We start from the raw sequence: 57,671 nt of genomic DNA on the forward strand, positions 1-57,671 counted from the left end.
AGGTCGTTTGGCCTTTTGAGGTATTTTTTTAAGGAGAAGAGAGGGAAAAGAGGAAGGTTTCTGAGCTTTTATGAGGTGAAAACTTGGTGATTGGTAATGAAACTAGTGAGGCGGCGGGGGTAGGGTGCGAATTGGTGGTGATTGGTAATGAAAATATTGAGGAGGCGTGTTTAGGGTGTGAATAAGTAGGGATAAGTAATGAAAGTTTTGAGGTGCCGTGATTAGGGTACGAATAAGTAGGGATAAGTAATGAAAATTTTGAGATGTTGGAATTAGGGTGCGAATTCGAGTTGATAAGTAATGAAAGTTTTGAGGTGCCGTGATTAGGGTACGAATAAGTAGGGATACGTAATGAAAATTTTGAGATGTTGGAATTAGGGTGCGAATTCGAGTTGATAAGTAATGAAAATTTTGAGATGTAGCAATTAAAGTACAAATAAAAGTTAATAAGTAATCAATCTGCCCAGTCGCCTCCACTTTTCATTGTCCAGTTGCGGGCGTCAGAAATTCGGGAAAAAACGCCCATCTGTAGAAAGTCAAAGAGCGACTTTCACAGCTGTTCTTATTTTTCCTCATTTCTTAACGACGCCCTTCACTTTTCTGTGTCTAGTTGCGGCTCCTAGATTGTTCTGAAAATACGTCATAACTACAAGAGAAAAAGCCTCTTGATAGTTATGCCTTAATTTTCTTCACAATCTGCCCAGTCGCCTTCACTTTTCTGTATTCAAATTTGTGAAAAAAGGGTACACTTTTGGTGGAGAAGTTGTTAGTGAAGGAGTGGGAATGATGACATCAGAAATTGATGTTTCGAAGTTTGAGAAAAAGATGATAATTCGTCAAATTGAAGAGAAAGACTTCAAAGAAATTATTAATATGCAAAAGGTTTGCTTTCCTAAAATGGAGCCTTGGGAAATAAGCCATCTAAAGAGCCATATCGAGGTTTTTCCAGAGGGCCAGATTTGTGTAGAGTATGATGGTGAGATTATTGGGTCATCATCGAGTTTAATTATTAACTTTGATGAATATGATGACCAGCATACTTGGGATGAAATTACCGATAACGGCTATATTACGAATCACGATCCAGAAGGTTATAATTTATATGGAATTGAAGTGATGGTTCATCCTGAATATCGTCGAATGAAAATAGGACGCCGATTATATGAAGCGAGAAAAAATCTAGCTCGTAAATTGAATTTAAAAAGTATCATTATTGGAGGCAGAATTCCTAATTATTATAAACATTCAAAAGAGATGACACCTCGAGAATATGTGGAAGAAGTAACAATGCATAATATTTATGATCCCGTACTTACATTTCAGGTGATGAATGGGTTTATGTTAAAGCGAATTAATCGTAATTATTTAGATGATGATAAGGCGTCGTTAAAATATGCAACGTTAATGGAATGGAATAATATTGACTATCAGCCGATGACACCAAAACGTTCCTTTAAAACCTCTTTCCCTGTGCGGATTACGAGCATTCAATATGAAATGAAAAAAATTACTTCATTTAATGATTTTGCCGTGCAGTGTGAATACTATACAGATGTTGCGGCAAGTTATAGCTCTGATTTTGTTGTTTTTCCAGAAATATTCACCTTGCAGTTGTTATCTTTTTTACCAGAAAAAAGTCCGAGTTTAGCGATTCGTCGTTTAACGGAATTTACGGAAGATTACATTGAGCTGTTTACAAATTTAGCGGTTAAATACAATGTGAATATTATTGGTGGCTCTCACTTTGTAGAGGAAGAAGGTAAAATTTTTAATATTGCTTACTTGTTTAGACGTAATGGTACAATTGAAAAGCAATATAAGCTTCATATTACACCAAACGAACGAAAATTCTGGGGAATTACCGGTGGGGATGAAGTCAAAGTCTTTGATACGGACTGTGGAAAAATTGCGATTCAGATTTGTTATGATATTGAGTTTCCTGAGCTCGCAAGGATTGCGGTTGATAAAGGAGCAAATATTATTTTTACTCCATTCTGTACAGATGATCGTCAAGGCTATTTAAGGGTTCGTTATTGTTCGCAAGCTCGTGCGATCGAGAATCAAGTCTACACGGTACTCTCAGGGACAGTTGGAAATTTACCTGATGTTGAAAATATGGACATTCAATATGCTCAGTCTGGAATTTTTAGTCCATCTGATTTTACTTTTGCCCGTGACGGGGTTGTCGGTGAATGTAATCCTAATATAGAAACAGTTGTAGTTGGAGATGTCGATTTAGAAATTTTACGACGTCATCGTCGAGCGGGAAGTGTGAACCAACTCCGTGATCGTCGCCGTGATATTTATGAAATCACATACAAACAAGAGTAGATGATTGTAAATGAAGTTGCTTTCCAAGAAGGAGGGCAGCTTTTTTTCGTTTATGTCAAAGGAAATTGGGCAAAGATGGAGAGGAGAAGGAGGAGCAAACATGCAATTAGAAACGAAAAAAAAACGACTGCCTGTTCATATACAAATCCTCATTTTACTTGTCTTTGTCTTAATAAGTATTGTCTTTAATTATTTATTAACGGATTTTCAAAAGAAATATGAAGTAGAGAATTGGAATGTTGAACTAGCTGACCCAGCAATGAGCTTTCAAAAAGGTCGAACAGAAGATATCCAAATTTTTGTTTTAAATGAAAAACAGGAGCCATTGACAAAGGCAAATGTGCGTCTTGAAATCAACGAGCCATATACCGATAAGAGTGTTAGTGTTGTGATGCATCATCTAGAAGATGGACTTTATGAATCAGAAGTACATTTTTCTGAACCTGGTTACTGGAGCATCCTTGTTAATGTCGAAAATGAACAATACTATTACCAAAAGAATTTATATGTCGAAGTCAATTCTATTGGGTTTGTTCAAAATTATTAACTGGATCGAATAAAGTATGGGACAAACGAAGCTGAACTTAGTTTAGCTTCGTTTTATCATGTATGTATGAAGATCATTTTACTAAAAAAATCTATTTTACATTAAGATGACATTCATTTAGTTATATGAAAAAGTGAGGTACAATGATAAAAGAATAAATATTTTTAGCTAGATAGAAAAAAGAGGATGATTTCGTGGAAGGGGTAACAGGATGAGTGTTTCTTTTTCAAGTAAAAATCGAAAAACTTGGATCGCAGAAATCAATAATCATTCGGTTGATATATTAGTAATTGGTGGAGGGATTAGTGGAGCAGGGATAGCCTTGGATGCTTCATTACGTGGATTGGAAACCATTTTAGTAGAGAAAACAGATTTTGCTAGTGGGGCCTCTGGACATTCGAGCAAACTTTTTCATGGGGGATTACGACATTTAAATCAATTTGATGTAAAAAAATCCTCCGCTTTGATGAGGGAACGAGCCATTCTTCATGAAAATGCTCCACATGTCGCTCGACCAGAGCCGATGCTCATTCCAATATATAAGGAAGGATTATTTAACCGCTTTAAAACATCGATTAATTTAAAAATGTTTGACCATTTGACTGATGTTAAAAAAAGCGAACGTGGAGAGCTGCTTTCTAAAAAACAAACGTTAAAATATGAGCCCTTAATTAATAGTGAGCGTTTAAAAGGAAGCGGTTTATATACAGAATATCGAATTAATGATATGAGATTAACGATTGAAGTGATAAAAGAAGCTGTGAATCGTGGCACAAAAGCGGTTAATTATATGAAAGTAGAATCGTTTTTATATGAAAAAGGCCAAGCGATTGGTGTTATTGCAGTCGATGTCCTATCAGGAGAAGCAATAAAAATTTATGCGAAAAAAATTGTTAATGCGACCGGAGCTTGGCTAGATGAGTTACGAGAGCAAGACCGTTCAAAAAATGAGCAGAGCCTCCAATATGTAAAAGGTGTGCATTTAGTTTTAAATAAAAAAACACTCCCTTTGGAATACGGAATTTATTTTAAGGCAAGAGAAGGCGATGCATTCATTTATGCGGTCCCATTTTATGATAAAGTTTTTGTTGGGGTTGCACAGAGTGGTTGGGCAGGTGAATTAGAAAATATTAAATGGTCAAAAGTGGAGCGACAATTTTTGTTAGATAATTTAAATGGAATGTTTCCGCAAACGAAAATAACGGAACAGGATGTTATTTCGAGTTGGATCGGGATTAGCTCTTATATAAATTCTCCTACTAAGCCACCAAAAAAATCAGAAATTTATGATGATATTATTGTCTCCGATTCTGGACTAATTTCTGTATTATTAGGGACGTTAACGGGTTATCGTATGATGGCAGAAAAGGTTGTTGACATGCTATGTAAGGAATTAAAAATAAATCAACGTTCTGTGACTGATTCTATTACGTTAACAGGTGGATATGTTGGTGGTTCGGAATTATTTGCAGGATTTTGTGAGCAGAAGATAGAAGAAGGTAAGAGACTGGGTTTAAGTGAAAAGCGGGCGAGAACACTCGTTGAACGATATGGTTCAAATGTAGGGAATATTTATGCGAAACTAAAAAGTAAAAGCCGCTTTGCTGGAAAGTGGGGGTTGCCCTCAGATTTATATGCAGAGTTAAGATACAATCTTGAAGAGGAATTAGTCATGGTTCCAGAAGATTTTATCGTGAGAAGAACGGGTGCTTTATACTTTGAAAGAGAATTTATCGAAGAATATTACTTACAAATTCTTGCCTATTTCGCGGACCATTGTCATTGGACAAATGAACAACTACAGCACTATACGGAATCATTACGAACAAAATTAAAAGAAGTACAGTTTACGGAAGATGAACTTGAATTAGAATAACTTCATTCAAGGTATATGCTATAATGAAAAAGACCTAGAAGACTAGTAGGGGGAGACTTTATGGAGTGGAAAACAGAATTTGAAAAATGGAAAATGCATAGCCAACATGATTTAGAATTAAAAGAGCAGCTCGATCAAGTGACAGGCAATGAGGTTTTGCTTGAAGATTGTTTTTATAAAGAATTGGAATTTGGAACTGGTGGTATGCGTGGAGAAATTGGACCAGGACCTAATAGAATGAATACATATACAGTACGAAAAGCGGCTGAAGGATTAGCTAGGTATATAGAGTCAAAAGGGGAAGATGCGATGAAAAGAGGCGTTGTAATTGCCTATGATTGTCGTCATAAATCACCTGAGTTTGCAGAGCAAGCGGCTTTAACGTTAGCGAATCACGGCATTACAACTTATGTATTCCGTGATTTAAGGCCAACACCGGAGTTATCTTTTGCTGTGCGTCATTTAAATACTTATTCAGGAATTGTCATTACTGCTAGCCATAATCCACCAGAATATAATGGATTTAAAGTATATGGACCAGATGGAGGACAGCTACCACCTGGACCAGCAGATGAACTTGTTTCTTATGTACAATCGGTTGAGAATGAGCTCATGATTGAGGTAGGTGATGAGAAGGAGCTTAAAGGGAAACGTCTCTATCAAATCATTTCAGAAGAATTAGATGATGCTTATAATGAACAATTAAAATCCGTTGTAGTTAATCAATCGTTAATTGATGCATACGGAGATAAAGTTGAGGTTGTTTTTACACCATTACACGGTACGGCAAATATACCTGTACGTCGAATTTTAGAGGACGTTGGTTTTAAAAAGGTAACGGTTGTTCGTGAACAAGAATTACCGGATCCGAACTTTTCAACGGTGTCATCGCCTAATCCAGAGGAGCACGCTGCTTTTGAGATTGCAATTCAATATGGCCGAAAAATTAATGCGGATTTATTAATTGGAACAGATCCTGATGCTGACCGTGTTGGGTTATCTGTAAAAGATAATAATGGTGATTATATTGTTTTAACTGGAAATCAAACAGGGGCATTAATGCTTGATTATCTTCTTTCGCAAAAAGACCAAAACGGGGAATTACCTGAAAATGGGATAGTTATGAAAACGATCGTAACATCAGAGATTGGGCGTGCAATTGCTGAAGCTTATCAATTAACAGCGATGGATACGTTAACAGGATTTAAGTTCATTGGTGAAAAGATTGCTGAATTTGAACAAACTAAAGAAAAAAGCTTTTTATTTGGATATGAAGAGAGTTATGGTTATTTAATCGGTGATTTTGTCCGTGATAAAGATGCGGTTCAAGCATGCTTATTAGGAGCTGAATTAGCGGCTTATTATAAATCAAAGGACATGAGCATTTATGAAGGACTTCTTGAAGTGTATCAAAAATACGGCTACTTTTTAGAAGATCTTCAATCCTTAACGTTAAAAGGAAAAGCAGGTATTGAAAAGATTAATCATATTTTAACAACATTCCGTACAAATCCACCAAAAGAAATTAGTGGTATATTAATTGAGTCGGTTGAGGATTATCGATCAAGTGAGTCATTAACGGTGGCGACAGGTGAGCGAACAAAAATTGAACTGCCAGTATCAAATGTATTAAAATATAAACTAGTCGATGGTTCGTGGTTCTGTATTCGACCATCGGGAACAGAACCGAAAGTGAAATTTTATTTCGGCGTAAGAGCAGACAGTTTACCAGAAGCACAATCACAATTAGCCTCGTTAAGAACATCTGTCATGGAGCTTGTTCATCAATATGTATAATTAAAGCGAAGTAAGGCTGCCCAACAAATCATAACAATGATCTGTTACGGGCAGCTTTTTTCGTCTGTTGGAATAGCACAGATGAGAAAAGCAGAAAACAGCTTGTGAAATTGTTTCAGATTTTAGAGGTGAAAGTCATTAAAAGGAAAGCAATGCACATAAACTTTCTTTAATTCATTCGATAGATGTCCGTTTCTTCTCATCTTTTTAAAAAAAGGATCATAGATTGTAAAAAGCTGATCGAGGAGGGACCTTCATGAAAGAAGATGATTGGAAAGAATTAGAAAGAGCAATTGCTGAAATTACTGAAATCGCTTCTGGGTTTGGCCTAGATTTTTATGAAATGCGCTATGAAATTTGTCCGGCTGAAATTATTTATACATTTGGGGCTTACGGGATGCCAACAAGATATTCACATTGGAGTTTTGGAAAACAGTTTCATAAAATGAAATTGCAATATGATCTAGGCTTGAGTAAAATTTATGAACTCGTCATTAATTCCGATCCTTGTTATGCCTTTCTATTAGATAGTAACTCTTTAATTCAAAATAAACTGATTGTTGCTCATGTTTTGGCCCACTGTGATTTCTTCAAAAATAATGTCCGCTTTTCGAATACAAGAAAAGATATGGTAGAATCCATGGCAGCAACAGCTGATCGAATTGCTCATTACGAACATGTCCACGGAAAAAAAGAGGTTGAGGATTTTCTCGATGCTGTATTGGCGATTCAAGAGCATATTGATCCAAGTTTGTTAAGGCCAAAACTTGCTTGGAGTCTGGATGATGAAGAAGAAACAATTGAACGAAAACGTGGAGAATATGATGACCTTTGGGATTTAAGTTCAAAACGTAAGGAAAAAGAGCTTGTATCAAAAAAGAAAAAATTCCCACCAAAACCTGAAAAGGATATTCTCTTATTTATAGAATCATATAGCCGAGAATTAGAACCTTGGCAACGAGATATATTAACGATGATGCGCGAAGAAATGCTTTATTTTTGGCCACAGCTCGAGACGAAAATTATGAATGAAGGTTGGGCTTCTTTCTGGCATGCCCGGATATTAAGAGAAATGAATTTAACGAGTGATGAAACGATTGAATTTGCCAAATTAAATGCTGGTGTCGTTCAGCCTTCGAAAACGTCTATTAATCCATATTATTTAGGGTTAAAAATATTTGAAGATATTGAAGAGCGGTATAACAACCCAACAAAGGAAATGATGGAGCGCCAAGGGGTGAAAAAAGGGAGCGGCCGTGAAAAAATGTATGAAGTCCGAGAAATTGAATCCGATATTTCCTTTATTCGTAACTACTTAACAAAAGATTTAGTCATGAGAGAAGATATGTACTTATTCCAAAAGCAGGGAACCGACTATAAGGTTGTGGATAAGGAGTGGGAACAAGTAAGGGACCAGTTAGCAAATTCAAGGATAAATGGGGGATTTCCTTATTTAGTCGTTACGGATGGAGATTATTTGAAAAGTGGCGAACTTTATATTTCTCATGCATATGAAGATAGAGAATTGGATGTCACTTATTTAGAAAAAGTACTTCCATATTTTTATCAATTATGGGGGAGACCTGTTCATTTAGAAACGATGGTCAATGAGAAAAAGCTTGTCTTTATTCATGATGGGAAAAAAATCCACCGGAAATATTTATAAAACAGAAGTATTCTGAGCGATGACGGCATATCATTGGATGTGTCGTTATTTCTTACGTAAAGTAAGTTTTTAGACCAAATAAGTAAGCGGCTCTCCTTATTAAATAGAAATGCCGAAAATAATATCTGAAAATTAGAATAAAATGATTGACTATTCATAGGCAATGCGAGTATGATTAAATTTACTATTCATAATTACTTCGAGTTACTAAATTCTTTGAAAAGGTGGGGGAGACCAAAAAAGAATAAAGTGAAACGTCAAATGAGAGGCATAAAATAATAAACAGTAAAAAAGGCGGTGGAGTAATGGACACTTTTAAACGTCTGAAGGATTTTTATTTACCTTATAAAAAGTACTTCTTCTGGTCGTTAATTTCATTGCTTGGTGTAACGGGAATGACGGTTGTTTATCCAATTATTTTACAAATGTCGATTGATTCGGTTACACAAGGCGAGTATGGTTTGATTCCTTGGTTAGTGTTAGCCCTCCTAGTGGCAACGCTCATAAAAAGTATCACAGCATTTATTAACCAATATTATGGAGATTTATTCGGAATTTCCTCCGTTTATCAACTTCGAAAAGCTCTATATAAGAAACTACAATTCCTTCCTTTTAAGTACTATGATAATGCCAAGACTGGTGATTTAATGTCAAGACTAACAGCGGATGTTGAAGGTTTTCGCTTCTTTTTATCTTTTGGGTTTGCCCAACTTGTCAACTTCGTCTTATTAGTCACATTTAGTTTAGCAGTTATGTTTTACTATTCAGTCCCTCTTACACTATTGACGATGGCGACATTGCCCTTTTTATGTGTAACCGTTTATATGTTTGATAAACGTGTACATCCTCGTTTTAGAAAAATTCGTAAATCATTAGCGAATCTTAATACGAAGGTTCAAGAAAATGTCAGTGGTGTTCAAACAGTAAAAGCTTTATCACAAGAGGATGAGGAGTCCAAACGATTTGACGTAACAAATGAGGATTACCGAACAAAACATATCGATATTGCAAGAGTATGGGGAAAATACTTCCCTTTAATGGAGACGATTGGGAATATGGCTTCTGTTATTTTGATTGGATTTGGGGGGTACCTAACCATTACAAATAGCATGACTGCCGGGGAGTTTGTGGCCTTTTTTAGTTTAATCGGCTTTATTATTGGGCCGATCATGCAATTAGGTTTTATTATGAATACATTCTCACAATCAAAAGCATCTGGAGAGCGTTTATTAGAAATTTTAGATGCGAAAGAACGTGTTGATGAATACCGGAGTGACAAAGAAAAAGTTCGATTAATTGGTGAAGTTAAATACGAAAATGTTGATTTAGCTTATAATACCGAGACAAATCACGCTTTAACTAATATTTCTTTTGAGGCAAAAAAAGGTCAAACGATTGGCTTAGTTGGAGCGACTGGCTCAGGTAAGTCGAGTGTTATTCAGCTCTTAACACGTTTTTATCAAAAAACAGATGGAGAGATTTTTATTGATGGAAAACCAATTGAACAATACTCGATGAAACAGATTAGAAGCAATATCGGGATTGTATTACAAGAAACGTTTTTATTCTCTTCGACTATCCGTGATAATATTTCATATGGAGTTGCGGGTGCCTCAATGGATGATATTATTGCTGCAGCGAAACGCGCGGATGCGCATGAATTTATCTCTGAGTTACCTGAAGGGTACGATACGGTATTAGGAGAAAGAGGACTAGGGTTATCTGGTGGACAAAAGCAACGGATTGCGATTGCAAGAGCGATTTTAATGGATCCAGCGATTTTAATTATGGATGATGCAACAAGTGCAGTGGATATGCAAACAGAAGTGAAGATTCAAAAAGCGTTTAGAGAAGTAATGGAAGGGCGAACGACTTTTATTATTGCTCACCGTATTTCTTCTGTGAAGCATGCCGACCAAATTCTTGTCTTGGATCAAGGACAAATTGTTGAACGTGGAACTCATGATGAATTATTAGAAAATGAGGATGGAATATACCGTCGCATTTATAATATTCAAAACCAAGATCAGCAATATGTGCTTCAACAGGCTTAAGGGAGTGTTATTTGAATGAGTGAACGGGCAGTAAAAGCAAAAAATACACGATTTCATTATACGGTTGAGAACATCATTGAAAAGCCATTTAACTGGAAACAGATGACAAGGTTATTACAATATATGAAACCTTACGCAAAAACGATATTGCCTAAAACGATGGTTATGATGTTAATTGCGACCGCGATACGTTTGGCGATTCCTTTTTTAGTCGGGTTTATGGTCATTGAGTATGCCCTTATACCAGGTGATTTTACGATGCTTGCTTATTTAGCAGGGGCTGTGCTCGTTTTATACATTATTTCTTATTTTGCTAATATGCTTAGAATACGGTGGATGAATGAGCTCGGACAGCATATCATTTTTGATATTCGTGAATCTCTTTTTAAACATATTCAAAGATTATCGCATCGCTTTTTTGACCAACGCTCAGCTGGCTCCATTTTAGTGCGTGTCATTAATGATGTAAACTCTTTACAGGATTTGTTTACAAACGGAGTCATCAATTTAATTATGGATATCGTTATGCTACTTGGGATTGTCTTTATTTTATTCTATTTAAGCCCAGAGCTCGCGATCTTTGTTTTAATTGTTGTACCGATTATGTTCTTCATTTCAACAAAGCTTCGTCGAAACATTCGGCGTGCTTGGCAATATGTTCGTGTCAGACAATCGGTTTTAAATTCACACCTTAATGAGAGTATTCAAGGAATCCGTGTTACTCAAGCATATGCTCAAGAAAAAGAGAACATGGAATTCTTTGAAAATGTGAACAATGAGAATTTCAAAAGCTGGAGAAATGCAACGAAACAAAATGCATTATTCCGTCCATTTGTAGAGATGGCTAGTGTTGTTGGGGCAATTGTCCTTATTTGGTACGGGTCTACATTAATTCAAGGTGGCCTTGAAGTGGGGGTCTTTGTTGCCTTTGCTTTCTATTTAGGGATGTTTTGGGAACCGATTTCAAGATTAGGGCAAGTGTACAATCAGCTTTTAGTAGGGATGGCGTCATCGGAGCGAATTTTTGAGTTTTTAGATGAGAAACCATCCGTACCAGAAAAAGCGAATGCGATTCCAATCGGTGATGTTAAAGGAGAAATGGTTTTTGAGAATGTGGAGTTTTCTTATGATGACAAACGGAAAGCATTAAAAGGAATCAATTTAACCTTTAATGCCGGTGATACGATCGCTTTAGTCGGTCACACCGGTTCAGGAAAATCGACGATTGTTAATTTAATGAGTCGATTCTATGACCCAACGGCTGGGCGAGTTTTATTAGATGGAAATGATTTAAAAGATCTTAAGTTGCATGAATTAAGAACAAATGTCAGTTATGTTTTGCAAGATACGTTCATATTTGCCGGAACGATTTTAGAAAATATTCGTTTCGGGAAGCCAACGGCAACAGACGAAGAAGTGAAAGCAGCGGCAGAGGCAATTGGAGCCCATACTTTTATTGAACGTTTAGATAAAGGTTATGAAACAGAGGTTGAGGAAAAGGGAAGTGTTCTCTCTGTTGGGGAGCGCCAATTATTATCGTTTGCTAGAGCTTTACTAGCCGATCCAAAGATTTTAATTTTAGATGAAGCCACAGCGAGTATTGATACGGAAACGGAGCTTAAAATCCAACAAGGGTTAAAAAAGCTACTTCATAACCGGACGGCCGTGATGATTGCCCATCGTCTATCAACGATTCGCGATTCAGATAAAATTATCGTCCTTGATCACGGTGATGTGATGGAGCAAGGGACACATAATGAGTTGATGGATAAAAAGGGCATTTATTATGAACTTGTTAAATCACAATATTCAGCGATTCATGCAGACTAAATAAGTGTATAGACCTCTTACATCAAATTAATGATGTGAGGGGTTTTTGATCGGGGATGAAATGATAGTTACTTAACCGAAACTTTCTTTCCTTATTTTCGTAAAGATAAAGAAGCTATGAAAGAATCTTTATTCAAAGATTGAATTGCTATATGATGGGTATAAGAGCAAACTGGGGGCGAAGAAATGAAACGTATGATTCCATTGATTTTAGCCATTGTCATGGGAATATTAATTATCAATCCTATTCGAGGATTAGCGGCACTTCATATAAATGATGAAGCACAATTTTTAACAAATCTAGAAATTGAACAACTAGAGAGACAATTTGAAAATACTCGCTATGAATATTTAATCCTTTCAGTAACGGAAATGGAGAATAACAGCATTGCAGCTGAGGCGGAAATGCTTTATGAACAAAATAATGTTGATGCAATTTTATTATTAAACACGGATTATGATGTTCAGTTGCAAACAGGGAATGAATTAGAAGCTGTCATTATGACTGGATACGGTCAATATGCCTATGAAGAATTATTAGAGGATACGTTTATTGATTCTGCTGTAGATGGAGATTTTGTCAGGGGAATTGAACGACTCATTTATGAAATGGAGTCAAGAGCAGAGGCTTACTACACTAGTATTAATGATTCAAATCCAAGTGAAAATGAATCATCTACAGGGATAGTGACACCTGATCAATCTCCAAATTCAATCTCAGCTAGTACTGTCATTCAAGCACTATTAATTGTCGCCCTTTTTATCGGTGCTGTAATCGTCTTTTTTAAATTTCGTTCGAGAAAAAGAATGGAACGAGAAAAAGCTGAGCTTAAAGAACGTCAAAACCGCTTGCTTTCTAAAGTATTAAATCCTTTTAATAAAACAAGTGATCGTTTAAAACTAGCCAAAGGTGAAACCGAAGTAGCCTTAAAAAAGTTAAATGCCGAGCTTTTTACTATTTTAACAAGTGCTAAAGAGCGTGAACAGCAAATTTCTAGACTAGGAAAACCGTCAAAAATAAGCAAGTTTTCTCAACGGCTTGATCCGATTGTGCAACAGACAGAAGTGGATGAACAAGCGCTTATTGGACTTGAACAAGACGTCAAACAGTTTTTTCAGAGTGAAATGGAAACGACTAAAAAGATAAAGCAATTATTTGCTTCCATTGATAAATTTGAGATGGAATTTAAGGAATATACACAACAGGTCGGAAAGCCTTATGCAAGTTTGCAAGCTGACATAATCGAGGTTAAGAAAAAGGTTGAACAAGTAAAGCAACTAGAAAGGCAGTTTGATTTTATTGGAGCTCAAAATCAAATAATGCCAGTAAATAAAGAAATTGTCGGGTTAGCTGACAAACTTCAACTGTTACAGGAGTTAGAGCAAGTACCTACAAATTTAGAAGCAGAGCTTGTTATGAAAGAAACTAGAATCAAGGAAAGGATTAAAGCTGAAAACCTTCGTTATATTGATGATAAAATAGTTAGCTTTTTTGAGAAAGCGAGGGTGAAATTTAGTCCTTTGACAAAGTTCATTGATGAAGGTGATGTAGTTAAGGCAAAAGAAATGATCGCCTCGATTCATCAAGATGTGATCGTGGCTGAAAATTACCTAGAAACGTTGATTTCAAATCGGAATGAAAGTAAAGAAATCGTCTACCGAATCGAAAATGATTTACGTTCGTTTTCTCATATAGATTCCAAATATGAGCATGAGCTAACGCGTTTACAAACGCATTTTGGCAAAGAACATTGGCATGATATTCCGAATTTGTATGAACGAATAAAACAGGAAATAGTATGGGTTCAACAAGAGTTGCCGTTCATTAAGGAATTACAACAGGAAGAGAGACAGCAGTATGAGGAGGCCTTTAAGAAAGCGTTAGTTGTTCAAGAGCGTTTTAGTGCCTTGAAAACAACTTATATCGAGTGTTTTGAGCGATTTAGTCATTTAGAAGAAAAACGAAAAGGGCTATTGACCTCAGTGGAGAAGCTTGAAAGGGACTGTGAGACTTTAATTACTTTAATAAAACGTGAAGAATTGCCATTTGATCAGCAACCATTGTCGATTTTAATCAATGATATTCGTTTTGAAGTTCATGAAGTCAATCAATCTAATATTTATTTAGATGAAGTAGCGAAACGGATAAATGGACTCCAACATCAATTTAAGAAAAAAGAAGAAGAAGTAAAAAGTTATTTGCGCCACAAACGTGACATTGAAAGACAATGGCAAGAGGCCGACCGCTCCTTCCAACAAGCTTCAAAGCGTTATGGCACAAAAATTTCAACTGAGCGATATCAACAACAATTTAAAGCAAATCAAAGTGAAATTCAGCATTTAATCTCTGTTGGCAAGTATGATCAAGCCAAAGGTAAGATTTCTGCGGTAACAAGTCTCTCTAATCATATGAGACGGGATCATGATCAAGTAGTGAAGGAAGAAAGAAGACGTCGTCAACAGGAAGAAGCAAGACGAAATAGTATTTCTTTTGTAGCTGGAACTCAAGTCGGCAAATCCTTTGGTTCGAGAAATAGCCAGAGAAGTGGAGGCAGCGGATTTGGCTCACGACCTGGAGGAGGTGGATCCCGAGGTGGAGGAGGCGGATTTGGCTCACGTGGAGGAGGATCCCGAGGCGGAGGCGGCAGTTTTGGCTCACGTGGAGGGGGAGGATCCCGAGGCGGAGGGGGAAGCTTTGGTTCACGTGGAGGAGGAAGAAAGCGATAAAGTTTTACACGAAAATGAAAGGATTAAATTTGAAAAACCACTAAGCCTTTAGAAGGTTTGGTGGTTTTTGTTTTTATTCTGCTGATTCTTCTTTTTTGGCATTCATTTTAGCTTTGAGCGCAGCAAGTTCAGAATCAACACTTGAGGATGTTGTTAAAGCAGCTAATTCATCATCAAGTGAACGGTTTGCACTGCGTAATTCCTCTGAGCTAGCAGCTTCAGCTTCAGTGCGCATCACTTTTTCTTCCATTCGATCAAAACCAGATTTGGCGCCACCAATACCTGATAATGAACGATTCACTTTTGTACGAGCCTTGGCACTTTCAGAGCGAGCTTTTAATGAATCTTTTTTCATTTTCATTTCTCTTAATTCTTCGTTCATTTCACGAAGTTTGGCTTTTAATTCTTCTGACAGTTTTTTCGCTTCTTCCCAAGATGTTTTCAAAGAGTCAGCGTGTTCACTATGTTTATTTTTGTCTTCTAACACTCGTCTTGCTAAATCTTCATCACCCGTTTCAAGTGCTGTCATCGCTTGCTCTTCGCGTTTCGTCACAAGGGCAGCAGCTTCTGCATATTGTTTTTCAAGTAATTTTTCATTAGCTATTTGCTTAGCAACAGCAGATTCTACGTCAGCTATATCATTTTCCATATCAATCACAAATTGATCGACCATTTTAACAGGGTCTTCTGCTTTACTCAGTAATGAATTTAGTTCAGATGATACGATTGTACGGACACGATTAAAAAAACGAAACATCTTCATCCCTCCAGAAAAGTTAATTTATTCTATTTTACCACAATGTATAAGCTTTGGTGTGCATCTATAGTATAGTTACGAATTATAACAAAAAAGGTTTCAATAATTATCGTTTTTTTATCATAAAGTGAAGCAGATTGCCAATATCGTTCGTATTGTGCGAGAGTCTTTTCATGCTTCCGGTTATTTCCATAGCAATTTCCAGGTGTTATTTTCCTTGAGCACGATAACGGTTTGAGTGATTTTAAGGAGTCCATATTTCGAATCGTAATTTTGTTCCACTTCGATTTTATAGCCGTTTACTGTTTCCTCTGGATGGTTCGTTAAAGAATAATTTGAAATTTTTTTCGGTGAGTTCAATGAATAATCAAAGGTCTCACTGCCGAAATGACCCATAAAAACGTGGGCCCGATCTTGAATGTAACTGGATTGAGAAAATTGTTCTTGAACGGATGAATGTAAAAGTTGCCATGATGATGAAAATTGAGCATCTTGTTCGTATTGATAGAAGGTGTCAACGACTCTTTTTGCTTGTTTGGCTTCAGAAGGGGAGAGTAAAAAGATAAAAAGTATCAATATTAAAAATACAAGTATGAGTGTCATGTAAGGTCTTCGTTGTCTACGAATCATATCGGCCTCCAAATAAAAGGATAAATTTAGGTTTTACACTATACTTATTCGATTTAATGGCTTGTATGAGAATAGAAAGGCTTCTTTTTTGAAAGAATTTTTATAAAGTGTGCATATAACTTTTTAAAGGTAAGAGGAGTGAGGGAGATAAGTTCAATTGGGGTAATGAGAAGATTTTGGAAAACCAAGACATGACATAAAAAAGGTTTTCAAAAGCGATTAAAGAGCTTCTAAGAAAACCTTTTTTTATTAATACATTTATACGACTTAGAATTGTAATTTTATTCTTTGTCTTCGGCTTGCTTTTTTTCTATTTCAGCTAATTTAGCTATTAGAATATGTTGTGGCATATGCATGATTTGCTCAATCGGTACATTTAATGACTCCGCTAGTTTTTGAGCAGTTTCAGCAGAAATTTGTAAAGGTCTCATTTAGTTAAAAGCCTCCTAACTAGGTTAATATCTTAGTTCTTTTTAGTGTAACGTATTTAATTTCTTTGTGCATTAATTATTAAAAATTTGTAGATTTAGACAATTCCTTTATTGCAGTAAAGAAGAATCTCATCACAGTTCAAAAGGAATTGGAATTATCAAAATATTTTATGGAATCTTTGTTAAATTTATTGACTTATAGGGAGAATGAGTTAGTATTGATATAATATTCAAAAAATTAAATTTGTAAGAAAACAGAGGTGTTTTATCATGAAATATGCGTTTGCAAAGCGTGTCCGTCATCTTCAATCTTCAGCAGTTCGCGATATTTTAAAAGTAGTAGGTCAAGGCGATGTGATATCGTTTGCTGGTGGATTACCGGATGATGAGCTTTTTCCAATGCAAGGAATTGAAGAGGCATTTTCACGTGTATTTGCGGCGGGGAAAGGGTCAGCTTTACAGTATGCAGAAACGGAAGGGTTTCGGCCGTTAAGGGAAACGATTATTGAAAGGATGAAAAATAAAAAAGGAATTACAAACTATTCCTCTGATGAAGTATTGGTTACGACTGGTTCTCAACAAGCAATTGATCTATTTTCACGGGTTATGTTAGGGCCTGGTGATGTGATTTTAACAGAGGATCCTACGTACTTAGCTGCGCTTCAGGTTTTTAATTCATATGAAGCTAATATCATTGCCGTTGATTCAGATGATGATGGGATGTTACCAGATGATCTAGAGCTTAAGATGAAACAGTATAAGCCTAAAACTGTTTATGTCGTACCAACATTCTCGAATCCGGCAGGACGTGTGTGGTCTTTGGAACGACGGAAAGCTTTAATTCGTTTGGCTCATAAGTATAATGTGGTTGTCTTTGAAGATGATCCTTATGGTGAGTTACAGTTTTCACCTGATGAAAAATATACACCACTGGCTGCATTAGATGATGGATCACATGTTTTATATACGAGTACATTTTCAAAAATTGCTGTACCTGCCTTACGAACTGGTTGGATTGTCGGTCCTTACCAAGTTATTCGAATGATGTCACAAGCAAAACAAGCCAATGATTTGCATACGAACTCATTATCTCAACAAGCCTTATATCAATTATGTACAAATTTTGATTTAGATGGCCATATTCAAAGCTTAATATCGGTTTATCGTTCACGGATGGAAGCGATGGTTGATTGTTTGCAGAAAGCTGATTTACCTGAATTGTCGTTTGTAAAACCTAAAGGTGGAATGTTTTTGTGGGTGGAACTGAGCGAGCGCTTGAACACCACGATTTTATTAAATGAAGCGGTAAAAAATGGTGTAGCTTATGTTCCAGGAGAGCCATTTTATGCAGGCTTAGCAAAGAAAAATACGATGAGGTTAAACTTCACACATTCATCACCAGAACGAATTGAAAAGGGGATTAATGCTTTAGTTGATGTCCTATCTAACAATGTGGAACAACAAGAACACTTTTTTGTGTAATAAAAAGATATAAAAAACTGTTTCAAGTGTGATTGCTTGAAACAGTTTTTCTTAATGAATCTTAAAAATATGGCTAATTTCTAAATTGATCTTACTCACTTTCTTACATTTGTTGAAGTCTTTTTATTCGTTCATCTGGTGCAGGGTGAGTGGAGAAAAGATTTTTTGCCTTTTTCTTTAATGGATCTGAAAAGTATAAAGGGGCTGATGTGCTTGATGCCTCTTTTACAGGTGTATCTACTGTCGTAATTTTCCTTAAAGCAGAGGCTAGGGCATGCGGGTTCCTCGTGAGCTCTGCTGCAGACGCATCAGCTAAAAATTCACGATTGCGTGAAATAGCTAAACGAATTAATGTCGCAATAATAGGTGCGAAAATTAATAAAACAAAAGCGATTATAAAAATAATTGGTGACTGATTGTTGTTGTCACGACGACTTCGGCCAGAGTAATAAAGCATACGCGAGCCAAGGTCACTTAAAATAGCAACTACAGAAACAAGGGCAATGGCAATTGTTGCTAAGCGAATATCATAATTTCGAATATGCGCAATTTCATGAGCGACAACGCCTTCGATTTCTTCGCGGTTTAGGCGATCTAATAATCCTGTAGTAACCGCGACAGCCCCTTTTTTCGGTGATGTCCCAGTTGCAAAAGCATTGGGACTTGAATCATTAATAATATAAACTTTAGGTGTTGGCACTCGGGCAGCCAGAGCTAAACCTTCAACGGTATTCCATAAAAAGGGATTATCTTGTGCACTTTTAATTTCTCTAGCATGATTCATTTTCATCACGACATTTGTGCTAGATAATAGCATGATAAGTGTATAACCGCCCCCGATAATGGCTGCTATCGCCATCCCACTGTAATAATCACCCATTCTTATATAAGAAAAAGCCGCACCAACTGCTAAGACAAATAAAATAAAACCGGTCACAATAATGACTGTATGACGTTTATTCCTCTCGATTTGTTTATATAAAACCACGATGTTCCCTCCGATTCATTAAAATTGAACCTTCACATTTTCGTGTTCCTCTGCAGGAATAGAGAACATATTTTCTTTTTGGAAGTTGTGTAAGGATGCAACAATATTCGTTGGAATGGAGTCAATTTTCGTATTGTACTCACGAACTGTTTTATTATAAAGCTGCCTTGAGTAGGCTATTTTATTTTCTGTACCTGTTAGTTCTTCTTGAAGCATTAAAAAGTTTTGATTCGCTTTTAAATCGGGATAGTCTTCACGTAAAGCGAATAGCTGTCTCAACCCAGCACTAAGTTGATTGTTCGCTTCCATTTGTTCTTCTCTCGTTTGGTCAGGAGCCACTGTTTGATTTCGAAGCTGAACAATTTTGGCAAAAGTCTCTTGCTCATGTTTGGTATATCCTTTTACCGTTTCAATTAAATTAGGAATTAAATCGTAACGTCGTTTTAATTGGTTTTCAATTTGATACCATGATTCCTCCACCCAATTTCGATATTTAACTAATGAATTATAGCAAACAATCCAAATAATAATGATCAGAAGGATAATTCCTCCTCCTATTAGAAAACCCATACATTTAATCTCCCTTCGTGTATTTAATTATTCAACTTTCGCAACGTATGATTGACCCTTAACCGTTGATTGAGATTAACTTTAGGGGATACAATACTCAAATTGACTTTACATGAACGGTTCAATCATTGACAGTCTGAACACATCTCTTCGTAGGCTGTTGAAGGAAACTGTGCAGTAAAATTAAGAGCTTCGGCTGTCGCTCCCAAAACCATACTCCGCGTCCTGCGGGAACCTGGCGAGCCTCCTCGGCAAGCCTTGCGGGGTCTCGCTCCACGGTTTATTCCCGCGGGAGTCTCCGTATGGTTTTGTCCGCTAAGTGTCGTGGAGAGGCTTGATGATATGGCCATTCTCAATCAGCTATTTCTAACGCAGAAGGACCTTCTTCTTCACTTTGTTGGTTATGGAACTAAATAGGTAGTTGCCACCTATTTTTTCCTAAGTCTGTAGTCATCAAAAGACAGGATAAACAAGCTCGATCATCTAGCTAATGTACAGAGCATCAACACGGATTGGTTTACAACTGTAACGGAATGAGTCATGGAAGGAGAAAAATCATTCTCAAGCTAATGTATTTTGAAGTAATGCCTATTTTTTTATTCCATGAGAAAACTGAACCTAGATTCGATTCCATTATCTAGCGGACAAACAGACACGGAGACTCCCGCAGGAATAAACCGTCCAATGAGACCCCGCAAGCGTGAAACGCTGAGGAGGCTCATGAGGTTCCTGCAGGACGCGGAGTGTCTGTTTGGGAGCGACCGCCGAAGCGCATTGTACATTGTCTATTTTTTCTTAATGCACAGTTTATCCGTTTGGTGTGATAGTACGTTCTCGCTTTTCAAACGTGTCAAGGGCATTTATTTAAGAGCTTCTATTCGCTCTGCCAACTAGTTGAACGGATTTTCTCGATGCGAAAGTTGAGTTAATTATTCTTTCTACGTTATGTAAGGCAATGAAGTTTCATTTTTTAGCATACCATGAGTAGCTACTTGTTTGAATAAGTTTTCTGTTAACGGTGGATTTTGGTTTTGGTCGTGGTTGGTGTGAAAAAAGGGAGGAGGAAAGCTGTGCAAAAGAAATATGGCCGAGGTTGATGCGTAAAAAGAGTCGAGAAACGCCGCCATACATTAAAACATAGCTCTAAAAGTTAGTCATTTATTAATTTCCGTTAATTGCTAATTTTTTTTGTACATAAGAACAGCAAAAAAAACAAACTATGATTACACAAGGAGGTGAAACAAAATGGCAAACAACAACAGCTCAAATCAACTTCTCGTACCTGGTGTACAGCAAGCACTTGATCAAATGAAATATGAAATTGCTTCAGAATTTGGCGTTCAACTTGGACCAGACGCAACTTCTCGTGCGAACGGTTCTGTTGGTGGAGAAATCACTAAACGTTTAGTTCAAATGGCTGAACAACAATTTGGTGGTCAGCAAAAATAATAAAGATGGATTAAGAGGTGAGTAATGAGTCTCACCTCTTCTTAATTCCCTTTCAAAGTAGGTGAATGAATTGAGCATTTGCCCCGTTTGTAATGGGCTAAAAGCGATGACGAACAAATGTGAGAATTGCCAAACACCGATTATAGATTATGGCAGGATAAGTGATTATGAAGATAAATATAGTGCATATGAAGAAATTGATTTAAACAAATTGAACAATCAAATTGAAAAAGATTACTCAGAGCATTTATGTGCTCATTATTTATATTGTCCTACTTGTCGGGAAACGAAGATAAAATTGTTACATGAATTATAAAAACCCCAATATTCAATAAGAATATCGGGGTTAGCGTTGATTAACGAATACGTAATTCAGTATCTTGGTCAAAGAAGTGGGCTTTGTTCATATCAAAAGCTAATTCGATTGATTGACCGTTTTGAACATCTGTACGAGAGTCAACACGGGCAACAAAATCTTGACCTTCAACTGTAGAGTAAAGGATCGTTTCCGCACCTAGTAACTCGGCAACATCAATTGTCGCTTTAAGTTTTGTTCCTGGTGAAGATTCAATAAAGATAAGCTCGTCGTGGATATCTTCTGGACGAATACCTAAAATAACTTCTTTGTCAGCATATCCTCTTTCACGTAGAATCGATAATTTTCCTGCAGGGACTTGAAGAGCAAATTTACCAATTTTAAAAATGTCTCCTTCTAATTTACCTGCTAAGAAGTTCATCGATGGCGAACCGATAAAGCCTCCAACGAATACATTTTCAGGGTTATCGTAAACTTCTTTAGGTGATCCTACTTGTTGAATAAAACCATCTTTCATAATTACGATACGTGTGGCCATTGTCATCGCTTCAGTTTGGTCATGTGTTACATAAATCGTTGTTGTTTGTAGACGTTTATGAAGTTTTGTAATTTCCGCACGCATTTGAACACGAAGTTTAGCATCAAGGTTAGATAATGGCTCATCCATTAAGAATACTTTAGGGTCACGGACGATGGCACGACCAAGTGCTACACGTTGACGCTGACCACCAGACATTGCTTTCGGCTTACGGTCAAGCATTTCTTCAAGTCCAAGAATTTTCGCTGCTTCTTTTACACGACGATCGATTTCGTCTTTTTTGAATTTACGAAGTTTTAAACCAAAAGCCATGTTATCGTATACATTCATATGTGGATAAAGAGCGTAGTTTTGGAATACCATCGCGATATCACGATCTTTAGGGGCAACGTCATTCATACGTTTGTCACCAATCATTAAGTCCCCTTTAGAAATATCTTCAAGTCCAGCAATCATACGAAGAGTTGTTGATTTACCACAACCAGATGGACCTACGAATACAACAAATTCTTTATCTTGAATATCTAAGTTAAAGTCCGTTACGGCTTGTACATCCCCATCATAAATCTTATAAATATTTTTTAATTGAATATCTGCCATGTTATGTACCTCCTCGATTTGTTAGTTTTATTGTAAATGCTTTCATAGTGAAAAGACTATGGGGAGAGTGCACAAACTTTAGAGTGATCTTTGTGCAATTTGTATACATCTTGTCCAAGAAACTCTCTTATTAATGTTTTTTTAGTGGAAGTAATAACAATAGCGAATAGACAAAAGCAGCTTGTGAGAACTGTTTCAGATCAATCCCGGTTTTATCGCTAAATTTATCGAGACGGTACTGCAAACTATTTCGATGCATATGTAATGTTTTAGCAGCTAACGATATGTTTAAATTCGATTCAAAATAAACGGAAATACTATTTAATAAATCAAAGTCATGAAGAATCTCCTCTGTAAAAAAGGATTTCATAAACTGATTTCGTTCATTTGTAGGGATAAAGGAATGTAAATAATAAACATAGGCCTCATGGATATGGAATACCCTTTTTTTTGGATTTAAGCTTTGGATATTTTCAAGACATTGTTGTTCCCATTTAAATTGTTCCATTTTGGGTTCGGCTACTTCAGCTCCAATTAAAATCGTTAAATCTGCATAAAAGTCGGAGGACATAGCATCTATTAAACTTTCAAAGTCATTTTTTTCTCGAGTCATTTCATTTGTATTAATGACAACTCCATTCTTTTGGCTAAACCAAATAATAGAACTCGGTTCCTCAGACATACTGTCCCAAATATCATGAAAGGCGTCATAATCATCAATGGATTGTTCAAGCGTGAAATGAATAAAACGTATGTTAGCGGTATTAGGAGCTAAATTTCTTTCTCCTAAAAACCATTTATTCCACTCGTTTTCTTCAGGCGTTTTCGGTTCAGGAATATGTACAAATTCTGGATAAAGCTCTTTAAGTAAAAGTAATTCTTTTTCGGTTAAGTGTTCCCTTTTAAAACCAATTGCTTCACCTTCAATATTTAGCCATAATAATGAGTCATGTACTGAAGGGCGTTGGTTTTTAACAATTCCTTCAGCAAATACTCGTTTTAATTTATCCTTGTTCATATCTAGCTCCTTTAAATGAATCTTGCCATTATTATATCAAATCATCAGAGCTTAAGGGGAGAGTTTACCTTCCATAACGAAGGAAGGGCTGTCATAAGGTCAACAAAATGCCCTTTGACAACCCTTTTTTATTGTTGTAAATCGTTATAGTCGGGGGTAGGAGAACTTTTCCTCATTAATCTTTTTCAGAGTTTGGTGGGCTTTCTTTTTCGAGTTCTCTAGCTTGTTCAATTTTGCCACTTTGATGTTCGTTTACGGTTCCTCCACCTAACCCTTCATTTATCATTCGATCCACATCCATAAAAAACTCTTCACGACCTTCTGTGTGAGCTTCTTCTTCATGTTTCTTTTTGTCAGGCATAAATTTCGCCTCCTTTTTATTAAATAGGATTTGAATAGAAAGGTTAATTATTCGTTAAATTTTTAAGGATATTTTTAACATTTTTGTGGTCGTTTTAAAATGGGTTCTCTATGCAACTTTGTCACGCTAGTATACGTACCTATATTTAGCGTATAATGAATCGAATCAAACGAATGATTGGAACAGGTGAGGAGTGACTCAAACATGGAGAATATGTGGACGATCGTATTTATGGTTATCGTCGGTGCCTTAATTGGTGGATTAACAAATTTATTAGCGATAAGAATGCTTTTTAGGCCATATAAACAAATAAAAGTAGGTACATTTAAAGTCCCTTTTACCCCTGGTTTAATTCCGAAAAGGCATCAAGAAATTGCTAAACAGTTAGGGGATACAGTCGTAAAGTACTTATTAACGAGTGACGGTTTAGCTGAGAAGGTTAAAAGTGAAGCCTTTATAAATGGTTTTACATCTTGGATACAAATAGAAGCGAATAAGGTACTTGAAAGTGAAGAAACACTTGCTAGCTTTTTAGAAAAGAAATGGAAAATCGACAAACCGAAAAAGCAACTACAATTAAAAATTGACCAACATTTAGGAGCGGAATATGAGGCTTTTTTTGATAAGCATAAAGAAACTACGATTGTGACATTAATGCCGATTGAGCTTAGTAAAAAGGTTCAACAGTCGATTCCAGCAATGGCTGAATGGATTCAAGATAATTTTGATCAAAAGTTACAAAGTTCAGAAGGGAAAGAGCAATTAAATGCGATGGTTGAGCGATATTTGCTTAAAAAAGGGACATTGGGCAATATGCTGAAAATGTTTTTAGGTAACGATAGACTTGTCGATAAACTTCAGCCACAAATAAGTAAACTGATTCAAGATGAACAAACAAAGGAATTAATTGAAAGTGTTTTAAGGAAAGAGTGGTATCAAATTCAAAATAAACCGATTGAGGACTTAAAAGGGTTGGTAACGAAAGAGCAGTTCTTGACTAATCTATCGCCATTTGTTCAAGAAAAAATGCCTGTCGTTAATTGGTTAGACAAGCCTATCTCAGAAATTTCGAAAACATACCAGGCACAAATAATCAATCGAATCATTCCATCTATTGTTAAGTTTGTGATAGATGTATTGGTTGAGCGACTACCGTTTATTTTGGAAAAACTCCAATTGGAAGAAATTGTCCGTAAACAAGTAGAGGGATTCCCATTAGAACGATTAGAAGAGATAGTTGTTTCGATAGCAAAGCGAGAATTGAAGATGATCACTTGGTTAGGAGCTTTTTTAGGAGGGTTTATTGGGTTATTCCAAGGACTTATCGTATTATTTCTTGTGTAAGTGCTTAGGTCTTTTAGGTTATAAGATGATTTATTTGTTCAGACATGTTATAGTCGTTAAGACAAATTTTTGAGGAGGACTTTAAAATGTCAAACGTATATGATAAAGCCCAAGAACTAAAGAAAGCTATTGCAGAAAGTGAAGATTTTAAAACATTAAAAACATTACACGAGCAAATTGGTCAAGATGATATTGCGAAAAAAATGCTAGATAATTTCCGCCAACTTCAATTAGACCTTCAAAGAAAACAAATGCAAGGTGAGCAAATTTCTGAAGAAGAGGTGCAAAAAGCACAACAACAATTTGAGCTTGTGCAACAGCACGAACTTATTTCAAAATTAATGGAAGCTGAACAACGCCTTAGTGTGACTATTGGTGATGTGAATAAGATTATCACTGAGCCATTAGAAGAAATTTATGGAAATCCTGATCAACAATAATTGTGTTTGATTCGGCTTTTAATTGTAAGGTCGATTTTCAATATGATATTAGTAAAAGCCCGGTTGTGTCATCTCGATGACGTTACCGGGTTTTTACTATATTGAGAAAAGGATATTCAAAGAAATCTGTTTGATGTGGGAGAGCAACCCTTGAACAGAAGAGACTAAAGGATGGAATCTATGCGTCTTGATTGGAAAGGTTCACTCCAAAGCAATTCATTGTTACTTTGTTGGACCGTTTCCTTTTTTGATTTTTTTACTAAAAAGGGTGGCTATATGAATCACAAAACCAACAAATAATCCTAATGATAGGCTACCAAGGATGACCATCCAAATATTAGTTTCAAATGAGGATGGTTGTCCTAGTGACAAAAATAGAAAAAAGAGCGGAATTAATATATATAAATAAACAGGTAGTTTCATGGGGGATGTATCCTTTCTAAATAGAGCTTGAATAAATATATAGGTGGTGAAAATCACTATTACTCATTATATGAAACCAATTGGATTTAGTCTATGGAATATTAGATTCCTTCCCAGCAAAAAGTTCTAAGATTTTATTTCAATTCATAACTATAGATAAGCACAGTCAAGTACAGAAGAGTTAGTCACCAAGAGGAGGAAACGATATGACTTATCGATTGTTAGCGATAAACATTGACGGAGCGCTTCTTCAATCAGATACGAAAATTAGTCGACAAACCAAAGCGGCAATCGACTATGTAAAAAGTAAGGGAGTCATTGTCACTTTAATTACATCAAAGCCTTATTTGTCAGCTTTAAAATTTGCAAAAGCTTTAAAACTTGAGGAGTATATGATTTGTAGTGATGGAGCGTATATCGCTAAAGACAAAGAGGAAGCATTATATTCAAATCGAATTAAAGAGGCTCAAGCAGAGGAAATTGTCGATATTTTTGAGCGCTATGATTGTCATTTTCGAGTCTTCCATGAGTTTTATTCCCTTGGAAATAAGATAAAACAGAAAAATCATATGGTTGCTAAAATGACATTGAATTTAGATGAACCAAGATTCTACCCATTGTCATTTGTTGATTCGGTTTATGACCGTTTAGTTGATAATCCGTTAGCACCGTTAAAGATACAAGCTCAGTTTGCACTAGAGGATGAGTTAAAAAGAGCGATTGACCAAATAAAGGAGATGAATCAATCTTTTATTATAAAAACAGGCTCATCTAATCAGATTGAAATTATTCAATCAGGAGTATCTAAAGTCAAAGCACTTCGTTTACTCGCCAATTATTTGAATGTGAAAATGGAGGAAGTTGTGGCTATCGGAGTAACTGAAAGTGATCGTGAAATGGTGGCAGAAGCAGGTTTAGGAGTTGCAATGGGAGATGCGATAGACGAGGTTAAACAGGTCGCAAGTTGGGTGACCCGCTCAAAAGAAGAGGACGGTGTCGCTTATATGGTACGAGAAGTCTTTAGAAAGCAACTACGAGTGCAAATATAACCATAAAAGGAACGATTGCTTTAGAAATGCGTCGGTTAAGTGATTATTACTGTCGCTCTCCAGCTTGTCGAAAAAGTCTCTTTTACGAGACGATCGGCAAGCTTTTTGCATTTGCGGGAGTAATTATGATAGGCGCTCATGTGCTGCACCTTAAGTTGGGTGACCTGCATTTAGTAGGCATAGCTTTATAGATTAGCAACATTTTGTATTTGAAATATTTAATTAATTGCTACTTTCATATTTATTGATTTATAATAATAAAAAAGCTTCGGTTTTAGAAGGAAGGGGGGATAAGATGTTTGAGGTTATTATTGATACATGGTCTTTTTGGTGTAGTGTACTCTTAACGATTTGGTTAGTAGCGGCATATACAAAGGCAGAATTATTTCGCTTTGAATATGCTCATAAAACTTACTTGTTTTCAAGAAAACTAAACTTTTTAACAAAAGAGATCGAATTGTTACCTATCAATAGTTGCATTCAGAGGTTTTATCGTCCTAAAATTCCTTGCTACTATGATCATTCAAATGATGATGAAGATTCTTCCCTTATTAATTTTGCGAAATAATCGTTTAATTAATAAGGAGGATTTAAGTGAAATCAAATACAAAAGTTCTAATCTTTTTATTATTTATTGCTGTACTTTTAGCAGGCTGTGGTACGAATCAACCTATTAGTGCTGAATCAACAGGAGTCTGGAATCACTTTTTTGTTTATCCGATGTCTTGGCTCATTATTCAGACGGCTGGAATTTTTAAAGGGAACTTTGGGATTGCGATCATTCTAGTAACGATTTCGATTCGTTTTCTCTTGTTACCGCTCGTATTAAAGCAGCAAAAAAGCTCTAAAGCGATGCAGGCGTTGAAACCTGAATTAGATGAACTCCAAAAAAAGTATAAGTCCGATAAACCAGATCCAAAAAAACAGCAGGAAATGCAAAAGGAAATGATGGCTCTTTATCAACAGCATGGTGTAAATCCAATTGCTGGTTGTTTGCCGATGTTGGTGCAAATGCCTATTTTAATGGCGTTTTACTTTGCAATTATGAGGACTGAAGCGATTGCCGGAACCTCCTTTTTATGGTTCAACTTAGGACAACCTGATTTGTTTTTACCTTTTGTGGCCGGTGTAACAACAATGATTCAGTTAAGAATGACTTCAGCTGAAATGCCCGCTCAGATGAAAATCATTATGTATATTATGCCTGTGATGATTGTTGTTGCGGGATTATCGTTACCTTCTGCCTTATCTATGTATTGGGTTGTCGGAAATATATTTACGATTTTCCAAACGTATTTTGTTGTTATTTTGCCGAAGAAACAAATAGAGCAACAACAAGTATCAAAAGTATAAATGATGACGTAAGCTCCTAAAAAGTGAAAGCTTTTTAGGAGCTTTTTTACGTTAGGGAGCAGGCAAAATGTTAGTGATGTAAAGGGTTTACGAATGTTTTTTTATTACTCAGAGATTGCTTTTAGCTCCGCATTCACCCATTTTCTTTTAATGAATAGACTATTTTATGAGTTTAAGAAAGGGGTGTAAAGATGAATCAGCAGCACAATTTGGAACAAATTAAAGTGAGTTGTCAACAATATATAAATCAGCCTGTTTCTGTTCAGTATCAAGGGCAAGTGATTAATGGAGTAATTGAAAATGTTGATGATGAGCAGTTGTATTTATTAGTTGCCGTTGATGATAATGGCCAGTATGTTGATTTAGCTCAACTTATGCAGGAGCAATACCAGAGCGGTTCACATGAACAAGAGCAGATTCAAAGAAATCCTTACTATAATCCATATCCAGCATATTATCCAGGTTATTATTACCCAAGTTATTATCCGTACCCGAGACCTATTAATTGGAATCGCCTTGTCTTACCACTTGCGGCCTTAACAGCTATTGCGTTATTATAATTTTGCTTTAGTAGAGCATATGTAAAGCTATTTTCATTGGCATTCAACCTCCAATGAAGATAGCTTTTTTTGAATCGAGCAAATAAAGGACATTTTTCACAAGATTCAGGGTTAATTTGTAAAAAATAGTGTGAACTTGTCTAAACAGGTGCATATTTAAATAAGAAAAGGTATGATAGGATCAAAATTAAGGTTTCATTTACCAGTAATAGTGGAATAATAAATTTATTAACTATGCCGTTAAAATTGGAGAAACTTTTCAAAAATATAAGAGGTTAATTGAGGAGGATGCGAGTTGAGTGAGTATCTCGTTTATCTAGTAGAAGATGAAGAAAATTTATCAGAAGTATTAAAAGCTTATTTGGAAAAAGAAAATTGGGAAGTAAGAGTGTTCGATAATGGTCAAGATGCGGCAGATGCCGTTGAGGATAAACCACATTTATGGATATTAGATATTATGTTACCAGGAATGGATGGTTATCAATTATTGAAAACAATTAAACAAAATGAAGATACACCGGTTATATTCATTTCAGCACGGGACCAAGATTTAGATCGAGTATTAGGACTAGAAATGGGAAGCGATGATTATTTAGCTAAACCATTTCTACCACAAGAGTTAATTATCCGAGCAAAAAAGCTTATTAATCGAGTATATGGAACATCGAATCAGGAACAGAAGAAAATAGAAATCAATCAATATGTTGTTGATCCAATTGGGCGTACAGTTGCTGATATGGAGATTGGTGAGGATGCCCTTGTTGATTTGACAACGAAAGAGATGGATCTTGTTTTATTATTAACAGGTGATATTGGAAAAGCTTTTTCGAGAGATAAAATTATTGAGCATGTGTGGGGAGAAAATTATTTCGGCTCTGAACGTGCGGTTGACGATGTCGTTCGTCGTGTCAGGAAAAAGATGCCAAGAGTTCATCTTGAAACACTGTATGGCTATGGCTACCGAATCTTATCATCATGATTAAAGTAAATTTAACGCAACGAATTTGGCTTGCGTTTATATCCCTAATTGTGTTAGTTGGATTATCCGTGATTATTATTTTTCCGATTTCCATTAAGGATACATTAACAGAGGAAACTTATCGCTTAATTGAAAGAGAACAGGAACGCCTTAGCAATCCGCTAATTGATTTTATTAATCCTCCAGATGATGATGGTGGTTTTCTTGACCGTAGTGAGGCTGGCAAGGTGTTTCATTTAGTTATTTTTGATACACTTGGCAGACCCCCTGGTGGTGATACGATCCCACCAGCAGATGTTTTACGGCAAATGGCGGTCAATGCCTTTAATCAAGATGCTATACATGGACGCTATGAATTGCAATACGGTGGACAAACGGTTTTTTATGTCGTAAAAGAGGACGTGCTCTGGGGCCAAAAAGCGTATCGTATTTCGTTTATGTGGGATACATATCGGGATCAAATGGTGAACAAGCTTTGGGAACGCTTGCTGTATTTATTTTTATTAACGAGTGTCCTTAGTTTGCTTCCGGCGATTTGGTTAAAGCATTATCTTAGACAGCCATTAATCATTTTAGGAAATCATCTAGAGCAAATTGCGAACCGGGATTGGAAAGAGCCTCTTAAGTGGAAAGGGGATGAAGATTTCCAAAGGTTATCCGATCAATTTGAGAAGATGAGGCAGAACTTGAATATTTATGATAGTGCTCAAAAAACATTTATTCAGCACGCTTCACATGAGCTAAAAACACCGATAATGGTCATCAAAAGTTATGCTCAATCTGTAAAGGATGGTATTTTGCCTAAACAAAACTTAGAGCGTACAATGGACGTTATCATTGAAGAAAGCAATCGAATGGAGCGTAGAGTCATTGATATGCTCTATTATACGAAGCTTGATTCATTTAAAGAAGATGCATTAAATCAAAAAGAGTTTATTTTTGGCTCGTTAGCTTTTGAAATTGAAGAAAGATTTCGTGTCCAACGGGAAGATGTTAAAATTTATGTAAATCATTCGGATATGAAATTAAAAGGTGATGAAGAACAATTAGAAGTTTTATTAGAAAACCTAGTTGAGAATGCATTACGTTATGCTGTCAGTTCGATCTGGATTGATGCCGAACAAAAAGAGGACAAAATCATTATTTCAGTTGAAAATGATGGGGAGCCAATTCCTGAGGATGACATTCCAAAGCTTTTTAATCCTTTTTACAAAGGGAATAACGGAAAATTTGGCTTAGGTTTGGCGATTGTTAAACGAATTGCGGAGCTTCACCACGGCTATGCGGAAATTGAAAATACAGCTTCTGGGGTAAAAATGAAAGTGTATCTTCCAGCAATTGAAGAACTGGAAACAAACCCTAAAGCAAAACGCAAAAATAAAAAGCAATAAATATAGTCTAGGATTTATATTAGATGTTGAGTTAAAAACAAAGCGCTCTAAAAAAGTTGGACGACTGTCATTCTGGTCATCCAACTTTTTCTTATTGGAAACTCCTTATATATTGTATCTAACATAACCTCCTGTACAAAGGTGCTATTTGCAATTAAATAATAAGATGCCTCTTGTTTTGTATCGCTTAGGAGGAAGGCAGACGGTGAAAAGTATGCTATACTAATACAAATACATTAGGCTCGAGGTGATAGGATGAGTAAAGGAATCAGATATCATCAAGTAGGAGATAAAATTGATAGTTATTTTCTTATCAAAACAGCAACAAGAGGAATAGCGAGTAATGGGAAGCCATTTCTAACGTTAATCTTGGGTGATCATTCTGGCGAGATTGATGCAAAGCTATGGGGCTGTTCTCCAGACGATGAGGCGACATTCGTAAGCAAGTCGATCGTTCACTTAACGGGTGAACTAGGAGAATATAGAGGAAGAAACCAATTGAAATTACAAAGTATCAGACCAACGACGGCGATGGATAATGTAAAGTTGGCTGATTTTGTTCGTTCAGCCCCACTTTCTCCGGAGGATATGTTAGAGCAAGTCACTCAATATATTTTTGAGATGAAAAACCCTAATATCCAACGTATTACACGTCATTTATTAAAAAAACATCAGGCAGCCTTTTTGGAATCGCCAGCAGCAACCAAAAATCATCATGAGTTTTTCTCAGGGCTTGCTTATCATGTCGTCTCGATGTTACATATTTCAAAAAGCCTTTCCCAATTGTATCCGTCTCTAGATACAGATTTATTGTATGCTGGGATCATCTTACATGATCTAGGAAAAGTTCGGGAATTATCAGGTCCAATTGATACAGTCTATACATTAGAAGGGAATTTACTTGGGCATATTACAATCATGGTTAATGAAATTGACGAAGCGGCAAAGGAATTAAATATTGAAGGAGAAGAGGTATTAATTCTCCAGCATATGGTTCTAAGCCATCATGGTAAAGGGGAATGGGGAAGTCCAAAGGCACCTCAAATTAAAGAAGCAGAACTCCTACATTTGATTGATAATATTGATGCAAAAATGAATATGTTAGATCGAGCGTTAGAGAGGGTTCAGCCGGGAGGTTTTTCTGAGAGAGTGATGGCATTAGATAACAGAAGCTTCTATAAACCTAGCTTTCATGAACCCCCATTAGACTTATAATAGGTAATCACTATATTTAAAGGAAAGCTGTTGAGGGGAAACTCAGCAGCTTTTTTGCTATTCCTTTTATTACAATGTAAGCAGAAGCTCTTGTGTCTTAGCAAAATATGATTGCAGAGTGTGTTTTACTCAAGTTTGTTAGTTCTATCTAAATGAACTATTGCATACTTAATAGTAATGGACAAGTTTTAAAGGAGGAAAAAAATGAATTCAAATAAGGCAAGTCAACGAATCGCTTTATTTTTACTAATTGCTCTTGTTGTAGTCTTTCTATTTACGCAAACAAGTTTAGGGGGAATACTATTAGCAAGCCCTTGGTGGATCTTCCTCGTTATTTTTGGGATTTTGTTTAGTGCCTATATGAGCATGAAGTACTCTCTAGAGGAACGTCATGTTGAGCATGAATTCATTGAAAAAGAGGGACAAATTTATCTTGAAAGAATAGAAGAGGAAAGAGAAAAAAGGAAGATAGAAAAATCCTAGCGATTTCTAATCGCTAGGATTTTATTATGGCTCTTATTCTTCTTCATCTGCCCCTGCTCCAGGAGCTTCGTTTGAGAATAAATCACTATATCTTGAGTCTCTAACATCAATATCAGCCTCATCTAAAATTTCTGCTAAAACCTCAGGGCCTGATTTTGCTTGTTGAGCTTCTAAAGCTGCTGCAATTTCTTCTTCAAAGTCTTCAAAAGTTGATTTTTTTCCAGTTACTTTAATGATATGGTAGCCATATTCTGATTGAACGATTTCGCTTACTTCGTCAATTTCTAATTCAAAAGCGGCTTCAGAAAATTCAGGAACCATTTGACCACGAGGGAAGTACCCAAGCTCGCCACCTCTTGAAGCTGAACCATCAATGGAGTACTCAATCGCCAACTCAGCAAAGTCTTCACCGGCATTAATTTTCTCTAAAATTTCTTCTGCTTCTTCTTCTTCTGTTACAAGGATATGACTTGCTTCTACTTGTTCTTCATACATCTCTTGGTTTTCTTCGTAATACGCTTGTTTATCTTCATCTGTTACATTTACATCCTTTTTCGCTAACGCTTCGATAACAAGAGGAGGAATAATATAACCTTCGATAAATTGATCAACAGACGTCACGTGAATATTGAAGTTATTTTCAAGTGCTTCAAATAGTTCTTCATCTGTTTCAATTTGTAAATTCGTTTTTAAATAATCTAATTCTTCATCAATTTCCTCTTGTGTCACTCCTGAATTTTCCTGTTGACCAAGGATGGCTTGGCGCTCCACTAATTCAGAAAGAGTTTCATCTCCATAACGACTTTTTAAGATGGAAACGAGTTCACCTTCTGTAATTTCTGTTCCGTTTACTACAACAATAGGAGCATCGTCTGCTGTTGTATCCTCGTTGTTACATGCTGCTAATAATGTAAAGGCAGCTAGTCCTACCGCAGTAAGTATGTACTTTTTCATTTTTTTCACTCCTCTAAGTTAGGTCGACACTGTCATAATCTAATCACAGGGTCTACTATACCATAAATAGTTAAATTAGAAAAAGTTTTTCGTAAAGGATCATTAAATTGGATCACCTTTATTTGTGGAAAACGCTGAATTTTTTTGTTTTCTGGACAAAAGAATAAGGTTTTTAGCCTTAATTTGGGTCATTCGCCCAGTACAGATAGAAGGCATTTGCATAAGATATCCTAACAAAGCACAGAGGAGGTGTTATTATGTCTCACGCATACCAAGGTGGATTTGCGTTGATCGTTGTATTGTTCATCTTATTAGTCATTGTAGGTGCAGCTTGGTTGTAAGCTGGCGACGACATCTCTTTTTTTTGGAGTAATCAATCACATAGCTTCAACTAAACTAAAAATTAAATTATTCTAAGGAGGATTTACTATGGGTTATTCATACGGAAATAGCGGTTTCGCGTTAATCGTTGTATTATTCATCCTATTAGTTATCATCGGTGCTTCTTGGGTTTGCTAATAGTTGAACTGAAATAGAAAAAAGAGTGAGCCAAATCGGTTCACTCTTTTTCGTTCCACAGGAAATTAAATTGAATCATAAAAAAGGATTACTTATAATTACGTAAATAAAATCTTAACATAAGTTGAAGTTAAAAGAATCGTCATCAAAATATTAATTGTACGAAAAACTTGTGGTTGTTTTTCGAGTGGAATTTCACGACGTTCACATAACGCATCGGTCATTGAGTTCATTGAATAAAGGATAAAGACCGCAAATAGAATTAAAAAGAAGACCATTAGTCTGCCTCCAGTCTAGCCAAGTGATAGTTAAACTTTATCAAATCTACTCAAAAAAAGATAGAGATATGCTACTTTTTATGCGTTTATCGGGTAGTTATTTTTAGATTAATAGGGAAAATAATGAAATTGGATGATTCTCCAATGGTTGATTGGATGTATAATTGGGAATAGAAATAGGAACTAGAACAGATGATGAAGGAGAATGGATAAGGAAAGGAATGTGATGATGAGGTTTGTAACGTGGAAGACGGCTTTTTGGGGTCTACTTATTATTAATTTGTTAACCTTTTTAGCGATTTTTCTCTTTTTAAGGAGTATGAGTATTGATGAGAGTGAATTAAATCGTTCTGAGCTAATAAGACCTACTAGTGGGGATGTATTATTGGAAGTGACAAGTAGTAAGGAACAAATTTTACAGCTCATTTACTCGACCGATTTAGAATCTGAACAAGATTTTGTGATTGAGTTTGAGGGGGCTTATGTGAAGTATCAATCATCGATTCGAATTTTAGGACAAGATATCGGTTTTACCGTTTATTTAGAGCCTGTTGTTGCTGGAAATGGTGATTTGTTGTTAAATGTGAGACAAGTGCAATTAGGCTTTTTTGATATCCCGGTCAGTATGATACTAGCAGGCATGGGGGAGTCGACAGATTTTCCTGAGTGGGTCGTCGTTGATTCAGGAAACGAGTTATTACATGTTCAAATAACAGAGCTTGATCTTGGTGCTAATTATTATTTGCAATTTAAAGAGTTTGATGTCCAGGCGGATAATATTAAATTGGAGCTAGTAGCAAAGTGATTCATTTAGTGCTGTAATGAATTAAATGATTAAAAATTATGTTACAAGAATAAATTTGTTTTTCATATACAATAACTAACAGAAAAAGGCGATGAGAAAAGATTCATTTCTCATCGCCTTTCTTTTCCGGATTAGTCTATCCATTCCGTTCTAATTAAGGTGGATTGATTAAGAACTTGAAGTTTCTAGTGCTGGAATAATCGGGTCCTCAACCTCACTCTTTTTTAAGCTACCATCAGAATCATTAAAATCATTTTCTAGTTTCATTAATGATTGTTCAAATGTATCGACAAAGTCAGAACCATAAATATGACGGACGATGCTAATAATTTCAGAGAATTCAGGGAACTTACCATAAAGTTCTTTAATTGGTAGTGCCCCTTCCAAAGTGCTATACGTATTTAACTGATAGGATTCCATTGTCTTTAAAAATAAACTTCTCCCTTCATCTGTTAAGCATACGTATGTATTACGCTTATCTGTATCCCTTTTTGAAAAGGTCAAGTAGCCTTTTGTTTCTAACTTTTTTGAAAAGTTAAAGGCAGTCGATACATGCATAACACCAAACTTGGCAATGTCAGAAATAGCGGCTCCATCTAATTGATAAGCAATCCACAAGATGTGGTGCTCGTTAATATTTAAATCAAATGGCTTTATCCACTTTTGCCAATCCTTTTCAACCGATTTCCATAATGCTTTACTTAATTGTGCTACTTTATGACTGAAAATAACAGACTGTAACAACGAATTGGATTCATGTTGCTCCATATTGCTCCTCCCATCCCAAAAAAGGTTCATTTTCTTTTTTCTCTCTACTAAAAAAATTATAGTTGAATATTTTCACTTCTTATTATGACAAGAAATGAAGAAAAAAGAAAGACCAAAACAAGCGTTTAAACAAACTTTTTTGAAAATTTAAATAGTTATTTTTTCTCAATTATATAAAAAAATGTTATATTAAGGGCGATCCTTTAATTGATCCATACTGTTCTTAAAATCTTTTAGCTCAGATTTTAATTGAGAAACTTGGGGACTCACTTCATTTTTCCATTGGCAAGCAGCTTCCATTAGGTCGCTACCGAGTTCTTTTACAGAGTTTTGTGTGAGTGACGCTGTTTCTTTTAACTGGTCAACGAGTTGCTTGCTATCTTCTTTAAATTCAAGGACAACCTTTTTCGAATCTTTTGCTTTCCCTTTAATCGACTGACAAAGCTCTTTTCCAGATGTTGGAGTGGAGAGTAAGCTAACAGTGGCAGCGATACTTGCTCCAGTTAAAAAGCCAACAACATACCATTTTGCTTTCATAGTTTATCACCTTTCCTTTTTTTGTGTGGAATCATTATTTATCATGATCGATCATACACATGATCAAGGAGGGATTTTATGGATGCACTCATTTTATTAACGCTCTCGATTTGCTTACTTTCTTTATATAGTAGTGTGTATATCGGTATTCAAATAAAGAAAAAAGGAGACAAGACTGAGCGCTTAAAATGGACTCGTTCTATATATCTTATGTCAGGGATTACAATTATTGCGGCAATCATTACCATTTGGTTGATTATTTTTACGTACTTTTAATGGAAGCTCATTACGCGTTTTCTTTAAATTGAATCATTAGCTCTCGCAAAGCGATACAAGCATCTATAGGCACGGCATTATAGATGGAAGCACGACAGCCTCCAACTGAACGGTGGCCGTTAAGTCCGACAAAACCTTGTTCCTTTGCTTTGGCTAAGAACTGTTGATTTAATTCTTCATTTCGCAAGTTAAATGTAACGTTCATTAGTGAGCGACTTCCTTTTTCCGCGTGACCAACATAAAAGCCATTACTTTCATCAATTGTATCGTAAATAATTTTGGCTTTTTCTTCATTTTGTTTTGCGATTGCTTCCGCTCCACCCAAATCCTTTATCCAATCCAATACATTTCGAAGCATATAGATGGAAAATGTAGGAGGGGTATTATAAAGGGAATCTGACTTTATATGAGTTGCGTATTGTAGCATAGTCGGAACTTGTTCTACTTTGGTATTGAGTAAATCCTTCTTAACGATAACAACTGTAACACCTGAAGGTCCAAGGTTCTTTTGTGCCCCAGCATAAATCATTCCAAATTGATTGACTTTAAGTGGGCGAGATAAGATATCACTTGACATATCAGCGATAAGTGGAGCGTGATTTATCTCTGGAAAGTTCTGATATTGTGTACCGTAAATCGTGTTATTTGAGGTAATGTGAAGATAAGCATCATTTTCGTTTAATTGGAATTCAGAAAAGTCTGGGATGCTCTGGTAACTATTTGCTTTTGTAGAGGCAGCTATATGTGTTTCACCCAAAAGCTTAGCCTCTTTTAAAGCTTTTTCTGACCACGAACCGGTTAGCACATAGTTACCAATGGTTCCTTTTGTTAAAAGGTTCATTGGTAACATAGTAAATTGTAAGCTCGCCCCACCTTGTAAGAATAATATTTGATAATCATTTGGGATTTGAAGGAGCTCACGTAATAAATTTTGAGCTTGTTCATGAACTTCCTCATAGCTTTGACTACGATGACTTAATTCCATCACAGACATTTGAGTATCGTTAAAGTTAAGCAATTCTTTTTGTGCTCGTTCTAAGGCTGGTTTAGGTAATGCGGAAGGACCTGCATTAAAGTTAAAAACTTGTTTTACCATACTCTCCACTCCTTTTATTAAATATTGTAAGAATAGTCCGCTCTACCTGTCATACTCTCTCTATTTTGGTAAAGCGTTATATTGCTAAATAACGAATAATACGAATATCGTAACATAATTAAGTAGAAAAGGATCAGCTTTTTTAGTATTTTCTGACTCCTTTTTTATTTCTTTTTTGTGCATAAAGATGTGAGGAAGGAAAAAACTCGTAATTTAAAGTTAAGAAAGGGGATACAGCAATGGAAATCATAAAGGTTCAAAAGGAACACCGATTATTTAAACAAGCTGTTGAAGCTTTTTGGAATATTTGGGGCGAGGGAAAAGGACCATTTTATTATATTAAAAAATATATATACGAAGCGGAGCATGATTTTCGGAAGTGGTAAATAGATTTTAATGTCCACTTAGCTAATCTCGTTTAAAAATAATCAAAGCCGATGTATTTTACAAGTGAAATATCATCGGCTTCTTCTATACAAGGGCTTTTGGGACAACTATTTTGTTAAAACTACATTCAATAATGATTTTTACTCTCAAATAGGCTAAGGGGATATTAGAACATTTAGCCAAGACATTATAATTTGAGGGTATGTTGTTATTAAGCTTTGAATCTTTATAAATTATTCTTTTACATAAGCCGCAATTGCTTCAGCCATTTTCTGTAAATCATCACCGCTATATTCGGAACCGTGCTCTTTCCAAACGGCTCCAAAGCCATCGCCTTTTCCGTAGCGTGGGAGTAGGTGCATGTGGTAATGAAAGACAGTTTGTCCTGCTTCTTTACCATTATTATTGACTAAATTTAAGCCGACAGGTTCAAATGTATCTTTTAGCGCCTGAGCAATCTTTGGAACAACCGTAAATAAGTGACTCGCCACATCTGGTGTCAGTTCATAAATATCTTTTTGATGTTTTTTTGGAATAACTAATGTGTGGCCTTTTGTCACTTGGCTAATGTCCATAAATGCCAGAACATGTTCATCTTCATAAACGGTAGCAGCAGGAATTTCCTTTTGAATGATTTTGCAAAAAATACAATTAGGGTCGTGTGACATAATTTGAACCCTCCCTTTCTTATATTGGATATATTTTCTCCACTATAAACGAGTTCTTGAACGGTTTGCAAGCTTGTTCTTTTTAATTGAGAATGGAGACAGCTGAAAAATGCTGAGCGTTGAAATGGAGGCTTTATCATTTAGTGTACTCCACTCGCTGCATGCCCTACGCGTTCCGCGGGTGAATCGGGAGCCTCCTCACGACAAGTCGCTGCGGGGTCTCCCGTATTTCACTAGTCCCGCAGGAGTCTCCGGGCATTCCGCTCGCTCCGCTTTGGTCAAAGAAAAAAGAGTTGAAGTCATAATTGACCAGCTAATGAATCTTTTAATTGTGTAATGGTCTTCCTTGTTAATGGGGAGAATCAGATTTATTCAGTGACCTCATGAACCTAGCTAGAATCTCATTTTATGATTATAAGCCGTAAATTAATTGGATAAAAAATGAAGAAATGCTAAACTGAGAATATTAAATCAATCTAGCAGTTAACGATTATAAAAAAATAAATGAGTTCAAGAAAAGTAGGGGGTACATGATGACAGAAGTACTTAAAATCAATCAGCTAACAGGGGGGTATCACCCTAAGAGGCCAATTTTACATAATGTTGATTTTTCTGTAAATGCAGGGGAGATCGTAGCATTAATCGGATTAAACGGGGCTGGAAAAAGTACAACGATTAAACATATTTTAGGGTTATTGGATGCAACGAGTGGTAGCATTACGATTAATGGTCAGACATTCCAAAACGCTCAAAATACATATCGTCAATCTTATGCCTATATTCCGGAAACACCGATCTTATATGATGAGTTAACGCTTTGGGAGCATTTAGAGTTAACCTCACTTGCTTACGGCATTGAGACGAACGTTTTTAAAGAAAGAGCCGAGCAGTTATTAAAGGAATTTAAAATGGTCAAAATGAAAAAATGGTTTCCTAGTCATTTTTCTAAAGGGATGCGACAAAAGGTGATGATTATGAGTGCTTTTCTAACACAGCCGCCTGTTTATATTGTTGATGAGCCGATTGTTGGACTTGATCCTGTTGGGATTCAATCGTTTTTAGATTTAATTTCAGATGTGAAAAATCAAGGGGCCGCCGTTTTGATGTCGACACATATATTAGCGACAGCGGAGCGATATTGTGACCGTTTTGTCATTTTACATCATGGAAAAGTTGTGTTGTACGGAACGCTTGCTGAAATGAGGCAAACGTTAAAGATGCCAAATGCAACCTTAGATGAAATTTATCTTGAAATGACAAAGGATGAAATGGCATGAAGGATGGAATGAGTCTTTGGCGAGAGCGAGTCGGAAACTATTGGAATGAGGCGATGCGATATTTGCGTTTAATCGCAAATAGTGGCTTTCTTTTTACCATCTATATTCTGATCTTAATTGGGAGCTCTTATTATAGTCAATTATTAGAGCGGTTGCCTGAGAATTTCCCAACATTATGGATTTTTACAATTATTTTTGCTCTGATGTTAACACGAAATAAAGTCAGAACTTTCCTCAAACACCCGGATATTGTTTTTTTATTGCCGTATGAATCACAATTAAATCGTTATTTTAAGGCGTCGATTATTTATTCTTTTGTGTGGCATGTTTTTTATTTATTTGTTGTGATGGTGGTTTTAGCACCGCTATTTCAACTGAGATTAGCGGATGAAGCCGGTTCGTTTTTCTATGTCATTCTATTATTAATTATCGTAAAGGCTTGGAATATGCGTGTGAGTTGGGCAGAACAAAGATTGCAGTCAGAAAGCGAACGCATAAGTCATACGATTTTGCGCTTATTTATTAATTTAGCTTTTGCCTATCTCGTCTTTACAGGGGCGGAACTTTTATATCTAGGTGGATTATTTGTCTTAATGCTCGTACTTTTATTCTTTTATTATGTGGGACTAGAAAAGAAGCTTGTATTAAAATGGGAACATCTAATTGATGTTGACGAACGAATGGTTATGACGTTTTACCGAATTGCCAATGCTTTTGCGGATGTCCCGCAACTAAGAGGGAAAGTTCGTGAAAGAAAGTATTTACGTTTTGCGGTTGATTTTTTAGTTGGACGTAAAAAAACTGTGTACACATATTTATTTGCCCGTTCCTTTATTCGTGCAAATGATTATTTAGGAATTTATGTGCGGCTCGTGGTGATTGCGGCGATGTTTTTATATGGTTTTCAAATTAATTGGTTACAAGCTGTTCTATTATTGCTCTTTATGCATATGGTGATGATGCAGTTATCGACTTTATGGTTTCATTACGATACCAATATGTGGGTTGATTTATATCCAATCAATGAAGATGATAAAAAAGAGGCCTTAACCCAAGTGAGCTTTCGGTTAATGTTATTAATGACTTTTATTCTCTTTCTTGTCTTATTGGTTTCGTCCCCTCTACAAGTATCGTTACTGTTACTGTTGATTGGGAGTGTCTTTAGTTATATGGCAAGCCACCATATTATTCATCGAAGAAAAAGAAGAAAGGCGTAATATCGTCTCGTTAGAAAGGGGAATCGACTCATGGTATATGAACAAATTGCATGGGAGGAATTAACCCGTTGGAAAAGGAAGTTGAGAAAAAATCAATCAATGACAAGCCGTTTTACGAAAAAATGGCAAAATAAATTCAATGGAATGGTTCCAGAAAAGTTCCATACGGTCGTGACAACAAGTATTAAAAACATGGTTCAAGCGACGATTTATGGGACAGAAGTTACGTCCAAACATAAACCACTACAAGCACTAACTTTAAAAGAACAAGAGGAGCAAGCCAAGGCTTTAATTGAAAAGTATAAAAAAACAGCGGCTATAGAAGGGGCGGGAACCGGCTTTGGTGGTATTTTGCTCGGCATGGCTGATTTCCCTCTATTATTAAGTATTAAAATGAAGTTTTTACATGATATGGCGTCCGTGTATGGTTTTGACGTTCGTGATTATCGGGAGCGCCTGTTCCTGTTATTAATCTTTCAATTAACTTTTTCGAGTGATGATAAAAAGCAAATGATGTTAAATAGGTTAGAAAACTGGGAGATAGAGCGGCTTGAATTGCCGGCAGAAGATGAATATGTTTCCCACATTGATTGGAAGGAATTTCAGCTTTCTTATCGTGACTATATTGATATTCCGAAGATGCTCCAATTGATTCCTGGCTTTGGAGCGATTGTTGGAGCGACTGTTAATTATCATTTTCTTGATTTATTAGGAGAAACCGCGATGAATGGTTACCGCATGCGTGTGTTAAAGGAATTGAACTAAAAATGCATAACGGAATGTGAAAAAAAGCTATTCGCTATTGTCTGTAAAGGACGTTAGCGAATAGCTTTTTTAAATATCAAATGGAGTGAATTGTGCTAAAAAGGCAGAGATTTGAGCGAATTTTCCTGATATGAGTAAAAGGCCGAGGGCGACCATGATCGCACCACTAATCTTTTGGATTCTTGGCAACCATTTATTAAATTTACGTAGCTTATCAATCGATTTTGAATAAATAAGGCCAACGAGTAAAAATGGTAAGCCAAGTCCCATCGAGTAAATAAATAAATAGAACATTGCTTGACCGATTTCAGCCATGGAAGCCATATACAAAATCGCGGATAAAATTAATCCAATACAAGGTGTCCAGGCAGCTGCAAATAAAAATCCTAACATTAATGAGCCGGCAAAACTTGAGCTTTTCTTAGGCTTTTTTTGAATTCGCTTTTCACTTAGGAGCATCTGTAAGGAAATAACGCCGATCATTTGTAAACCGAAAATGATAATAATAATGCCACCAATTCGTTCAAATAACAGACGATATTCTAAAAATAGTGCTCCAATAAATGTTGAGGAAGCTCCCAATAGTAAAAAGATAATCGTAAAACCGCCAATAAACCCAAGGCTTCGTATAAGAATAAGCTTTGTTGAAGCATTAATTTTATTGTCACTAATCGAAGCTCCTGTTAATTGAGCTAAATAAGCAGGGATTAGTGGGAAAATACAAGGTGAAAAGAATGAGGCAAGACCAGCTAAAAAGGCCAAACCAATCGTTACTTCAGCCATAAAAAGAACCTCCCTTAATGATTACATCGTAAAAGTTAATAAAAAAACTGGATATTATATTCGTTAAATCAATATGTACGGACTTTTGGAAATAGACATGTTATCTCAAGCAACTTCTACATTATAAAGGAAAAGAAGACAAAACCAAAAAAGAAAAGACTAACATTCACGAAAAGGACACATAAGGCTGAGAAAAAGATCAGCCTTAAGGCGGAGAAGAAACCATTCTTCAGCTCGGCTTCAAAGTTATAAAAGTTGATTAGAATAAAAGTAAGTTAAAACAAAGGAGGGGAGACAGTTGAATAAAGTGGTAAAAATAATCGGTGGTGCATTCCTAATTTTTATTGGAATTACAATGATATTAAGTTTGATGGGCATCCATTTAGGAGGACTATTTGGTCTTATTGTAGGAGCAGGTCTGCTGTATTGGGGCTACTCTAGATGGCAAGAGCGTGGTGAGTGGAGCTTTGGAACGATTATCATTATTGCTTTAGGTACACTTATTATATTTGGTGGACTTGGTGGGATTATCAGTTTACTTATCGGAATCTTATTGCTATATGGGGGTTATCGAATGATTACTTCCAAAGGTAAAAATCGAGATGTGATAGAAGATGATTTTGATTTCGATGATTCTTATCAAGCGAAAAGAAAATATGATTCATTTGATGATGAGTTTGACCGACTAATGAATAAATAAAAAATGGAGGGGTTTTAAATGGCATTTGCACGTATTCGTAGATTTCTTTCAGCTTCAATTCATGAGGGATTAGATAAAGTCGAGGATCCGGTCGTGATGGTGAAACAATTTATGCGCGAAATGAAAGAAGAAATGGTAAAAATGGAGCAAGCGATTGATAAACAAGAAAGGTTACAGTTCACTTTAAACCGTGATAAGGAAACCGCAGAAGCGATTGTGCAAAAAAGGTCCCAACAAGCAAAAGCGGCCGTGGATGTCGGGGAAGAGGAGCTCGCTAAAAAAGCATTATTAAGCAAAAAGGAAGCGTATGAGCAAGCAATTCGTTATGAGCAATTGATTTCAAAAAGCGAAGAGCATATGATGGAATTGAAACAAAATATTGAACAACTACAAAAAAAGTATATTCAATTACGTGATAAAAAAATGGAGCTCACTTTAAGAGTACAAGCGGCTAAAGCGAATGAAGAATTAAAGCGTTCCATTCAGCGTCATTCGATTCGCCGTGTGGATGAAGGGTTTGAAAAGATTGAAGATCAAATGTTAGAAATGGAATGGAAGCATAAAACGCCGAGCACACGGTCGTTTGAAAATGAACAAATGATTTATGATGCTGAAATCGAGCAAGAATTAAAGCAACTAAAAGAACAAAAGCAAGCTTAATTGATGATTATGGAGGAGGCGAGTAAAAAAACTCGCCACCTTTTTCTTCTAGAAAAAATAGGAGGGGGAGAGTTGTGAAAAAGATAGTCGGTTTTTTTATGATCTTAATCGGGATTTCTTTAATATTAGGAGTATTTGGTCAATCTATATTTACTCGTACGGCAGCGAATGATCGTGTCGATTTGTCCATTTCCGATTTTCAATCCATTAAAATTAAAACGACAGCGATCGATTGGGAAGTGAGAACTTCAACAAGTGATCAATTGACGGTCGAACTAATTAATCCGAAAAAAAATCAACATCTTGAAGTGAATGAAGGACGAAATCAATTAGAAGTTGTCACAAAGGAAAAAGGCGGTTTTAACTTTTTTAACTTTTCTGGTGGAGAAACAAAGTTAATGGTGTATGTGCCTGAAAAAGTGAAAGCGAGCCTCGATTTCATTACGGTTTCTGGTGATATTTATATGGCTGATTATTTGACAAGCGATTCGTTATACGTGAAAACTGTGTCTGGAGATATTGATGTCACGCAGACGATTGAAGCAACTGATGTAAAAGTTGAGACGGTCTCAGGTGACGTTGAATTAGCGTATGTGGAGAGTGAGCAACTAGAATTTAAAACAACTTCAGGCGACGTCGAACTGGATCAAGTAGCAGGTGAGATTATAGGGAAAACAGTGTCTGGTGATGTCTCTTTAAGTTTTAGTGCTGAAAATAAAGCGATGGATATTCGTACGACTTCAGGAGATGTGGGGCTTATCGTTTCAAATCCGAATATGGATTTTCAATTACAAACAACATCAGGAACATTGGAAGTTCATCATGAGATGCGACAAGAAAGCTCAACGAGAAGAGAATTATCTGGTATGATTGGGAATGGAGATTACTCCGTTCAAATCGCGACGACATCCGGCGATATAAAGATTCATTAAAAGGGATTATTTCACCTTAGAAGGGAGGCGGAGGTATGTCAAAGAAATTTTTGTTTGGTTTAGTCATTATTATTATAGGGGTTAACCTATTATTAAATGCCTTTTTTTCACAGGCAGGCTCTTTAATAGCTCCGCTGATCTTCATTGTGATTGGTTACTATTTTTATCAACGTGGTAGAAGGGTTCTTAGTACAATCTTTTTTATCATGAGTGCCATCATGATATTTGATCAGTTTTTTGGTTTGAATTTTATTGCTTTACTATTTGCGGGTATCTTTCTGTTTTATGGAATGAAGTTAATGAAAGGGAGCTCATATGAAGAGCAATCTAATTCAAGAAAAAGAAGAAAAAAACGCCAGCTACAAGCAAAACAAAAACGAAAAAGACGAGTAACGGAAGAAGAGATCACATCAAATAAAATGGATGATGAGGATGATAAGTGGGATTATCGTCATGACTACGACTTTGAGGAGGAGCTACCGTTTAAAAAGGGAAATCAACGAATAGATGATCGTGATGTTCATACATCCTCTCGTTCTGATGACCCGCGAATCGCCGCTCGTTCATTTAATAGTAGTAATGGTTCATCTGAAAAGACTAGAACCACTTATTCAACAGGAAACTATGCACCGGTTATTAAACGAAATATTCTAGGGGATATTCATTATAACCGCGAGCAGTTTGAATTAAAGGATATGACGATTTGGAATGGGATTGGAGATATTCGAGTCGATCTTTCTAGGGCGATTATTCCTGAAGGAGAGCATATTATTATTATTCAAGCTGTGATTGGCCAAGTGGATTTATATGTCCCGGAAGACTTAAAAGTAACGATTCAAGCCTATTCTTTTATTGGAGATGTGTCGATTTTTCATGAAAAACATAGTGGGTTTAATCAGCAAATTCATATTGCACCATCGGACTATAAACAATCGCCCAGACGAATTAAACTAATTTTAAATACCCTTGTCGGAGAAGTGAGGGTGAGATCAATATGAAAAAAAAGCTAGCGAGACTTAGATGGCAATTTATTCGTTATAGTGCTCTTTTAAGCTTTTTAACGATGATTCTCACCCTTATTTTAATTACATATGATGAACAACGGGGATTACTGGTTATTTTTGAACGCAAATTAGTGGAAGTCCCATTAATTATTTGGTTTGTTTTTTATTGATTGCCATAGGTGGAATTGGTGGTTTTATTCAATCGGACTCAATGAAGCGGCGGATTGATGTTTTATTAGATGGAGCTGTTCGATATGCACGAGGATCTTTTGGGCATCGAATGGATGTTAGTGGTGATGATGAAATATCGGAGCTAACTGATCAAATGAACGATATGGCCTCACATATTGAAGAACAAGTTGCTTCTTTACAGCGATTATCATCAGAAAGGGCAGCTTTACAAGAAACGATCAAAAAAACGGCTGTTACAGAAGAACGACAGAGGTTGGCAAGAGATTTGCATGATGCAGTTAGTCAGCAACTATTTGCGATTTCAATGATGATGGCCGCTATAAAGCAAGGCACAAGTGAACAGCCCGATTCATTAAAAAACAAGTGGAACTTGTGGAGTCAATGGCAAATGCCGCTCAAGCGGAGATGAGAGCGTTGCTGCTGCATTTAAGACCAGCTCATTTAGAAGGAAAAGAGCTTAAGGAAGCTGTCGAGCAACTTTTTGTGGAATTAGAACAAAAGCAAAAAATTAAAGTGGAGAGCGAAATTCAAGTTGAAGGGAAAATTCCAAAAGGGATTGAAGAGCAACTATTTCGCTTAACACAAGAAGCATTATCTAATATTTTAAGACATGCAAAAGCCTCTAAAATTGAGTTTCATTTGCGGAAAATACGCCAAGAGTTAAAAGTAAAGATTATTGATGATGGCATTGGCTTTCATTTTGCGGAAGTACAACAGGGCTCCTATGGACTGCAAACGATGAAGGAAAGAATGAATGAAATAGGAGGAACGCTGCAAATTATTTCGATACCAAATAAAGGAACGCAAATAGAAGCAAAAATACCGATCACTTGGAAGGAGGAAAGAGAATGATTCGCGTTTTGTTAGTAGATGATCATGAAATGGTCAGAATGGGCTTAAGTGCCTTTTTGTCGACACAAGAGGATATGGAAATTGTCGGGGAAGCTAAAAACGGTGAAGAGGGCGTGGCGAGAGCCATCGAGTTTAAACCGGATGTTATTTTAATGGATTTGGTGATGGATAAAATGGATGGAATAGAAGCAACGGCCGCCATTACAAAACAATTGCCTGAAACAAAAATTATTGTATTGACAAGCTTTATTGATGATGAAAAGGTTTATCCTGTCATTGAGGCTGGTGCCTTCAGTTATTTATTAAAAACATCAAGTGCACCAGAAATTGCAACCGCGATCCGGGCAGCAGCAAACGGGGAAGCCATTGTTGAAGCGAAAGTGACGAATAAAATGATGCAACGAATGCGAGGGGCAAAGGAAGAAAAGCTTCATGAGCAATTAACTCCAAGAGAACTTGAAGTGTTACTGCTAATCGGGGATGGAAAATCGAATCAAGAAATTGGTGAGGCATTATTTATCGGAATAAAAACCGTTAAAACCCATGTCAGTCATATTCTCGATAAACTTCAGCTAGACGATCGAACACAAATAGCGATTTATGCTCACCGCCAAGGATTAGCAAAGTAACTGGCATGTCAAATAAGTTCAATAAAATACATGAACAAAGCTTAGGCTGAAATAAGGGGAGTAGAGAAATAGTAAATGAATATGGAAAAACAGATTGGCTTTCTGTCGAAGGCTACTCTGTTTTTTTAGCGTGAAAGGAGAATGTCCGAAAGTGATAAGCAAGAGAAAGTTAAAGCAGGTTTAGACTTTTAGCCGAAAGTCATACACACGAAAAGCAAAAGGGCTTCAGGGTCAGTCTTTAGCCAACAAGAATTTTGTCGTTTTTTGCCAAAAAAGCTGAAACTTTTTGATAGAATCAACGTATATACATATACTAGAGAGAGCTAGTAGGAGGAGGGATGTTGATGAAAAAGAAAATAATCCTGACCGGGTCTTTATTAGTTGCTATATTTCTTTTTAGCTTTTTTGGCTATTTAACGATTCTTTTATTTGGAGACTATACGATAGATGAGCAAAAATTAGTTTTTAATCAGGCGAGCTCGATTGTAGATCAATCAGGAGATACAGTTAGCAAGCTTTATGTAGAAAACCGAGAGATTATCTCAATCAATGAAATTCCAGATCATGTCCAAAACGCATTTGTTGCGGTTGAGGATGTTCGCTTTTATGATCATCATGGTTTTGATATAAGGGCGATAGGACGAGCTCTATATCGAGATATTTTAGCAGGCTCCAAAGCTGAGGGAGGAAGCACGATTACTCAGCAACTTGTTAAAAATGTTTACTTAACAAATGAAAAGTCATGGCTTAGAAAAACAAAAGAAGTTTTAATTGCTATCAACCTTGAAAGACGATATAGCAAAGAAGAAATTTTATCGATGTATTTAAATAGCATTTATTTTGGTCATGGTACTTATGGAATTCAAACAGCTGCCAATTATTATTTTAATAAAGACGTGGCGGAATTGACTGTGGCAGAGGGGGCGCTGTTAGCTTCAATTCCAAAAGCACCTTATCATTATTCACCAATTATAGATTTGGAGAGAAGTGAACAAAGGCGGAATCTAGTTTTGACTTTGATGGAGAGGCATGATTTTATTACGGCAGAAGATGCGGTACGACAGCAAGGAAAGTTAATCGAATTAGATGTACAAGAGAACGAAGAACAACAAGCATTTTATACGTATATGGATATGGTTTTAGAGGAAGCCAATGCATTATATGGACTCTCTAATGAGGAGATTTTAACAGGTGGATATACAATTGTAACGCCGATTGATAGCCAATTACAGAGGGATTCTTTATCAATCATTCAAGATTCGACAAATTATCCAGATGGTAATGACGATGCTGAAAGTGCGTTTGTTTTAATGGATAGTGAAACAGGAGGTGTACTTGCTGTTCACGGTGGAAAGGAATATGTTCGATTAGGACTAAATCGAGTTCGTGTGAAAAGACAGCCCGGCTCTGCCTTTAAACCACTTGCAGTCTATGCTCCTGCCTTGGAGAAAAGTGACTATAATCCATATACCGTTTTAAATGATGTTGAACAACAATTTGAAGGTGGGTATAGCCCTCGTAATGCTGGTGGAGTCTACCGAGGAGAAATTACGATGTATGAGGCTTTAACTCATTCAAGTAATGTCTCAGCCGTTTGGTTATTGAATGAAATCGGGATTACTCACTCATTAGACTATTTACAAAAATTTGGAATGAAGGTTGATGAACGTCAATTAGGTTTAGCATTAGGCGGATTAGATGAAGGCGTAACACCGTTGGAATTAGCGAAAGCTTATCGAGCGTTTGCTGCGGATGGAAAAGTAACTGAGCCTTATTTTATTGAAGCAATATATGACCCATACGGTCAAAAAATAGCCGAGCATAAACCAAAGGAAACGCAAGTCATTTCCCCACAAACTGCTTGGAATATGACGAGAATGCTTGAATCAGTTGTGGAAAAAGGAACCGGAACAGCTGGATACTCTAAACATACTTTAGCTGGAAAGACGGGAACGACTTCATTTGATTCGGTTCCTGGAGCTGTAAGAGATGCTTGGTTTGTTGGTTATAATCAAGAAGTGGTCGGAGCTATATGGATGGGGTATGACCGAACGACCGAAGACCAGTACTTAACAGGGGGAAGTTCTTATCCAACACAAATATTTAAAGAAATTATAAATCAAGTTCCGACTCATTATCAGCAGGTTGCTTGGAGGGTTCCTGATGAAGTGGATGACTTATTACCTCCCGTTCAACTTCCGGAAATAAATGATCTAGTGGCAGTACAATCATTTGGTGGAGAAGGATTAATTAGCGTTGCATTAAGTTGGAGTGCTTCAAGTGATAAACGAATTCATTATGATGTCTATGAAGTTAATGGGGAAGAAAGAAAACATTTAGCGACAGTCGTTGGGGGAGATTATTTCCACCAGCCTAAGTTAAATATTTTCTCAACAAGTTATTTTGAAGTTGTGCCATATAATTCACTTACACATCAAGAGGGAGAAGCATCAAATCTCGCGACCTCAAAGTTTCAGTTTGGTTTTCATTAAATAACTGGAAGAGAAAGTTTATAGACTAAGGAAAAAAGTTCACTCATTAGAAATTTTGAGTGGACTTTTTTAGATGAATCAAAAGTTTGGAGTAAAACAAAATATGGCTCTAGAATTTGAGAACATCGTTTTTATTAGTGATTTTGGGGTAAAATAGTAGAGGTTCTCTATGAGTGGAGTGTGATGAACTCTTATAGGAGGGACTTAATATCATCGGTTATAAGTTAATTTGTTAAATCATTTCACATTCTATCAAAAATTCGGTATTATAGAAGAATGATTATTAAATAAGAATAATTAAAAACGGAACAATTTATGACAGATTGTGAAAACACTATACAAGGGTGCTTGAGAACTTTATAGTTATACATGTTGATAAATTTACGTGGCAGTGCGATTCGTAAAACAGAGTGTTTCTACAAAAGTACATATGGTTGTAATTGACTAAGGGAAGGTGTTTGGTTTTGGAAAAAAAGTTTAATGATTCATTTTTAAAAGCATGTTTAGGTGAAAAGCATGACCGTGTTCCAGTTTGGTATATGAGGCAAGCAGGGCGTTCACAGCCTGAGTACCGAAAAATTAAAGAAACGCATTCATTATTTGAAATTACGCATGATCCTGAGCTTTGTGCATATGTGACAAAATTACCAGTTGATCAATATGATAATGATGCTGCCATTCTTTATAAGGACATTATGACACCACTACCGGCGATTGGTGTCGATGTTGAAATTAAATCAGGTATTGGTCCAGTGATTGATAACCCAATTCAATCGAAAGCAGATGTCGAGAAATTGGGAGAAATTACACCTGAGCAAGATGTTCCTTATGTGTTGGAAACGATTAAATTGCTTAGACAGCAATTATCAGTGCCACTTATTAGTTTTGCAGGAGCTCCTTTTACGCTCGCAAGTTATATGCTTGAAGGTGGTCCTTCTAAAAACTATAACAAGGTGAAGGCCTTTATGTATGGACAACCAGATGCTTGGTTTTTATTAATGGATAAGTTAGCGGATACAACGATTTCTTATGTAAAATCGCAAATTAAAGCAGGTGCACAAGCGATTCAAATTTTTGACTCATGGGTTGGAACCTTGAATTTAGCTGACTATAGAAAATATGTGAAACCGGTTATGAACCGTATTTTCACTGAATTACGTGGAGAAGGAGTTCCACTTATTATGTTTGGTGTTGGTGCAAGTCATTTAGCGAATGAGTGGAATGAGCTTCCTCTAGATGTCGTTGGTCTTGATTGGAGGCTATCAATTGATGAGGCACGAGCACGAGGAATTCAAAAGACGGTTCAAGGAAATCTTGACCCAGCGATTTTATTATCAGACTGGTCAGTAATTGAAGCGAAAACGAAAGAGATTTTAGATCAAGGGATGAAATCGCCAAACTTTATTTTTAATCTTGGGCATGGCGTAACACCTGATGTAAATCCAGATACATTAAGAAAATTAACAGCATTTGTTCATGATTATTCTCAAAATAAATAGTCGATATTGAATGTATAGTTTGTTAAGGAGATGAATGGTCGTAATGAAGAAAAAAATAGGATTGCTTGTGATGGCATATGGAACCCCTCGTTCTAAGGAGGAAATTGAACCATATTATACGCATATTCGTCATGGACGTAAACCTTCTGAAGAAGCACTTCAAGATTTAACGGAGCGTTATGAAGCGATTGGTGGAACAAGCCCGCTTGCAAAAATTACAGAGGAGCAAGCAAACAGTTTAGAAAAGCATTTAAATGAACTTTATGACGACAGAGAGTTTAAAGCCTACTTAGGTTTAAAACATATTGCACCTTTTATTGAGGATGCGGTTGCAAGCATGAAAGAAGATGGAATTGAAGAAGCGGTTAGCATCGTACTTGCTCCCCATTTCTCTACTTTTAGTGTCAAATCGTACAATGAGCGAGCCAAAGAAGAATCGGAAAAAATTAACGGCCCAGTGATTCATAGTGTAGAAAGTTGGTATCAAGAGCCAAAATTCATTCAGTATTGGGCAGAGCAAGTAAAAGAAACGATGGAGAAAGTTTCTAATAAAGAGAATACTTGTGTGATTTTCTCTGCCCATAGCTTACCAGAAAAAATTAAAGAGTATGGCGATCCGTACCCAGCACAACTAGAGGAAACGGCAGATTTAATTGCAAAAGAAGCTGGGATTAAAACATATGAAATTGGTTGGCAAAGTGAAGGGAATACCCCTGATCCATGGCTTGGACCTGACGTTCAAGATTTAACACGTGAACTTTACGAAAAACATCGCTATACGTCAATCATTTACTGTCCAGTCGGGTTTGTTGCGGACCATTTAGAAGTTCTTTATGATAATGACTACGAATGTAAAGTAGTTACTGATGAATTAGGAATTGATTATTACCGTCCTGAAATGCCCAATGATAAACCTGAATTTATCGATTGTTTAGCGACCGTTATTCAAAAGAAGTTAGCGGAGACAAAGTAATGGACAAAACAAAGAAGAGAAAAGTCGCAATTGTTGGTGGTGGTATAACAGGGCTTGCTGCAGCTTATAAGTTACAGAAACAAATGAATCACAATCAAGTACCTGTTGAATATCAACTTTTTGAAGCTTCCAATCGATTCGGTGGTAAAATTAAAACGATGAACCGAAATGGCTTTGTTATCGAAGCTGGACCGGATTCTTATTTGTCAAGGAAAAAAAGCATGACACGTTTAGCTGAACAAGTTGGACTATCTGATCAGTTAGTGAATAATGAAACTGGCCAAGCATTTATTCTGAAAGGAAAAAGTCTTGAACCGATTCCAACAGGCGCTGTAATGGGAATTCCGACTCAGTTTTCACCATTTGTGCGAACGAATTTATTAAGCCCATTAGGGAAAGTGAGAGTATTAGCGGATTATTTCCTTCCTAAAACAACTGCTGAGGATGAAGATGTTTCGGCAGGATACTTTTTTCGAAAACGTCTTGGAGATGAAGCGGTTGATTATTTAATTGAGCCTTTGTTATCAGGGATTTATGCAGGTGATATAAATAAGCTTAGTTTAAAAGCGACTTTCCCTCAATTTCAACAATTAGAGGAAAGCCATCGCAGTTTAATTAAAGGCACCATAAATAATCTGAAAAAAGCACAAATAAATCAAGCAGTGCAACCGCAAAAGAAAAAGGGGCAATTTTTAACGTTTCGAGAGGGTCTTGAATCTTTTATAACGGCAATTGTCGAACAGCTTCCAAAAGAAAATCTTCATTTAGAAAAAGCGATTGAAAAAATTACGAAGGTAGATAGTGGTTATGAGTTGAGCTTTGCGAATGGAGAAGTCCAATATTTTGATGATGTTATTTTAACGACGCCTCCACATGCTACTGGTGAGCTGTTAGCTGCTTATTCTGAATTTCAATATTTACGTAAGATGGAGCTATCGACAACGGCAACGATAGCAATTGCTTATCGTGAAGGGGATGTCCAAAATCCGTTTGATGGAACTGGGTTTGTCGTCTCAAAAAACAGTGATGTGACGATTACGGCATGTACATGGACAGATAAAAAGTGGCCACATACAACCCCTGAAGGTTATACATTATTACGTTGTTATGTTGGGCGTGCCGGTGATTCAGCTATTGTTGAAAAAACAGATGAAGAAATTTTACAAACCGTATTAGATGATTTGGATTTAGTCATGGATATATCAGCGGAACCACTCTTTTTTGTCGTCACACGTTGGAGAGAGGCGATGCCACAATATTTAGTAGGACATCCTTACAGAATAGCAAAATTAAAAGAAGACTTAGAGAACAAGTATTCAGGTCTCTATATTGTGGGTGCAGCCATTGATGGAGTTGGACTACCCGATTGTATCGATCAAGGGGAAGCGGCCGTTGATTCTATTTTAGCAAAAGTGGCAAAATAAATAGAGTTTAGCTTAGAGGATAGGTAAATCAAGCAAACGATTTCCTATCCTTGATTTGTCGTGTACAAAGAATTTTGCTCGATTTACTTTTGAAATGATGAACTTGTTTCATGAATTGCATGAAGTTCCCCTAACTACCTCTTTTTGTGTTATGATTAGGGCTGAGTGAGGTAGATCTAAGTTAAAAATCGGTGAGGGGATCTTTTAGATGACGAATGATATGGAATTCCTTGAAGCGCTTCGTCATAAACGTCATGATTGGCTAAATATTGTGCAATTAATTAAGATGAACTTAGCCTTAGGAAGGTATGAACGGATTGAAGAGCTGATTCATACAACGGTTCAGCAATGTGTAAATGAATCCAAGTTGTCTAATTTAGGAATCTCGAGATTAGCAGAGGATTTAATTACATATAATTGGAAAAATGAGCATCATAATCGGATGCAACTTGAGATAAATGTAGTAGGTTCAGAACGTGATTTACATCCGTATGAACCAATACTAGATAAGGTGATTAAAAAGATCATTTTTACTTTTGCCGAACAGAGTGAATGGGCGAGTGAAAATCAATTGTTACTAACGATTGTTTTAAATGAAAATGAATGTGAACTACTTTTTCTATTTGAGGGTACTCTAACTATAAAAAAAGTGGACCTTTTTGTATTGCTCGAATCGATCGAGCCTAAAATAGAAGTAGTGGAATGGCAGATGGATACTTGTTTGTTAAAGACAAGTGTGCGATTAAATTGAGGTGAAGTAAAATGTTTGTAGATAAAGTAAAAGTCTTTGTAAAAGGTGGAGACGGCGGTAATGGGATGGTTGCTTATCGTCGGGAAAAATATGTTCCAGATGGTGGACCCGCTGGAGGCGACGGTGGTCGTGGAGCGAGCGTTGTGTTTGAAGTAGAAGAAGGGTTAAGAACATTAATGGATTTCCGTTATAACCGTCATTTTAAAGCCCCAAGAGGGGAACATGGACGCTCGAAAAGCCAACATGGAAAAAATGCTCCAGATATGGTTGTTAAAGTTCCACCAGGTACGACGGTGGTTGATGAGCAAACTGGACAAGTGATTGCCGATTTAACAGAGCATGGTCAAAAAGCGACGATTGCTAAAGGTGGACGAGGTGGACGTGGAAACACTCGTTTTGCCACTCCAGCTAATCCAGCTCCAGAAATCGCTGAGAACGGTGAGCCTGGTGTTGAAAGAGAAGTCGTATTAGAGTTAAAAGTATTAGCAGATGTCGGATTAGTTGGCTTCCCAAGTGTTGGAAAGTCCACTTTATTGTCTGTTGTTTCAGCAGCGAAGCCAAAAATTGCCGAATATCACTTCACGACGATTACTCCTAATTTAGGGGTGGTAGAAACGGAAGATAGTCGCAGTTTTGTTATGGCCGACCTACCTGGATTAATTGAAGGAGCTCACCAAGGTGTTGGACTTGGCCATCAATTTTTACGACATATCGAGCGGACACGAGTAATCGTCCATGTAATTGATATGTCTGGGTTAGAAGGGCGTGACCCTTATGAGGACTACTTAAAAATTAACGATGAGTTAAAACAATATAATATGCGCTTATTAGAGCGTCCACAACTTGTTGTCGCGAATAAAATGGATATGCCTGATGCAAAAGAGAACTTAGAAATCTTCAGAGCAAAGTTAACGGACGATGTTCCGATTTTCCCAATCTCAGCTTTTACGAAACAAGGTGTCCGTGAGTTATTATTAGCTGTTGCTGATAAAATTGAACAAACACCAGAATTTCCATTACATGAGGAGACGGAAGAAGCTCGTGTCGTGTATAAGCATGAGAAGAAAGAAGTTTCCTTTATTGTATCTAGAGGTGATGATGGGGCTTATGAATTGTCAGGTGCGGAGTTAGAACGACTTTTCAAGATGACCGATTTTACCCATGATGAATCAATCAAACGTTTTGCAAGACAATTACGTGGTATGGGCGTTGACCAAGCGTTAAGAGATCGCGGAGCAAAAGATGGCGACCTTGTTCGTATCATGAAATTTGAATTTGAATTTATTGAGTAGGAAAAGAAACCCACTTTAAAGGACAAAATCCTTTTAAGTGGGTTTTGTCATGGGCTTTGTGAATTTGCGTGTTGATGTGGTTTAAGTGCGAATAAGCGGGGATTGGGAATGAAATGGTCGAGATGAAGAAATTAGGGTGCGAATAAACTGTGATAGGTAATGAAAATGGCGAGTTGTGGAAATTAAGGTGCGAATAAACTGTGATAGGTAATGGAATGGACGAGTTGAGGAAATTAGGGAGTGAATAAGCTGTGATAGGTAATGAAAATGGAGAGTTGAGGAAATTAGAGTACGAATAAGCGGGGATTGGTAATGAAATGGTCGAGATGAAGAAATTAGGAAGCGAATAAGCAATTATTAGTAATGAGACAGGTGAATTGACCAACTTAAGGTACGAAAAAAGGTGAATAAGTAATAAAAAGTCGAGCTGACAGTGTTTAAAGTGCGAATTAAAAATCACCTTAAAAAGGCTGCTATAAGCTTCGTCAGAGAGTAAATAAAACTTTACTACTTAAATTCTTGATTTAAAACTGTTATTTTAAAAGGACAATTGTCTGCTCTAATTAGACATTTTTTTGTTGAAGTGGTTGTCAAAAGGTTTCGTCAATTTTATAATAGGGAGACCATCCGATTTTGGTGCCGGTAAAATAGAAAGGCTATTAATAGGGGAGTAGAGTGAGGGGAAAAGCATGTCACAACCACAAAAACAATTTTATCTCGTTCGTGAAGATATATT

General features: G+C 36.5%; 60 protein-coding genes (1 of these 60 running past the window's edge). 44 read left to right on the forward strand and 16 right to left on the reverse strand.

Annotated elements, in window-relative coordinates; all coding sequences use genetic code 11:
* Positions 1-786: 786 nt before the first annotated feature.
* The 8 genes from BALCAV_RS06005 to BALCAV_RS22535 all read left to right on the forward strand — a co-directional run bounded on the left by BALCAV_RS06005 (position 787) and on the right by BALCAV_RS22535 (position 14,828).
* Positions 787-2,331 (forward strand): bifunctional GNAT family N-acetyltransferase/carbon-nitrogen hydrolase family protein, encoded by a 1,545-nt coding sequence (locus tag BALCAV_RS06005; RefSeq protein WP_003323685.1) that lies wholly within the window; start codon positions 787-789, stop codon positions 2,329-2,331.
* A gap of 100 nt (positions 2,332-2,431) precedes the next feature.
* Positions 2,432-2,878 (forward strand): FixH family protein, encoded by a 447-nt coding sequence (locus BALCAV_RS06010; RefSeq protein WP_160173390.1) that lies wholly within the window; start codon positions 2,432-2,434, stop codon positions 2,876-2,878.
* A 211-nt stretch (positions 2,879-3,089) separates the two neighbouring features.
* A complete protein-coding gene (locus BALCAV_RS06015; protein ID WP_003323683.1) occupies positions 3,090-4,754 on the forward strand; it encodes a glycerol-3-phosphate dehydrogenase/oxidase in 1,665 nt (554 codons plus the stop codon).
* 60 nt (positions 4,755-4,814) lie between these two features.
* Positions 4,815-6,551 (forward strand): phospho-sugar mutase, encoded by a 1,737-nt coding sequence (locus BALCAV_RS06020; protein WP_003323682.1) that lies wholly within the window; start codon positions 4,815-4,817, stop codon positions 6,549-6,551.
* A 256-nt stretch (positions 6,552-6,807) separates the two neighbouring features.
* Positions 6,808-8,217 (forward strand): SpoVR family protein, encoded by a 1,410-nt coding sequence (locus tag BALCAV_RS06025; RefSeq protein ID WP_003323681.1) that lies wholly within the window; start codon positions 6,808-6,810, stop codon positions 8,215-8,217.
* Positions 8,218-8,522: 305 nt separating this feature from the next.
* Positions 8,523-10,271, forward strand: coding sequence for an ABC transporter ATP-binding protein (locus BALCAV_RS06030; RefSeq protein WP_003323680.1), 1,749 nt, complete (start codon positions 8,523-8,525; stop codon positions 10,269-10,271).
* 15 nt (positions 10,272-10,286) lie between these two features.
* On the forward strand, positions 10,287-12,101 hold the full coding sequence (locus BALCAV_RS06035; RefSeq protein WP_040323701.1) for an ABC transporter ATP-binding protein: 1,815 nt from the start codon (positions 10,287-10,289) through the stop codon (positions 12,099-12,101).
* Positions 12,102-12,287: 186 nt separating this feature from the next.
* Positions 12,288-14,828 (forward strand): hypothetical protein, encoded by a 2,541-nt coding sequence (locus tag BALCAV_RS22535; protein WP_004427527.1) that lies wholly within the window; start codon positions 12,288-12,290, stop codon positions 14,826-14,828.
* 73 nt (positions 14,829-14,901) lie between these two features.
* Here BALCAV_RS22535 and BALCAV_RS06045 read toward each other — a convergent pair whose 3' ends face one another.
* The 3 genes from BALCAV_RS06045 to BALCAV_RS21550 all read right to left on the reverse strand — a co-directional run bounded on the left by BALCAV_RS06045 (position 14,902) and on the right by BALCAV_RS21550 (position 16,646).
* Positions 14,902-15,585, reverse strand: coding sequence for a PspA/IM30 family protein (locus BALCAV_RS06045; protein ID WP_004427529.1), 684 nt, complete (start codon positions 15,583-15,585; stop codon positions 14,902-14,904).
* Positions 15,586-15,768: 183 nt separating this feature from the next.
* Positions 15,769-16,215 (reverse strand): hypothetical protein, encoded by a 447-nt coding sequence (locus BALCAV_RS06050; RefSeq protein WP_004427531.1) that lies wholly within the window; start codon positions 16,213-16,215, stop codon positions 15,769-15,771.
* Between the two features lie 281 nt (positions 16,216-16,496).
* Positions 16,497-16,646 carry a YycC family protein gene (locus tag BALCAV_RS21550; RefSeq protein ID WP_004427533.1) on the reverse strand — a complete coding sequence of 50 codons (150 nt, stop codon included), beginning with the start codon at positions 16,644-16,646 and terminating at the stop codon, positions 16,497-16,499.
* A gap of 270 nt (positions 16,647-16,916) precedes the next feature.
* On the opposite strand from BALCAV_RS21550, the gene BALCAV_RS06055 reads away from it, so the two are divergent.
* Positions 16,917-18,128 (forward strand): aminotransferase-like domain-containing protein, encoded by a 1,212-nt coding sequence (locus tag BALCAV_RS06055; protein WP_004427535.1) that lies wholly within the window; start codon positions 16,917-16,919, stop codon positions 18,126-18,128.
* A 103-nt stretch (positions 18,129-18,231) separates the two neighbouring features.
* On the opposite strand, the gene htpX is transcribed toward BALCAV_RS06055, so the two are convergent.
* Complete coding sequence (gene htpX, locus BALCAV_RS06060; protein WP_004427538.1) at positions 18,232-19,116, reverse strand: zinc metalloprotease HtpX; 885 nt, start codon at positions 19,114-19,116, stop codon at positions 18,232-18,234.
* A gap of 18 nt (positions 19,117-19,134) precedes the next feature.
* Positions 19,135-19,686, reverse strand: a complete 552-nt coding sequence (locus BALCAV_RS06065; RefSeq protein WP_004427540.1) for a LemA family protein — start codon at positions 19,684-19,686, stop codon at positions 19,135-19,137.
* 1,245 nt (positions 19,687-20,931) lie between these two features.
* Between BALCAV_RS06065 and BALCAV_RS06070 the strand changes: the two genes are divergently transcribed.
* Positions 20,932-21,135 carry an alpha/beta-type small acid-soluble spore protein gene (locus BALCAV_RS06070; protein ID WP_003322901.1) on the forward strand — a complete coding sequence of 68 codons (204 nt, stop codon included), beginning with the start codon at positions 20,932-20,934 and terminating at the stop codon, positions 21,133-21,135.
* Positions 21,136-21,241: 106 nt separating this feature from the next.
* Positions 21,242-21,451: a hypothetical protein gene (locus BALCAV_RS06075; RefSeq protein WP_052044344.1), complete on the forward strand. Its 210-nt coding sequence runs from the start codon at positions 21,242-21,244 to the stop codon at positions 21,449-21,451.
* A gap of 40 nt (positions 21,452-21,491) precedes the next feature.
* Here the strand turns inward: BALCAV_RS06075 and BALCAV_RS06080 are convergent, their stop codons facing one another.
* The 3 genes from BALCAV_RS06080 to BALCAV_RS06090 all read right to left on the reverse strand — a co-directional run bounded on the left by BALCAV_RS06080 (position 21,492) and on the right by BALCAV_RS06090 (position 23,968).
* Entirely contained in the window at positions 21,492-22,589 is a 1,098-nt protein-coding gene (locus BALCAV_RS06080) for an ABC transporter ATP-binding protein (protein WP_003322903.1), read from the reverse strand.
* Between the two features lie 130 nt (positions 22,590-22,719).
* Entirely contained in the window at positions 22,720-23,607 is an 888-nt protein-coding gene (locus BALCAV_RS06085; RefSeq protein WP_003322904.1) for a PucR family transcriptional regulator, read from the reverse strand.
* A 175-nt stretch (positions 23,608-23,782) separates the two neighbouring features.
* A complete protein-coding gene (locus tag BALCAV_RS06090; protein ID WP_003322905.1) occupies positions 23,783-23,968 on the reverse strand; it encodes a hypothetical protein in 186 nt (61 codons plus the stop codon).
* Between the two features lie 204 nt (positions 23,969-24,172).
* Here BALCAV_RS06090 and BALCAV_RS06095 point away from each other — a divergent pair, with 204 nt between their 5' ends.
* Both BALCAV_RS06095 and BALCAV_RS06100 read left to right on the forward strand, forming a co-directional pair.
* Positions 24,173-25,312: a DUF445 domain-containing protein gene (locus BALCAV_RS06095; RefSeq protein WP_003322906.1), complete on the forward strand. Its 1,140-nt coding sequence runs from the start codon at positions 24,173-24,175 to the stop codon at positions 25,310-25,312.
* A gap of 86 nt (positions 25,313-25,398) precedes the next feature.
* A complete protein-coding gene (locus BALCAV_RS06100; protein WP_003322907.1) occupies positions 25,399-25,752 on the forward strand; it encodes a YlbF/YmcA family competence regulator in 354 nt (117 codons plus the stop codon).
* A gap of 222 nt (positions 25,753-25,974) precedes the next feature.
* On the opposite strand, the gene BALCAV_RS06105 is transcribed toward BALCAV_RS06100, so the two are convergent.
* Entirely contained in the window at positions 25,975-26,175 is a 201-nt protein-coding gene (locus BALCAV_RS06105) for a hypothetical protein (protein ID WP_003322909.1), read from the reverse strand.
* Between the two features lie 206 nt (positions 26,176-26,381).
* On the opposite strand from BALCAV_RS06105, the gene BALCAV_RS06110 reads away from it, so the two are divergent.
* The 8 genes from BALCAV_RS06110 (at position 26,382) to BALCAV_RS06145 (ending at position 33,205) form a co-directional block, all read left to right on the forward strand.
* Entirely contained in the window at positions 26,382-27,224 is an 843-nt protein-coding gene (locus BALCAV_RS06110) for a Cof-type HAD-IIB family hydrolase (protein WP_003322910.1), read from the forward strand.
* Positions 27,225-27,519: 295 nt separating this feature from the next.
* Positions 27,520-27,792, forward strand: a complete 273-nt coding sequence (locus tag BALCAV_RS06115; RefSeq protein ID WP_003322911.1) for a hypothetical protein — start codon at positions 27,520-27,522, stop codon at positions 27,790-27,792.
* A gap of 26 nt (positions 27,793-27,818) precedes the next feature.
* A complete protein-coding gene (gene yidC / locus BALCAV_RS06120; RefSeq protein WP_003322912.1) occupies positions 27,819-28,577 on the forward strand; it encodes a membrane protein insertase YidC in 759 nt (252 codons plus the stop codon).
* Between the two features lie 191 nt (positions 28,578-28,768).
* Positions 28,769-29,137: a hypothetical protein gene (locus BALCAV_RS21085; protein WP_003322913.1), complete on the forward strand. Its 369-nt coding sequence runs from the start codon at positions 28,769-28,771 to the stop codon at positions 29,135-29,137.
* Positions 29,138-29,432: 295 nt separating this feature from the next.
* Positions 29,433-30,116, forward strand: coding sequence for a response regulator transcription factor (locus tag BALCAV_RS06130; protein ID WP_003322914.1), 684 nt, complete (start codon positions 29,433-29,435; stop codon positions 30,114-30,116).
* On the forward strand, positions 30,113-31,507 hold the full coding sequence (locus tag BALCAV_RS06135; RefSeq protein ID WP_003322915.1) for a sensor histidine kinase: 1,395 nt from the start codon (positions 30,113-30,115) through the stop codon (positions 31,505-31,507). Before BALCAV_RS06130 ends, BALCAV_RS06135 begins: the two co-directional genes overlap by 4 nt.
* A 255-nt stretch (positions 31,508-31,762) precedes the next feature.
* Positions 31,763-32,722: a 3'-5' exoribonuclease YhaM gene (yhaM, locus tag BALCAV_RS06140; protein ID WP_003322916.1), complete on the forward strand. Its 960-nt coding sequence runs from the start codon at positions 31,763-31,765 to the stop codon at positions 32,720-32,722.
* Positions 32,723-32,926: 204 nt separating this feature from the next.
* A complete protein-coding gene (locus BALCAV_RS06145; RefSeq protein ID WP_003322917.1) occupies positions 32,927-33,205 on the forward strand; it encodes a sporulation YhaL family protein in 279 nt (92 codons plus the stop codon).
* A gap of 33 nt (positions 33,206-33,238) precedes the next feature.
* On the opposite strand, the gene BALCAV_RS06150 is transcribed toward BALCAV_RS06145, so the two are convergent.
* A complete protein-coding gene (locus BALCAV_RS06150; protein ID WP_003322918.1) occupies positions 33,239-34,159 on the reverse strand; it encodes a peptidylprolyl isomerase in 921 nt (306 codons plus the stop codon).
* 257 nt (positions 34,160-34,416) lie between these two features.
* Here BALCAV_RS06150 and BALCAV_RS21555 point away from each other — a divergent pair, with 257 nt between their 5' ends.
* Positions 34,417-34,500, forward strand: a complete 84-nt coding sequence (locus tag BALCAV_RS21555; RefSeq protein WP_081939220.1) for a YjcZ family sporulation protein — start codon at positions 34,417-34,419, stop codon at positions 34,498-34,500.
* 88 nt (positions 34,501-34,588) lie between these two features.
* The gene (locus BALCAV_RS06155; RefSeq protein WP_040323705.1) at positions 34,589-34,678 is read left to right on the forward strand and encodes a YjcZ family sporulation protein; all 90 of its coding nucleotides are present in this window, start codon (positions 34,589-34,591) and stop codon (positions 34,676-34,678) included.
* A 98-nt stretch (positions 34,679-34,776) separates the two neighbouring features.
* Here the strand turns inward: BALCAV_RS06155 and BALCAV_RS06160 are convergent, their stop codons facing one another.
* Entirely contained in the window at positions 34,777-34,956 is a 180-nt protein-coding gene (locus tag BALCAV_RS06160; protein WP_003322920.1) for a hypothetical protein, read from the reverse strand.
* Positions 34,957-35,161: 205 nt separating this feature from the next.
* On the opposite strand from BALCAV_RS06160, the gene BALCAV_RS06165 reads away from it, so the two are divergent.
* A complete protein-coding gene (locus BALCAV_RS06165) occupies positions 35,162-35,761 on the forward strand; it encodes a YpmS family protein (RefSeq protein WP_003322921.1) in 600 nt (199 codons plus the stop codon).
* A 168-nt stretch (positions 35,762-35,929) separates the two neighbouring features.
* Here the strand turns inward: BALCAV_RS06165 and BALCAV_RS06170 are convergent, their stop codons facing one another.
* A complete protein-coding gene (locus tag BALCAV_RS06170) occupies positions 35,930-36,529 on the reverse strand; it encodes an HTH-type transcriptional regulator Hpr (protein WP_003322922.1) in 600 nt (199 codons plus the stop codon).
* A gap of 189 nt (positions 36,530-36,718) precedes the next feature.
* Complete coding sequence (locus BALCAV_RS21090; RefSeq protein ID WP_003322923.1) at positions 36,719-37,066, reverse strand: YtxH domain-containing protein; 348 nt, start codon at positions 37,064-37,066, stop codon at positions 36,719-36,721.
* A 78-nt stretch (positions 37,067-37,144) separates the two neighbouring features.
* Here BALCAV_RS21090 and BALCAV_RS06180 point away from each other — a divergent pair, with 78 nt between their 5' ends.
* A complete protein-coding gene (locus BALCAV_RS06180) occupies positions 37,145-37,342 on the forward strand; it encodes a hypothetical protein (protein ID WP_003322924.1) in 198 nt (65 codons plus the stop codon).
* A 10-nt stretch (positions 37,343-37,352) separates the two neighbouring features.
* Here the strand turns inward: BALCAV_RS06180 and serC are convergent, their stop codons facing one another.
* The gene (serC, locus tag BALCAV_RS06185) at positions 37,353-38,438 is read right to left on the reverse strand and encodes a 3-phosphoserine/phosphohydroxythreonine transaminase (protein ID WP_003322925.1); all 1,086 of its coding nucleotides are present in this window, start codon (positions 38,436-38,438) and stop codon (positions 37,353-37,355) included.
* Positions 38,439-38,677: 239 nt separating this feature from the next.
* Here serC and BALCAV_RS22240 point away from each other — a divergent pair, with 239 nt between their 5' ends.
* On the forward strand, positions 38,678-38,824 hold the full coding sequence (locus tag BALCAV_RS22240) for a hypothetical protein (RefSeq protein ID WP_160173391.1): 147 nt from the start codon (positions 38,678-38,680) through the stop codon (positions 38,822-38,824).
* Positions 38,825-39,058: 234 nt separating this feature from the next.
* On the opposite strand, the gene BALCAV_RS06190 is transcribed toward BALCAV_RS22240, so the two are convergent.
* On the reverse strand, positions 39,059-39,493 hold the full coding sequence (locus tag BALCAV_RS06190) for an HIT family protein (RefSeq protein WP_003322926.1): 435 nt from the start codon (positions 39,491-39,493) through the stop codon (positions 39,059-39,061).
* Between the two features lie 533 nt (positions 39,494-40,026).
* Between BALCAV_RS06190 and BALCAV_RS06200 the strand changes: the two genes are divergently transcribed.
* The 3 genes from BALCAV_RS06200 to BALCAV_RS06210 are packed head-to-tail and all read left to right on the forward strand — an operon-like array spanning position 40,027 to position 42,752.
* Positions 40,027-40,770 (forward strand): ABC transporter ATP-binding protein, encoded by a 744-nt coding sequence (locus BALCAV_RS06200; protein WP_003320589.1) that lies wholly within the window; start codon positions 40,027-40,029, stop codon positions 40,768-40,770.
* Positions 40,767-41,987 (forward strand): ABC transporter permease, encoded by a 1,221-nt coding sequence (locus BALCAV_RS06205; protein ID WP_003320588.1) that lies wholly within the window; start codon positions 40,767-40,769, stop codon positions 41,985-41,987. Before BALCAV_RS06200 ends, BALCAV_RS06205 begins: the two co-directional genes overlap by 4 nt.
* A 30-nt stretch (positions 41,988-42,017) precedes the next feature.
* Positions 42,018-42,752 (forward strand): EcsC family protein, encoded by a 735-nt coding sequence (locus tag BALCAV_RS06210; protein WP_003320587.1) that lies wholly within the window; start codon positions 42,018-42,020, stop codon positions 42,750-42,752.
* A 69-nt stretch (positions 42,753-42,821) separates the two neighbouring features.
* On the opposite strand, the gene BALCAV_RS06215 is transcribed toward BALCAV_RS06210, so the two are convergent.
* On the reverse strand, positions 42,822-43,535 hold the full coding sequence (locus tag BALCAV_RS06215; RefSeq protein ID WP_003320586.1) for a cytochrome c biogenesis CcdA family protein: 714 nt from the start codon (positions 43,533-43,535) through the stop codon (positions 42,822-42,824).
* Positions 43,536-43,842: 307 nt separating this feature from the next.
* On the opposite strand from BALCAV_RS06215, the gene BALCAV_RS06220 reads away from it, so the two are divergent.
* The 15 genes from BALCAV_RS06220 to BALCAV_RS06280 form a co-directional block, all read left to right on the forward strand.
* A complete protein-coding gene (locus BALCAV_RS06220; RefSeq protein WP_235213078.1) occupies positions 43,843-44,235 on the forward strand; it encodes a LiaF transmembrane domain-containing protein in 393 nt (130 codons plus the stop codon).
* Positions 44,236-44,253: 18 nt separating this feature from the next.
* Entirely contained in the window at positions 44,254-44,895 is a 642-nt protein-coding gene (locus BALCAV_RS06225; RefSeq protein ID WP_003320584.1) for a PspA/IM30 family protein, read from the forward strand.
* 74 nt (positions 44,896-44,969) lie between these two features.
* Entirely contained in the window at positions 44,970-45,827 is an 858-nt protein-coding gene (locus BALCAV_RS21095) for a DUF4097 family beta strand repeat-containing protein (protein ID WP_003320583.1), read from the forward strand.
* Positions 45,828-45,862: 35 nt separating this feature from the next.
* Positions 45,863-46,825: a cell wall-active antibiotics response protein LiaF gene (gene liaF, locus BALCAV_RS06235; RefSeq protein ID WP_003320582.1), complete on the forward strand. Its 963-nt coding sequence runs from the start codon at positions 45,863-45,865 to the stop codon at positions 46,823-46,825.
* The gene (locus BALCAV_RS22700) at positions 46,822-47,001 is read left to right on the forward strand and encodes a hypothetical protein (protein WP_235213075.1); all 180 of its coding nucleotides are present in this window, start codon (positions 46,822-46,824) and stop codon (positions 46,999-47,001) included. Before liaF ends, BALCAV_RS22700 begins: the two co-directional genes overlap by 4 nt.
* Positions 46,983-47,432 carry a histidine kinase gene (locus tag BALCAV_RS22705; RefSeq protein ID WP_235213076.1) on the forward strand — a complete coding sequence of 150 codons (450 nt, stop codon included), beginning with the start codon at positions 46,983-46,985 and terminating at the stop codon, positions 47,430-47,432. Before BALCAV_RS22700 ends, BALCAV_RS22705 begins: the two co-directional genes overlap by 19 nt.
* Entirely contained in the window at positions 47,405-47,875 is a 471-nt protein-coding gene (locus tag BALCAV_RS22710; RefSeq protein WP_235213077.1) for a sensor histidine kinase, read from the forward strand. The genes BALCAV_RS22705 and BALCAV_RS22710 overlap by 28 nt, the downstream gene beginning before the upstream one ends.
* On the forward strand, positions 47,872-48,504 hold the full coding sequence (locus BALCAV_RS06245; protein WP_003320580.1) for a response regulator transcription factor: 633 nt from the start codon (positions 47,872-47,874) through the stop codon (positions 48,502-48,504). Before BALCAV_RS22710 ends, BALCAV_RS06245 begins: the two co-directional genes overlap by 4 nt.
* 344 nt (positions 48,505-48,848) lie before the next feature.
* Complete coding sequence (locus BALCAV_RS06250; RefSeq protein WP_003320579.1) at positions 48,849-50,996, forward strand: transglycosylase domain-containing protein; 2,148 nt, start codon at positions 48,849-48,851, stop codon at positions 50,994-50,996.
* Positions 50,997-51,460: 464 nt separating this feature from the next.
* Positions 51,461-52,495, forward strand: coding sequence for a uroporphyrinogen decarboxylase (gene hemE, locus BALCAV_RS06255; protein ID WP_003320578.1), 1,035 nt, complete (start codon positions 51,461-51,463; stop codon positions 52,493-52,495).
* Between the two features lie 43 nt (positions 52,496-52,538).
* The gene (gene hemH / locus BALCAV_RS06260) at positions 52,539-53,468 is read left to right on the forward strand and encodes a ferrochelatase (protein ID WP_003320577.1); all 930 of its coding nucleotides are present in this window, start codon (positions 52,539-52,541) and stop codon (positions 53,466-53,468) included.
* Positions 53,468-54,892 (forward strand): protoporphyrinogen oxidase, encoded by a 1,425-nt coding sequence (hemY, locus tag BALCAV_RS06265; protein ID WP_003320576.1) that lies wholly within the window; start codon positions 53,468-53,470, stop codon positions 54,890-54,892. Before hemH ends, hemY begins: the two co-directional genes overlap by 1 nt.
* 208 nt (positions 54,893-55,100) lie before the next feature.
* Complete coding sequence (locus BALCAV_RS06270; protein ID WP_003320575.1) at positions 55,101-55,643, forward strand: Spo0B domain-containing protein; 543 nt, start codon at positions 55,101-55,103, stop codon at positions 55,641-55,643.
* An 11-nt stretch (positions 55,644-55,654) separates the two neighbouring features.
* Entirely contained in the window at positions 55,655-56,935 is a 1,281-nt protein-coding gene (gene obgE / locus BALCAV_RS06275) for a GTPase ObgE (protein WP_003320574.1), read from the forward strand.
* Positions 56,936-57,624: 689 nt separating this feature from the next.
* Positions 57,625-57,671 carry the 5' end (the start) of an ACT domain-containing protein gene (locus BALCAV_RS06280; protein WP_003320572.1) on the forward strand. The gene runs 403 nt beyond the window's last position, so the window shows 47 of its 450 coding nt (coding positions 1-47); the start codon lies at positions 57,625-57,627; its stop codon lies beyond the right edge, outside the window.

The sequence above is a fragment of the Alkalihalobacillus alcalophilus ATCC 27647 = CGMCC 1.3604 genome (genome assembly GCF_000292245.2).
In the GTDB taxonomy this organism is placed as follows: domain Bacteria; phylum Bacillota; class Bacilli; order Bacillales; family Bacillaceae_D; genus Alkalihalobacillus; species Alkalihalobacillus alcalophilus.

Coding starts and splice junctions, on each gene's coding strand:
- BALCAV_RS06005 (WP_003323685.1), top strand. CDS start 787: ATGACATCAGAAATTGATGTTTCGAAGTTTGAGAAAAAGATGATAATT.
- BALCAV_RS06010 (WP_160173390.1), top strand. CDS start 2,432: ATGCAATTAGAAACGAAAAAAAAACGACTGCCTGTTCATATACAAATC.
- BALCAV_RS06015 (WP_003323683.1), top strand. CDS start 3,090: ATGAGTGTTTCTTTTTCAAGTAAAAATCGAAAAACTTGGATCGCAGAA.
- BALCAV_RS06020 (WP_003323682.1), top strand. CDS start 4,815: ATGGAGTGGAAAACAGAATTTGAAAAATGGAAAATGCATAGCCAACAT.
- BALCAV_RS06025 (WP_003323681.1), top strand. CDS start 6,808: ATGAAAGAAGATGATTGGAAAGAATTAGAAAGAGCAATTGCTGAAATT.
- BALCAV_RS06030 (WP_003323680.1), top strand. CDS start 8,523: ATGGACACTTTTAAACGTCTGAAGGATTTTTATTTACCTTATAAAAAG.
- BALCAV_RS06035 (WP_040323701.1), top strand. CDS start 10,287: ATGAGTGAACGGGCAGTAAAAGCAAAAAATACACGATTTCATTATACG.
- BALCAV_RS22535 (WP_004427527.1), top strand. CDS start 12,288: ATGAAACGTATGATTCCATTGATTTTAGCCATTGTCATGGGAATATTA.
- BALCAV_RS06045 (WP_004427529.1), bottom strand. CDS start 15,585: ATGTTTCGTTTTTTTAATCGTGTCCGTACAATCGTATCATCTGAACTA.
- BALCAV_RS06050 (WP_004427531.1), bottom strand. CDS start 16,215: ATGATTCGTAGACAACGAAGACCTTACATGACACTCATACTTGTATTT.
- BALCAV_RS21550 (WP_004427533.1), bottom strand. CDS start 16,646: ATGAGACCTTTACAAATTTCTGCTGAAACTGCTCAAAAACTAGCGGAG.
- BALCAV_RS06055 (WP_004427535.1), top strand. CDS start 16,917: ATGAAATATGCGTTTGCAAAGCGTGTCCGTCATCTTCAATCTTCAGCA.
- BALCAV_RS06065 (WP_004427540.1), bottom strand. CDS start 19,686: ATGGGTTTTCTAATAGGAGGAGGAATTATCCTTCTGATCATTATTATT.
- BALCAV_RS06070 (WP_003322901.1), top strand. CDS start 20,932: ATGGCAAACAACAACAGCTCAAATCAACTTCTCGTACCTGGTGTACAG.
- BALCAV_RS06075 (WP_052044344.1), top strand. CDS start 21,242: ATGACGAACAAATGTGAGAATTGCCAAACACCGATTATAGATTATGGC.
- BALCAV_RS06080 (WP_003322903.1), bottom strand. CDS start 22,589: ATGGCAGATATTCAATTAAAAAATATTTATAAGATTTATGATGGGGAT.
- BALCAV_RS06085 (WP_003322904.1), bottom strand. CDS start 23,607: ATGAACAAGGATAAATTAAAACGAGTATTTGCTGAAGGAATTGTTAAA.
- BALCAV_RS06090 (WP_003322905.1), bottom strand. CDS start 23,968: ATGCCTGACAAAAAGAAACATGAAGAAGAAGCTCACACAGAAGGTCGT.
- BALCAV_RS06095 (WP_003322906.1), top strand. CDS start 24,173: ATGGAGAATATGTGGACGATCGTATTTATGGTTATCGTCGGTGCCTTA.
- BALCAV_RS06100 (WP_003322907.1), top strand. CDS start 25,399: ATGTCAAACGTATATGATAAAGCCCAAGAACTAAAGAAAGCTATTGCA.
- BALCAV_RS06105 (WP_003322909.1), bottom strand. CDS start 26,175: ATGAAACTACCTGTTTATTTATATATATTAATTCCGCTCTTTTTTCTA.
- BALCAV_RS06110 (WP_003322910.1), top strand. CDS start 26,382: ATGACTTATCGATTGTTAGCGATAAACATTGACGGAGCGCTTCTTCAA.
- BALCAV_RS06115 (WP_003322911.1), top strand. CDS start 27,520: ATGTTTGAGGTTATTATTGATACATGGTCTTTTTGGTGTAGTGTACTC.
- BALCAV_RS21085 (WP_003322913.1), top strand. CDS start 28,769: ATGAATCAGCAGCACAATTTGGAACAAATTAAAGTGAGTTGTCAACAA.
- BALCAV_RS06135 (WP_003322915.1), top strand. CDS start 30,113: ATGATTAAAGTAAATTTAACGCAACGAATTTGGCTTGCGTTTATATCC.
- yhaM (WP_003322916.1), top strand. CDS start 31,763: ATGAGTAAAGGAATCAGATATCATCAAGTAGGAGATAAAATTGATAGT.
- BALCAV_RS06145 (WP_003322917.1), top strand. CDS start 32,927: ATGAATTCAAATAAGGCAAGTCAACGAATCGCTTTATTTTTACTAATT.
- BALCAV_RS06150 (WP_003322918.1), bottom strand. CDS start 34,159: ATGAAAAAGTACATACTTACTGCGGTAGGACTAGCTGCCTTTACATTA.
- BALCAV_RS21555 (WP_081939220.1), top strand. CDS start 34,417: ATGTCTCACGCATACCAAGGTGGATTTGCGTTGATCGTTGTATTGTTC.
- BALCAV_RS06155 (WP_040323705.1), top strand. CDS start 34,589: ATGGGTTATTCATACGGAAATAGCGGTTTCGCGTTAATCGTTGTATTA.
- BALCAV_RS06160 (WP_003322920.1), bottom strand. CDS start 34,956: ATGGTCTTCTTTTTAATTCTATTTGCGGTCTTTATCCTTTATTCAATG.
- BALCAV_RS06165 (WP_003322921.1), top strand. CDS start 35,162: ATGGATAAGGAAAGGAATGTGATGATGAGGTTTGTAACGTGGAAGACG.
- BALCAV_RS06170 (WP_003322922.1), bottom strand. CDS start 36,529: ATGGAGCAACATGAATCCAATTCGTTGTTACAGTCTGTTATTTTCAGT.
- BALCAV_RS21090 (WP_003322923.1), bottom strand. CDS start 37,066: ATGAAAGCAAAATGGTATGTTGTTGGCTTTTTAACTGGAGCAAGTATC.
- BALCAV_RS06180 (WP_003322924.1), top strand. CDS start 37,145: ATGGATGCACTCATTTTATTAACGCTCTCGATTTGCTTACTTTCTTTA.
- serC (WP_003322925.1), bottom strand. CDS start 38,438: ATGGTAAAACAAGTTTTTAACTTTAATGCAGGTCCTTCCGCATTACCT.
- BALCAV_RS22240 (WP_160173391.1), top strand. CDS start 38,678: ATGGAAATCATAAAGGTTCAAAAGGAACACCGATTATTTAAACAAGCT.
- BALCAV_RS06190 (WP_003322926.1), bottom strand. CDS start 39,493: ATGTCACACGACCCTAATTGTATTTTTTGCAAAATCATTCAAAAGGAA.
- BALCAV_RS06200 (WP_003320589.1), top strand. CDS start 40,027: ATGACAGAAGTACTTAAAATCAATCAGCTAACAGGGGGGTATCACCCT.
- BALCAV_RS06205 (WP_003320588.1), top strand. CDS start 40,767: ATGAAGGATGGAATGAGTCTTTGGCGAGAGCGAGTCGGAAACTATTGG.
- BALCAV_RS06210 (WP_003320587.1), top strand. CDS start 42,018: ATGGTATATGAACAAATTGCATGGGAGGAATTAACCCGTTGGAAAAGG.
- BALCAV_RS06215 (WP_003320586.1), bottom strand. CDS start 43,535: ATGGCTGAAGTAACGATTGGTTTGGCCTTTTTAGCTGGTCTTGCCTCA.
- BALCAV_RS06225 (WP_003320584.1), top strand. CDS start 44,254: ATGGCATTTGCACGTATTCGTAGATTTCTTTCAGCTTCAATTCATGAG.
- liaF (WP_003320582.1), top strand. CDS start 45,863: ATGTCAAAGAAATTTTTGTTTGGTTTAGTCATTATTATTATAGGGGTT.
- BALCAV_RS22700 (WP_235213075.1), top strand. CDS start 46,822: ATGAAAAAAAAGCTAGCGAGACTTAGATGGCAATTTATTCGTTATAGT.
- BALCAV_RS22710 (WP_235213077.1), top strand. CDS start 47,405: ATGGCAAATGCCGCTCAAGCGGAGATGAGAGCGTTGCTGCTGCATTTA.
- BALCAV_RS06245 (WP_003320580.1), top strand. CDS start 47,872: ATGATTCGCGTTTTGTTAGTAGATGATCATGAAATGGTCAGAATGGGC.
- BALCAV_RS06250 (WP_003320579.1), top strand. CDS start 48,849: ATGAAAAAGAAAATAATCCTGACCGGGTCTTTATTAGTTGCTATATTT.
- hemH (WP_003320577.1), top strand. CDS start 52,539: ATGAAGAAAAAAATAGGATTGCTTGTGATGGCATATGGAACCCCTCGT.
- hemY (WP_003320576.1), top strand. CDS start 53,468: ATGGACAAAACAAAGAAGAGAAAAGTCGCAATTGTTGGTGGTGGTATA.
- BALCAV_RS06270 (WP_003320575.1), top strand. CDS start 55,101: ATGACGAATGATATGGAATTCCTTGAAGCGCTTCGTCATAAACGTCAT.
- obgE (WP_003320574.1), top strand. CDS start 55,655: ATGTTTGTAGATAAAGTAAAAGTCTTTGTAAAAGGTGGAGACGGCGGT.